The organism is Pseudoalteromonas sp. AWH4_217, from assembly GCF_056161105.1.
The window spans coordinates 230,179-286,393 of sequence record NZ_JBSWYM010000005.1 but is presented as its reverse complement, the minus strand read 5'-3'; the positions used below and the strand labels follow the sequence as shown (position 1 = coordinate 286,393).

Sequence of the window (56,215 nt, the reverse complement as noted above, 5' to 3'; positions counted from 1 at the left end):
CCGATGTCGATAAGCTCAGAATCGCTATGACAAAAGAGCAAGTTTTATATGTATTGGGCACTCCGGTGGCTAAAGACGCGTTTAACAGTGAAATCTGGCATTACTCTTATGTGTTCAACCTGGGTCGAGACTCAGAGCAACGCCGTGAGTTAATCGTTTATTTCAAAAATGATAACCTGAGCGATATCTCTGGAGACTTTGATAAACCTGCAGATTTCAGTACACCGCTCTCAGAGTGAGCGTAACTCTTAGCGTCACTCTCCTGAAAAAGCAGAGCCTTGGCTCTGCTTTTAACTTCCCATCACCGCAATTAATACCACGACACTAAACAATATCTGGAGCGACATGCTCAACCAGGCGAGTACGTTGACCCCGACTAAACTCCACGGGGAAGAGTCCTGAGGGTAGAGTGGACTGCGTTTTTGCCAGCGTGCCAATGCAAAAAACAATAAAGTCAGACTCGAGATCATAATCGTTGCGGACAGTTTGTTACTGTGCGTCTCATTAAAAAAGAAGTTTAACTGCACGGGCATCAGAATTGCGACCAGTGCATACAGGCTGTAAACACGTGCTACTTTTTCATATTTTGCTGCAAATGACAGCTCAATGATCCCGCGCTGTTCCAAAAACTTCTTTGCAGCGACTGCCTGTGCCTGATTAGCCAGGCGATATGGGGTCATGCCAGTCGCATCTGCCAGCCTGGGGTCCACATCCATAGACTCGACCAATTCAAGCATCGCCACAGAGTTTGACATGACCGCATAATGCATCAAATTCCGGCCTAAGTCGTCCAGAGACTGATGACAATGATAGTCAGTTAGTGCCTGAGCGGCACTGACAAACCCCTGCTCGACCAGCCACATCATGGCAGATTTCCCTGTTGGATCTTTGCTTTGACCTGTTGCGCCCTGCTCAATCAACTTTAAGGCGATAGATTGCTTGGCATTTTTAGACATTAGATGAGCCAGCAAAGCCTGGTCTAACAATCGCTCGACCTCTTCACCACTACACAAGTGCTTCAGCAGTCCCACATAGCTGTCATCCCCCTGCAACCGCTCAACCGCCAATTGTAAAGTTGCGACGGTATCCTGTAACACCTTTTCAAGCATGCGGCTCAGGTCTAACTGCATGTTTTCATCTGCAATTTTCCATAAGTCACACGCTTCCTCAGCCGTTAACTGTAAACCGTGCTGCAATAAGACACTCAGAGCACGGGTATAAGATTTGCCCAACAAAAGTGAGGCGGGTGAGATTTCCATTTGGTAGGTGAGCTGTGCCTTAATATCAGCGTACTGAGCGAAAACGCCCAGTAACTTGGCAATCAATTCATCCTGACTGACGCCGGCGCCTGCGATATGAAGTAATAACTCATCGCAGTATGTCTGATGCGCTTGATCATAATCATCAATATGCTGGTAGCGACAAGATTCAAACGGTTCCAGGGGTTTCAGCCAAAGAATATACATCAGCGGTGGTAAGACCGACGAACGTACGCCTTGCTGATCCGTCACGGTTGCACACTCTGGCCAGGCCTCAAGCGCATCCAGAATAAAAGCCCCATTATTTTCAACCAGCCCTTTGAGTAGCAGAGGATATTGAGCCGGCCAAATTAAAACATGCTCCATTAAAGAATTAACCACCTTATTTGTCATATCGCGCACTTAATGCCATTAATATTGTCGCAGTGCTGTTAGCGGAATGATACCAATTGCATCATGAAAAAGCTGCTGCTGATCTCAAGAATCACACCACTTTACCTAATATGAAAACAAAATCGCAATAAGACAAAGCCAATATGCTCACTGCGCACCAATCCGAATCACCATAGCCCCCCCTGATGTCCTCAATTCAAGCCTGTCGGCTACTTACGTTGATCTATCGTTATCGATTGAGTTACTCAGCTCTGGGCTTGAGGTCAGGAATGATTAAGATATACAATAGAAGTGAACGTCCAATGAAGGCCCTGTGATAGGGAGCAAGTCAAGATGGAAAACACCTTACCCACCTGGCACGTAATACTGATTATTGTGATGGTACTTGGGTTCATCATTAGCAATATTATGCTGCTAAAATATATGACCCGCTTTGATGTGAAAGGCAAACTCGATAAACAAACTAAGCCAGACTCAAAGACCGAGAGTGAAGAAGAGAAAGAAAAGTAGGGCCGGCACTTACCTGCCCTACCTCAGAGATTAGCCTACCAACCAATGCGCCATCAATGCAATCACAGGCAGTGTGACCAAAGTGCGCAAAATAAAGATACAGAATAGCTCAAACAGGTTGACCGGTATTTTACTGCCCAGCAACAGCGCGCCCACCTCAGACATATAAATCAATTGAGTCACACTCAATGCAGCCACGATAAAGCGTGTCACGTCACTTTCTATGTTTCCTGCAGCCAAAATTGAAGGAATAAACATATCCGCAAACCCAACCACTATCGTTTCAGCCGCTTTGGCCGCCTCAGGCACCTGAAGTAATTCGAGATAAGGCACAAATGGCTTACCCAAGATCTGGAATACTGGCGTATGCTCTGCAATGATGAGCGCGAACGTGCCGACGGCCATGACCACAGGTAACACTGCAAAGACCATGTCCAGCGCATTGTGCACGCCTTCTTTCAACGTGCCTTTTACTCCCGGCGCCTTTTCCGCTTTTGCCAGGGCAACATCCAACGCATGGCCAAATAACGTTTTACCTTCAGGCACCAGTTCGGCACCTGGGTTCGCATCACTGCCATCAACGTAACAGTCTTTTTTCCATCGCAGAGGTGGTAAACGCGGGACAATAATCGCAGCCGCAATCCCCGCGGCACACACGGTTAAGTAAAATGGTGCAAACAAGTGCTCTAATTTAACCTGACCAATCACGACCAGACAGAAGGTAATAGAGACCGCCGAGAAAGTCGTGCCTATAATAGCCGCTTCTCTTTGCGTATAATGCTTGTCTTCGTACTGACGAGAGGTCATCAAAATACCCACGCTACCATCCCCTAGCCAGGATGCCACGCAGTTTACGGCACTGCGTCCCGGTACCCCAAACAAAGGCCGCATCACTTTAGTCAGTAAAGTACCAACCAGTTCCAGCAAACCAAAGTTCAGTAGCAATGGTAGCAGCAGACCAGCTAAGACAAAAACGGAAAACAGCACAGGTAATAGGTCATTAAGCACCAATGATCCCGTATGTGAAGAGTGAATAGCTTCTGGTCCTACTTTAAAGTAGGTCATGAGAATAAACGCCATACCAGCAAGGCGGGTGACCAACCAGATTGGACTCACTGCAAACAAATGTCTGAATAAATGGTTTTTTAGCAGCTGTCTGGGCTTAACCAGCGCCACAAATGCACTCATCAGCCCGGTGATACACACTATGGCCACTATCATAGCCTGTGCAAAGGGTGCTATCCAGCCTTGCAGTGACTTTGCCATAACAGCGATCGGAATAGTCATTGCTTCCCCGATTGCAACAGGTGTCATAAATAAAAACACCCCAATCAGGGAAGGCACGATAAACGCAAATAGCGTGCGCCAGTTTGGCGACGCTGAGCCCGTAGATTCTGACATCATATGATTACCCACTAAAAAGAAAAAGAGCGTAAGGCTCTTTTTCATGTTACTTCAACTCATTGTTTTTATTTTAATATTTTGATTTATTTAAAATATTATATTTGCAGACCTCGACTGCGTAACACCTCTAACAGAGATTGCAACAACAGCTCCATAGTCTGTGCATCCAGCACTTGTTCCTCACCATCCAGCCAAGTTAGCGCCGTCTGACCATCATCGGTTGTCGACACTTTCACGACATAATCACCATCGGCAATCGGTAATATTGTTGCTTCTTCACCCCAAATAGAGTCCCAGACACTTTGTTCGGGCGCTTCATAGCGAATTTTCACCTGATCATTATCTCTGTCTAACCGAATCACCGTAAAGTTCACACGTTCAAGGAAATTAGACAAGCGATCCATTACGGCACTCTTTTCAACCAGTGTCAGCATTGCTGCGTTGCCGTCACTATCAAACCCGCTTTCCAGAGACAGCAGGCCCTGCTGTTTGCGCAATTCGACCGCCAATAATCTGTAGCGATAATCAAACTCCGCAATCACTTCGTTCAATGCACGCACTTCTAGCTGCTGCCTGAGCAAGTCATTTAGAGGCGTCTGATCACTTTGGTAATCAACTAATTTAGCGCTCAGAGAAGCCGTACGCTGGTGCTCTTTTTGTTCAACTTTAAATTCAAAGCGCTGACGCGATACTTCAACAATGTCTTCCCAAAACCAGCCTTCGTCCTTCTTGATCAACGAATACCAGCCAGTTTCCACTATGCCTTCCTGACGCGCATCCCTCGCAACCTGAGTATTGTGGTTTGCCATAACTCCATCGAGCGACTGCCAGATAAATGCTGACAAGTCTTCAATTCCGTCATTTTTATCAAAATAGACGCGAGCGACTTTATCTTTATTTTCGGCCCAACTGCCCTGAGCCAATGTCAGGACCTGCTGAGGTGGCCGATATAATTTATTTTTCCCATCCGGATCGTTGTCATAAACAGCAACCACCATCTTATATTCCGGATCCTGGTATGGCTGCTCAAGCCCAGAAGGCACGCTAATGGCCTCATTAACGCGGTAGTTTTTGCTGTGATGTGCATCATTTGGAAATACACTACATCCCGTTAAACCAAGTAAAACACCTAAAGTTAGTGCTTTTGGAACCCAATACTGCACGAATAAAACTCCTTAGCAAACCCTGTTATATTTATTTACGGTAAACGAATATCGTCTTTATATGAGTGAGGATTGCCGATTTGGTTCACTGCCGGAGCAACTTTTTATATTCACCCGGCGAGCCTAAACAACTTGCAAAATTTGCCCTATGTTACTTGCCTCGCCCAGTAAACACAAGCCGTGAGCCACCTGACTCCGATATCAGCTCACCACAAAGTAGCAAAGCGACCCTCTGCCAGTATCCCAACCAACTAACTTATGTTAGTATTTACGGCTATACATCCAAAACTTGCCGTCAGGCATTACCATTATTCTCAGCGTATAGGGTGCTCTTGAATGACCACATTTACCAACCAACAATTGGTTTTGACCGCAATCGGAGAAGATCGATCTGGGATCGTCAGCGAACTAACTAAGCTGGTCAGTGAGTGTAATTGCAACATTATTGATAGCCGCATTGCGATTCTGGGGAATGAATTTACCTTCATTATGTTACTATCCGGCGATATGGCAGCCATCAGCCGGGTTGAGCACACCCTCCCTACAAAAGGGATGGAATTGGGCTTGCTTACCATGATGAAACGTACAGCCAGCCATCAACAGAATGAATTCAGCGCCGGATATACCCTCGAATACAATGGCCTCGATGCGCCCGGTACACTGAGTAAAGTTACACGCTTTTTTGCAGACCAAAACATCAGCATTTGCTCATTGAAATCAGATACTTACGAAGAGAATGAAGCATTACATATGCGCTGTGAAATCGAAGTCAATATTCCCATTGAAGTAGATGCCGACGCGTTTAAAATACAATTTGAGCATCTCTCAAACTCACTAAATCTGGATTATATTTTTCGACGCATTCGTTAAGGAGCATCCTATGAATACGCTACAAGCAGGCGCTCAAGCCCCGCAATTTACCCTGGAAAACCAAAACGGTGAAAGCATTTCACTCAGTGCATTGCTGGAATCCAAGCAAGTGCTGGTCTATTTCTATCCAAAGGCACTGACACCAGGTTGCACGGTACAGGCAGAACAACTCAGAGATCACAAAGAGCAATTGGCACAGTACAATACTGTGGCTGTGGGTATCAGTCCTGATCCAGTCAAAAAGCTAAAAAACTTCGAAACCAAAAAAGAGCTGAACTTTGATCTGCTATCCGATGAAGACCACGCTATTGCTGACGCATTTGGTGTGTGGGGATTAAAAAAGTTCATGGGTAAAGAATATGACGGGATCCACCGTATCAGCTTCCTGATAGGTCAGGATGGCACCGTCAAACACGTTTTCAACAAGTTTAAAACCAAAGAACACCACCAGGTCGTGATTGACTATCTGGCTGCACAATAACAAGAAAAGGGGCTGTATTGAGCCCCTTTTTTACATTCTTCGCGCCTAAACGTTAGCTGCGCGCATCCAGCATTAAGCGTTTCATGTCTCTTACCGCTTTTTCCAGCCCGTCAATGGCTGCTCTGGCAATAATCGCATGGCCAATGTTGAGCTCATAAATTTCCGGGATTTCGGCAATGGGTTTTACGTTATGATAATGCAGACCATGGCCTGCGTTGACCACAATACCCAGACCATGCGCGTATTTAACACCAGTGCGGATCCGTTCAAGTTCAGCATGCATCTCAGCGTCTGACTCTGCATCAGCGTAGGCACCAGTGTGGATCTCGATATACGGTGCGCCAGTGTCTTTAGCAGCATCTATTTGCTGGGGATCTGCATCGATAAACAGAGATACTTTAATGCCTGCATTTGCCAGCCGAGTCACAGCTTGAGTGACCTTTTCTTTATTCGCAACGACGTCAAGGCCACCTTCTGTTGTCAGCTCTTCGCGTTTTTCAGGGACCAGGCAAACGTAGGCAGGCTTTACTTCACAGGCTATATCCAGCATCTCGTCTGTCACGGCAATTTCCAGGTTCATACGGGTCTGAATGGTTTTTGCCATCACATACACATCGCGGTCCTGAATATGACGACGATCCTCACGCAAGTGGATGGTAATACCATCTGCCCCGGCATGTTCAGCAACAGCCGCAGCATGTACAGGATCCGGATAACTGGTGCCTCTCGCTTGGCGCAATGTGGCAATATGATCGACGTTTACGCCCAATAATATCTCTTTCATTGTTATTACCTTGATTGAAATAGCTCTCTGCTTTTCAGCGGTTTATGGCCAAGTAATGGCCTGAATAAATATCTGCTAAGACCCTTCGCCTGACGCCGTACCTGATCGTCAGTAAAATCGCGCTGGGCAATGTGGTGAAGCACTCGGCCTGAAAAGCCAATATGCGGATCATCTGTTCTGACAAACCCCAATTCCCGGGTATATTGGTAGTAAGCCCCCTCGACAATCGCCTCACCATCGGCATCACAGTCAAACTCAACACCAAACCCCAACTGCTCCAGCAATTGGAATTCAAAGCTGCGTAACGTGAGCTCAAACGCGCTCCTGCGTGCATTTTCAGTCTGCTTGTGTAACTGCTGCAGATGGTGATGATACAGTGAAAATATCTCTTCAAGCGGCTCATTAACCGGGATTACCCGAGTACTGAGTTCGTTAAGGTAAAAACCACAATACAAGACTTGCCCTTTCATTGCTAATGGCTGAGTGTGCAGTTCAATATCGTTGAGGTACTTAAGATCATGGCGACCGCTATAACGGACTAAGAGCAGGCTGAAAGGTTGAAGATGTGCGTTGTGCCTAAGTGCCTGACGCCCTTTTATACGGGCCAGCATCATCAGCTGGCCCACTCCCTCGACAAGCATATTAAGCATCACCTGAGAATCACTGTGTGGTCGGCGATGCAACAAATAGGCTTGTCGAAAGTCGTTGTTCAATTAGTCTTCCCCGTAGCCAAGACTACGCAGCGCCCTCTCATCATCTGCCCAGCCAGACTTCACTTTTACCCAGCATTCCAGAAATACTTTGTTGTCCAGCATCTCTTCCAAATCACGACGTGCTTCGCGACCGATCACCTTAAGCTTCTCACCCTTATTACCGATCACCATACGCTTTTGCGATTCACGCTCAACCAGGATCAATGCATTGATCTGCCACACCCCGTTGTCGAGCCACTTAAATTGCTCAATTTCAACGGTCACGGAATATGGCAACTCGTCGCCCATAAAACGCATGAGTTTCTCGCGGACAATCTCAGCGGCCAAAAAGCGCATTGAGCGGTCTGTGACATAGTCATCAGGAAAGAAAAACTCGCATGCCGGCAGATGCTTATGTACTTCTGCTTTGACCATATCGACATTGCGGTTTTGCTTCGCCGAAATTGGAATGATCCCGACAAACTGGCCCTGCTCAGACAACCATTGAAGGTGTGGCATCAGCGCTTCACTTTTGTCTTTGACCTGATCACTTTTATTGATCACAACCAAAACCGGACGGCCACTGTCCTTAACCTTGTTCAGCACCATTTCATCGTCTTTGGTCCACAAAGTGCCCTCAACAACGAAAATCACCAATTCAACGTCACCAATGGAGCTGGATGCTGCACGGTTCATCAATCGGTTAATGGCACGCTTTTCCTCACTGTGGAGTCCTGGTGTATCGACGTAGACCGCCTGATAGTTATCCTCAGTGTGGATACCCATAATACGGTGCCGGGTAGTTTGTGGTTTACGTGAAGTGATGCTGACCTTTTGTTCAACCAGCTTATTCAGTAACGTGGATTTACCAACGTTGGGTCGCCCGACAATCGCGACCATGCCACAATGGGTATTAGGAGTCATTCTTTAATATCTTTAGTGCTTTTTCAGCGGCTTTTTGCTCAGCCTTACGACGAGAGCTGCCTACTGAGATAATACTTTCCATCCCTTCCACAATACACTCAACCGTAAAGGTCTGATTGTGTGCCTGTCCCTTGGTATCTATTACAGTATAACCGGGTAAGGGCAACTTGCGTGCCTGCAAGTACTCTTGCAATAGGGTTTTTGGGTCTTTTTGGTTATGACCAGGAGAAATCGCAGCCAAACGCGTGTCGTACCATTTTAATACCAGCGTCTTACAGGTCTCGATGTCTGAATCTAAAAACACCGCGCCAATAATCGCTTCGACCGCGTCTGCCAGAGTTGACTCACGACGATAACCGCCGCTTTTCAATTCACCCGGACCAAGTCTGAGATAATCACCTAAGCCAAACTCAACACCGAACTCTGCCAGAGTCTGTCCTCGTACCAGCGTAGAACGCATACGGCTAAGATCACCTTCACGCGCTTTAGGAAACTGCTTATACAAGGCATTGGCAATAACAAAGCTCAGGATTGAGTCGCCTAAAAACTCCAGACGTTCATTGTGCTGCCCTTTGTGGCTACGATGAGTCATTGCCTGCTCAAGCAGGCTTTGATCCGAAAACTCGTAACCAATCTTTTTATATAATTCTGTGACGTTTTTTTTCATGCTACTGAATATTACCTAGGCGTTCAAAACGAACTCCTGTTGGAACCCAACCAGGCAAAATGCTGTTTGGGCCATTTTCAAAATCGAAACTCATCCAAATAAATACGGCTTTACCAACCAGGTTTTCTTTTGGCACAAAGCCCCACATACGGCTGTCCTGACTGTTATTACGGTTGTCACCCATAGCAAAGTAACTGCCCTCTGGTACAACCCATTCATCACGTCGCGTGCCTGGCTGCTGATAATAGCGCTCCGTCAGTTCAGGTAATTGAGGCGTCACAAGTACATCATGCGTGACACCCGGCAGACTCTCTGTCAGACGTACCATTTGCATTGCGCCATGTTTGAACTCATCGCGATTAACAATATCAAGATTAATTTTGTTGAATTCGCCACATGCCAGACCATCGCGTTGCTGTTCGCCATCATTACAGTGAGGCTTGATATAAAGCTGACGGTCGCGATAAACGATGCGATCTCCAGGTAAGCCAACAATGCGCTTAATAAAGTCGATACGCTCATCCAGCGGAAACTTAAAGACCGCGATGTCACCACGCTGGGGATCATTCACTTCTACCAGCTGACTGCGCCAGACCGGGTCTTTAATACCGTACGCGTATTTCTGTACTAATATGAAGTCACCATCCAGCAGTGTCGGCATCATTGAACCGGACGGGATCTGGAAGGGTTCAAAAATAAATGAACGGAACACTGTGATCGCAGCAATCATCGGAAAGATAGATTTTGCGCTTTCAGTGATGGCAGGCACAGGTGCTATCTGCTCGATGACTTCCTGATCAAGCGGCTGCTCAGATGCGCCCTGTGCTAATGCGATACGCTCTTTACGCTTTGGTGCGTAAAGCAAATGATCGATTAACCATATGAGACCTGAGCCAAGCGTCAACAACACCAAAAATACTGAAAAATAACCTGCCATAATAATTCCTGTTACTTACCTACTTTAAGAATCGCAAGGAAAGCATCTTGTGGCACTTCAACGTTACCCAGCTGCTTCATACGTTTCTTACCTTCTTTTTGCTTTTGCAGTAGTTTCTTCTTACGACTGACATCACCACCATAACACTTCGCGATGACGTTTTTACGTAACTGTTTCACGGTTGTACGCGCGATCACGTGGTTACCAATCGCAGCCTGAATCGCAATATCAAACATTTGACGTGGGATAAGCTCGCGTAGTGCGTCGGCTAACTGACGTCCGCGACCTTGCGAGTTCTCACGGTGTGCAATAATTGCCAATGCGTCAACCCGGTCGCCATTGATCAGAATGTCTACACGGACCATGTCGGATGTCTGGAAGCGCTTAAAGTTGTAATCCAGAGAAGCAAATCCTCGGCTGGTCGACTTAAGCTTATCAAAGAAGTCCATTACCACTTCTGCCATTGGCAATTCATACGTCACCGCAACTTGCTTACCGTGGTAGCTCATCTTGGTCTGCACGCCGCGCTTTTCAACACACAGAGTAATGACATTGCCCAGATATTCTTGTGGCACAAGAATATTCGCTTCTACAATCGGCTCGCGGATCTCAATGATGTCGTTGACCGGTGGCAGATCTGACGGATTATCAATTTGGATCACGCCGTCCTTGGTTTCTACTTCGTAGACAACCGTCGGGGCCGTTGTGATCAGATCCATATCATATTCACGTTCCAGACGTTCCTGAATAATCTCCATGTGGAGCATGCCCAGGAAGCCACAACGGAAACCAAAGCCCAGTGCGGTTGAGTTCTCCGGCTCGAAGAACAAAGACGCATCATTGAGGCTCAGCTTGTTCAATGCATCACGGAAGTTCTCGTAATCATCTGACGAAATCGGGAACATACCTGCATAAACCTGAGGTTTAACACGCTTAAAGCCTGGCAGACGCTCTTTCGCAGGCTCTTTGGTCAGAGTGATCGTATCACCCACCGGCGCACCATGAATGTCTTTGATACCGGCAATGACGAAGCCTACTTCACCGGTTTTCAATACGCCGGTTTCGGTTTGTTTCGGGGTGAAAATACCGACTTTATCAGCGATGTGCGTCTGATCTGTCGACATAATCTTAATTTTGTCACCACGACGCAGCTCACCGTGCTTGATACGCACCAAAGAGACAACGCCCTGATAAGAATCAAACCAGGAGTCAATGATCAGTGCCTGCAGTGGTTGCTCCGGCTCACCCTCAGGTGGCGGCACGTCGCGCACGATCATTTCCAGTACCTCATCGATACCGATACCGGTTTTAGCACTACACTGCACCGCTTCAAGCGCTTCAATGCCGACGATTTCTTCAATCTCTTCTGCAACGCGCAAAGGATCGGCCTGCGGCAAGTCGATTTTGTTCAACACCGGCAGAACTTCAAGGTCCATTTCAATCGCGGTGTAGCAGTTTGCCAGGGTCTGAGCTTCTACGCCCTGACCGGCATCGACAACCAGCAAAGCGCCTTCACAGGCAGCCAGTGAACGTGATACTTCGTAGCTGAAGTCAACGTGTCCCGGTGTGTCGATAAAGTTAAGCTGATACGTTTCGCCATCATTGGCTTTGTAGTTCAGTGTCACGCTCTGCGCTTTGATGGTGATCCCACGCTCTCGCTCAAGGTCCATCGAATCCAGCACCTGCTGCTGCATCTCGCGATCTGTTAAGCCGCCGCATACCTGGATTAAGCGGTCCGAAAGGGTCGATTTCCCGTGGTCTATATGGGCAATAATTGAAAAGTTACGGATGTGCTTCATATACTGGATTCTAAACTTCTGTTTTTCACAAATAGAGATTAAACGCCGATTTTACAATTTATTTGGCGCAATCACCATCTATTTGCGTTAGGGGAAGGCTAATTGGATAAATTTTTATCACTTTGATGTCATGACGCAGTGCTTTCGTGCGTTGTTTGGCAAATTTAAAGCCAACCAAACCACCAATCACTGCGGACAGGATCTGCCAGGGCTCTGACGCGCCCAATATAAGGTGTGAGGTAAACGTGGCGACAAACGCCATTACCAGAGGTAACAGGTAAACCCAAAGTGCGTTCTCAACCACTTTGCTGTCATCCAGTGCCAGGATCATTTTTTGGCCTACCTGAACCGATTCTTTGCACTCTATCGGCAACGCCTTTTTGTTACTGCCAAATAGTTTACTAAAAATTTGCGAGCCGCATTTGCCATTGCAGCCAGCACAGGCCGGTTTTTCCTCAGCAACCAGCCAGACTGTGCCGTGTTCAACACGGGAAACGGTGAGTGTTTGTTCTATCATAACGGTCGGGTTACCGACTCTGCGATGGCCTTTGCTGTCATCGTTGGGATCTTGCCAACCACCGACACATCAAATGCACCTGAATTATGTACATACACTGTCGTAGCACCCGAACTTAGAGCACCGCTGGCTCTTTGACCAGACAGAGGCCTTTGGACAAATACCGAAAACTCTACCAAGCCATCAGAAAACAAAAAGTAGTCTGCCAGTTCATTATTCAAATCAAGCTTATGCCGGTCTGACTTCAGTAGCTTGAAGCCGTCAGGCAACCAGCCAATTCGCCAATTGTTTTGCAGTTTTTGTGCGGTGTCATTTTGAGCCAGAGAAGCCAGCGGCATCGGAAAATCTTTACTGCTAAGCTCGACAAGCGGCTGAGCAGGTTGCTCAGTAACGCTGATGTGTGTCAGCTGAAGCTGTTCAAGCACTTCGCCCTGTTGAGTTACGTAGGCAGCTTTTAACAGCAATGCAGATTGAATATCAATCCACAACCAATAGTTGTATTTGTGCTCATCCTTAGAGACCAGGCGCACCAACTGTGCCGCCCTGTCAGCAATACGCTCTTTGCCACCCAGGACAAAATCATAGCTACTGGCGAGCGTACCCACTTCGCCGAACAGAATTTCAGGAATCGGCCCAGCAATTGCATCTGTCTCGATAGAATAGGGTTGGGTTTGAGGCTCAAAGTAAGTGACCTTGTTGTCCACGCGCACCACTTCAAGGCCAGCGCCATTCTGACGGCTCAGTATTTCGAGTTCGCTGTTGTCGACTTTACCATGGAGCCAGCGGTAAGGTTCCATACCCTTGCCTTTCACTACCACAAATGATGCGTCAAAGTTACGCTCCTGTATGGCAGACGACATATCCGTTAGCAGCTGCTTTGCATTAATAATATCGCTGGCAACAACTTGGGCACTCAAGCCCACTCCAAGTAGTAACGCAAGCCACTTCATCTACTTCTTTTGTTCCTCTTTTTCTTCCTGTGCTTGTTGGGCCAGAGCATGCGCCATTCTGGACTGTCGCTGATGCTCAAGTACCAACGCACCAATACGTTGCTGTTGCAGTTCTCTCAGGCCTTTTTCTGCACTTTCCAAAGCTGGCTCTGATGACAAGCTAACTGGCGAAACTGAACCTGTTAATGGCGTTGATTGTAACACAGGAAAATCACTATTTGCTTGTTCCTGAGGGCTATAATTACTTACGCCCAGTACAGCAACCAAAGATACACTGGCGGCAATTGCCACCTGAGCCAGAGGTTTACGCCAACTGGACAGCGCAACTACCTTATTCTCAGCATTCTCCTGCTGGAATTCCTGTCCTGAGGTCTTTTCGCCATAGGTCGGCTCATCAGCAAGTGCATCAGCCAGGCTGGCAGTGATATCAATACAAGGCGCCTGATTTTGCTGGCTACGCATCGCGTCGCCAATCAGAGCATAACGGGCAAACTTTTCTGCATCGAACTGCGCCTGACTGGCATTATCCAGTGCCTGTTCGGCATCAAGTACACTGGATGTCACTTGCCCGTCTTTGACATTAAAGTTTGATTGCGTCATCTACTTATTACCTATGAGTGGGTTAATATTATTGTCAATGGCTTCTCGTGCCCTGAAAATCCGAGATCTGACTGTTCCTACCGGACAATCCATCACAACAGCAATTTCTTCATAGCTCATGCCCTCGATCTCTCGCAATGTAATCGCGGTTTTAAGATCATCGGGTAAAGACTCGATGGTTCTGAAAATCACCGCCTTAATCTCATCGCTAAGCAATAAGCTCTCCGGAGAAGCGTTGGACCTGAGCTGGTCAGCTCCGTCGTAAAATTCGGCCTCTTCAGCATCAACATCATTTGCCGGTGGCTTACGCCCCTGGGCTACTAAATAGTTCTTTGAGCAGTTAACCGCAATCCGATACAGCCAGGTATAAAATGCGCTGTCTCCCCGAAAATTGGGTAAAGCTCGATATGCCTTAATAAACGCTTCTTGCGCTACATCAGCTACATCACCTGAATTAGACACATATCGCGAGATTAATGCGGCTACTTTGTTCTGATATTTGGCAACCAACAAATTGAACGCATTTTTATCTCCTTGCTGAACACGCCGAACTATTTCTAAATCTAAATCCTGCTCGCTCATTCGAGCCGGTACTCCTCTTTGTTATTACTTGTTTTTCACACACATTGTCGCGCATTGTTGCCATCTTTTACAGCTACTCTGACTAAGTGCTGAATAAAAAGTTCTGTTTTTTTGATATTTTTTTTAAAATACCCCGTATTGACACGTCATAAACGTATTCAGTGTGGAATATTCCAAGTACCTGCGACCCTGCGCTAAGCATAGCAGACTTATCAGAACACGCAGAATAAAAGGTTTAATTAGCTAAGACCCACTAACATGAAAGAACAAGTTCAACATCAAACCGATGTCATTATTGTCGGTAGCGGCGCAGCCGGGCTGAGTCTGGCTCTGTCTTTGGCAAACACCTGCCGCGTCACAGTACTCAGTAAAGGCGACCTTCGTGAAGGTTCAACCTTGTATGCTCAGGGTGGCATTGCTGCGGTGTTTGATAAGAAAAACGACAGTATAGAGTCTCACGTTGAAGACACCCTGGCTGCTGGCGCGGGCCTGTGTGACAGAAAAGCCGTTCATTACACCGCCTCAAATGCGAAGCAATGCCTGAAGTGGTTGATTGAACAGGGCGTTCCGTTTGACATGGAGTTCGATAGTAAAGGGCGGGAACGTTTCCACCTGACACGCGAAGGGGGCCATAGCCATCGACGTATACTTCATGCAGCTGATGCAACGGGTAAAGCCGTGCAGTCGACACTGATAGAACGTGTTCAGGAGCACCCCAACATACTCCTGCTGGAGCAATACAATGCAATTGACCTGATCACGCATGGCGCACAAGAGCAAAAAGTCGCACATGGGCTTTATGTCTACAATCGCCGCGCTAACCAGGTCGAAACCGTCACCGCTAAGTTTGTCGCCCTTGCGACAGGCGGTGCCAGTAAAGTGTATCTTTATACCTCGAACCCGGACGTTTCCAGTGGCGATGGCATTGCGATGGCTTGGCGAGCGGGCTGCCGGGTTGCGAATATGGAATTTAATCAATTTCATCCAACCAGTCTTTATCACCCGGAATTACAGAACTTCCTTATCACCGAAGCTATGCGTGGCGAGGGAGCATTACTGAGGCGCCCGGATGGCACACGCTTTATGCCGGATTTCGATGACAGGGAAGAGCTGGCCCCTCGTGATGTTGTTGCCCGAGCGATCGACTATGAAATGAAGCGTCTGGGGGCCAACTGCGTCTATCTGGATATCTCCCATAAAGACAAAGACTTTATCATTGAACACTTTCCGACCATATACGCCAAGTGCCTTAGTGTAGGGCTGGATATCACCAAAGAGCCGATCCCAGTCGTTCCTGCCGCACATTACACCTGCGGTGGCGTCATGACCGACTTCAACGGTCTGACGGACATTAGCAACCTCTACGCTATCGGGGAAGTGGCCTACACTGGATTGCATGGTGCCAATCGAATGGCGAGTAATTCATTGCTGGAGTGCATTGTATTTGCCCATGCTGCAGCGAAAGACATCCTTGCAAAGCTGGATACACAACCGTTACCACCTGCACAGCCTGACTGGGATGAAAGTCAGGTCAGCGATTCAGACGAAGAAGTGGTGATCACCCATAACTGGCACGAACTTAGACTGTTTATGTGGGATTATGTCGGCATTGTACGCTCGACCAAGCGACTGGAACGTGCACTTCGCAGAGTTGAATTATTGCAACAGGAAATCCAGGAGTACTACTCCCACTTCAGAGTCAGTAATAACCTGCTAGAGCTTCGAAATCTGGTGCAGGTAGCAGAGTTAATTATTCGTAGTGCACTGGACAGAAAAGAAAGCCGGGGGCTGCATTACACACTGGATTTTCCGCAAAGCGCAGACACAACCAAACCAACGATATTGACTCCCAGTAAAATCAAACGTTGATATTGATGCCTGAGTATATCGCCTTGCGCCAATGACTCAGGCCATCTCAAATACATGGCGGCACAAGTGTCGCCAATGCTCTTCTTTCATTGCATGGCGCATAATACCAATATGCCGGGTTCGCTGATCCGTTTTAACGGTTAATAATAGCGCGCAATGAAAGTAGACCTGTGCAGCTTTTACCTGCCCCTGCCATTGCTGCCGGCCTCCGGACACTATCACTGTCATGTGCTCAGGCAACAGTCCCAGATGGCCTGTTGAAATGAAGAATTGATGTGCACGATACCTGGTAAAGGCATATCCAAATAAGCAAGTCCCGATATGCCACCACCACAGTGCTGGCGCGACCACACTCAAAACCAGCGCCAGACAGCAAAAAAAGACCACAAAGACTTTGTGGTCAGGTGTATTGTGTTCGAAATAAAAGCTAAGCGCGGACTCGGTCAAGAACGAATTTCACCATAGCATCCAGCTCGGGATACGGACACGCTTCATGACCCATAAACCAGGCAAACAAATCGGGATCTTCGACTTCCAATAATCGTTGAAACACCAGCTTATCCTGCTCGGATAGCTGATCATACGCCTCATCAACAAAAGGCTCCAGCAAAATATCCAGCTCCAGCATGCCACGGCGACATGCCCATTTTGTGCGGGCCTTTGAATACAACTCAGCCATAATTTCCACATACCCCTAAATTTTATTATGTCACAGCAATTATAACGTATCCTGAGGTGCCCGTTAACTGTTCGAATAAACAATAATCGTGTCTTTCTCGCCTATCTCGAATGCGATATTTACGGTAACATTAGGTAATTTCTTCAACAAGGATCAATAAGATGGCACAAGCAAATGCATATCCTCTTTCTTTACAATTGATCTCTGTGAGCGGCGCCGAAAAGTTGAGTTACCTGCACGGTCAGGTCACCCAGGATCTCAATCTGCTGACGGATGATAATTTCCTGTGGGCCGGACACTGCAGTCCTAAAGGCAAGTTGTGGGCGACACTCAGGCTAAGTAAGTTAGATGACCAATATCTGCTGCTCGGTTCAAAAGCGGAAACCGAAGCATCCTGCCGGGAGCTGAAAAAATACGGCGTATTCGCGAAGGTCGATATTGATATTACACACCACCAAGTCATTGGCGTGTTAACCGATGAGATGACAGAAACCTGTGAACTATTGGGGCTGACGTTTGCGCAGCAGGCTAATGCTTGTACGTTTGATGGCAAAAATAAGGCGCTAAAGCTAGACAATCAGCGTTTAATCCTGATTGTTGAGCGTGGCTATGCGTTGCCACAGGGTATTGCCCTGCACACAGACCCTACGCCATTTGAAGCCGCGTCAATTTTGGCCGGTGAGCCACAACTAAGCGAGAGCAGTATTGATGAATATGTGCCGCAAATGGTTAACCTTCAGGCACTGGGCGCAATCAGCTTCAAAAAAGGCTGCTATACTGGGCAGGAGACAGTAGCCCGGATGCGTTATTTGGGCAAAAACAAGCGAGCTTTGTATATTGTAAAAGGCCAGGCTGCAGCTCACCCACAAGAATCTGAGTTGGAAATACAATTAGATGGAGATAACTGGCGCCGTGCAGGCAAAGTGCTTCATCAGGCCTACGACAGTGCAAGCCAGGACTATTATGCGCTGGCAGTGATGGCCAATGATTTAACTGAATCATCAGTTTTGCGTGCTAAAACGCACCCGGAAGTCCAGCTGACATTGCAGCCACTTCCGTACTCTTTAGAAGACAATTAAGCGGATAGATTATGAAAATTGCCCCAAATACCGTTGTAAAAATGCATTATGCGGTGCTGGACAACGATGACAATAGCATAGACAACACCTTCGATGATGAACCACTCGAGTTTATCATCGGCACGGGTTACTTAATCTCGGGTCTGGAAGATGCCCTGATCAACAAACAAGCGGGTGACAAATTCAGCGTTACCGTTGAACCACAAAATGGCTACGGCGAACGCCACGATAACCTGATGCAGGCGGTACCAAAAAGCATGTTTGAGGATATGGAAGTTGAAGTAGGTATGCAATTTCGTGCTACCACAGACGAAGGCGAGCAAACTGTCATTGTAATTGGTGTTGAAGGTGAAGACGTCATCGTTGATGGTAACCATCCCCTTGCTGGTATTACACTGAACTTTGATGTCGAAATTCTGGAAGTGCGTGAGGCAACATCAGAAGAACTGGCCCATGGGCATGTTCACAGCGAGGGCGGCTGCGGCCACCAGCACTAATACCAATTTTACTTGTACCAATCGGCATTAATACCAGAATACTTGTTCAATTTGGACGATTGGAATTTGACTACAAAAAAGCGCCTATTCGGCGCTTTTCTCAACTTCCTCAAGGGCTGCAAGTATACCGCTCTGATCATTCGTACCAATGCGATATTTAGACCCATCGGCCAGTACAAACTCAATGGCTTTAAAACCATGTGCAGCGTACACCCAGCCATCATGAGTGATCTTTACGCCAATCCCATGGCGGAATGAATTTGTTACCGCGGAAAATGATTGCAGCTCATTCACTTTGACTGTCTTTTTCAGGATCCCCGGGCCAAACCACCAGCTGACCGTCCGCTGTTCTTTGTTGACTTCAAGCGTTAATCCATAAAATAAATAGCCGATCAGGGCGAGTATGCCGATGAAACCATACAGCAGTGTGTTATGGCCCAACAAAAATATCGCAAGTGCGACAAAAGTGGCAAACCACGTAAGAAACATCCAAATTATCCAGGACCATTGGGTCTTTTTGTACATCAGCTAAACCACCTTAATTAAAACTATAAACAAGTGTGACACCAACTTCGCTATCCACTTTCTCTTTGTCTTCTTCTGGCTGAGAGTGATATCGAAAGGTATAGGCCACCTTCATGGACACACCGCCCATTACCTGACTGATCAGTGCTGTTTCAGATAAAATACGCGCCCCGAGACCCGACAGTGATCTTTCATAGCTAACATCCTGATTAAAACGAGTGCGCTTAGATACAGTTCGCTCCCACTGCAATGCGGCGCGCAGCAAATGACCTCTTTCAACGCGTTCTTGATCAGGTTCTAGCTCCGTCTCATCTTCGCGTCGATACATAGACATACCCGGTCCGATGTCTAAGTCGACCGTATTCTTTCGTCCTTCAAAGATGCGATTGCCGTAACCAACTGCAAATGTTGTGGTATATTCTCGACCGTTAAACTTGTCGACCTCGTAATCCCCATAAACAAATAGCGAAGTATTCTTCTGGCCTATTTTGTAATTGCCCTGCGCTGACAGGAAGTAACGAGAAGCTGTTTCATCTTCAAGGTTGGTGTCCGGATCAACTTCACGGCGATACATGCCATCGACCTTGAACTGGTTGCGCCAGTACTTAAAATCCTGATACAGATTGCTCTTAAGTTTAAACGCGGTATTACTGGTATTACCGCGATTGAGCAACACACCAAACTCTACATCACCATATAAAAACTCACCTTCGTGCAGAGCGTGGATCTCTTCATCTGACAGCTCACCATACTTATGAAAATCTTCGAATGGATCGACAGCAAGTGCGTTCACGCTGAACAAGAATCCAGCGCAGTATAGGAAAAAAAGGGTGTACTTCACTGAGCTGGTTTCTCTTACTGCTTCCAAACTATGTGGCAAAACGGGGCATCTAAATCACGGCTGATCAGTATTTTGGCAAACATCACATCACCTTGCTCCGTTTCCAGACCTACGGCAACCTGAACAAAATGTTCGGCTTCCGTCTCCTGTTCATACGCCACCAGCGACGCCCAACTCTCATCAGGAACACTGTCTTCAATATATCCCAGCTCTTCACTGTGGGCATTGAATAGCTCAATGTCCTCGACTGTAAGATTATCAGGGGCAAGCTCTAAGAAAATATCATAGGCTTGCTGGCTCACTTCTTCGATGGAACTTAAACGTGCAGACATTACATCACCTCGCCTGTCAAAATTGAGGGGTATAGTAGCAAATTGCAAATTTGCAAAGCTACGGCTTTTAGTTAGTTTTAACAAAAATACCGCTCAGTTACATGAAAATAGCCAATTTGCTATCCAGTCTGCACACTAATTACCACTGGCACCGCTAAAGTAATTACTCTATGCTTGCCCTGCAAGCTGTCAGAATAATAATGATGTGCGAAAGAAGGAAAAACACATGGTCCAGTTAGAGACAATTGATGGTATCGCCTGGGTTACCCTCGACAGACCCGAAAAACAGAATGCTTTGTCTTATGACATGTTCAAACAGTTGAATAACATCATCCGCAAACTAAAACGCAATCGCCAATTGCGTGCTGTTGTACTCCAAGGTCAGGGGCAGCACTTTTGTTCTGGCCTGGATGTGGGCGCAGTCATGAACAAGCCAGCTAACATTTTATCGCTATTGTTTAAATGGTTACCGGGCAATGCCAATCTTGTACAACGGGTCGCACTGGGGTGGCGTGCACTGCCGGTGCCCGTGTTTGCTCTGGTGCGAGGAAATTGTCTGGGCGGCGGATTGCATATCGCACTCGGCGCCGATTACCGTATTGCAGCGCAAGACGCCCAGTTTGCCATTATGGAATCACGCTGGGGGCTGTGTCCGGATATGAGTACTAGCATACTGCTACCGGGTATATTAAATCATGATCAGGCGCTTTGGCTGGCTTCGAACCCACAACGCATTGATGCCGAACAGGCCCGCGAGTTGGGGTTAATCACACAAGTCAGCGACGACCCATTGCTCGCCATCCAACAACGTCTCACCCAGATAAGGGCTATTTCTCCGGACGCTCTGGCCGCCATCAAACACTTATATAACACCGCCTATCATCCCCGGCGCCGAAAACTACTGTGGCAGGAGACCTGGTTTCAGATTAAGTTGCTACTGTCAAAAAACACACGAATTGCCATGCACAACGGTCGCCATACAGAGCAGCCCAGACCGTTTGATCAGCGCAAAAAATGGTAAAAAAGTCGCATTGTGAACGATACAATTGCCACCGAGAATGACATTAGATTTAATCTCTTGAGTGTCCATTATGATGATTACTCTGCGATTTATCGCATCCCTTAGCATTCTTATCGGGTGCCTCTGGGCTGCCAGGCTGCTCACAGCTGCCCTGGCTTTGAGTTTACCTGCTCCTCTGTTGGGCATGTTGCTGTTATTTGGTTTATTGCAATCAGGCATACTTAAAAGTAAATACTTACTCCCATCCTGCGGCCCGATATTAAAATACATGGCACTATTTTTTATACCCGCAGGTGTCGGCCTTATCAGTTATCTGGAGGTGTTTAGCCAAAATGCCTGGCTGTTGGTGAGCGTCCTGATCCTGGTGCCCGTATTGGGCCTCTTACTGACAGGTAAACTGGCAAGTCTGGGCAGATACCATGATTAATCTACTTTTGGGTTGCACTTTTACTCTGGTGTTATTTGCCCTTATGCGACGGGTAAATCAAAGCTGGCACTCTCCCCTGTTTAATCCCGTGTTGTTATGCATTTTGATTATCAGCACTACGCTGCTATTTGGCGATATCGATTACATTGACTATCGTAATGCCACTAAGCCTGTCAGCTTCTTTCTTGAAGTCGCGGTGGTTGCACTTGCTCTGCCCCTTTACCAACAACTCCACACCATTCGTCCTTACCTATTGCTCATTAGTCTCAGTAGCTTTATCGGGATCACCTGTGCAACACTGATTGCCTTTTGCCTTTGTACATTGTTTAGCGCCCCCGGTACACTCACAGCGTCTTTAATGGCCCTGTCAGTCACCACACCTATCACGCTTATTGTGACTGATTCACTCAGTGGTTTTCCCGGGATAGCCGCCATCATGGTGATCCTGATTGGTGTGCTGGGGGGCGTTTTCGGCTTGTCGTTGCTCACCCTTGCAGGCGTAACCAAACCGCAGGCTAAAGGCATAGCTTTGGGCGTGGCTTGCCATGCAATTGGTACCGCCGCAGCCATGGAGCATCACCCGGCTGCAGGAGCCTTTGCTTCTGCCGCGATGATAATCAGTGCGGTCATCACAGCAAGCTGGGTGCCAGTGCTTTTTGCACTATTGCAAGGCATAATCAGCTAAACTGAGAAAAATGATAACAATCATCAACAAATAAGCTGAAATGCCCGCCTCGTTTCAGCAATGCAGGAGCACAGCATGATAGAACAAGAAATAGCACAAATCGAACACTACTACGTGCTGATCAGGGATTATCTGGTGACTTATAGTATGCAATTGTTTGGTGCATTAGTGATCCTGCTCCTTGGCTTATGGCTGGCGAAAAAGCTGGCGAAAGGCACAGAGAGCCTGATGCTCAGACACAATATCGACGTTACCCTGACAAATTTCGTCAGCAATGTAGTCAAGGTCCTGATTATTATAATGTTTACCATCATTGCGTTGGGTAAAATTGGCATCAGCGTTACCCCGTTTGTTGCCGCAATCGGTGCCGCCTCACTCGGTGCCGGCCTGGCTGTCCAGGGGATGTTATCTAATTATGGTTCTGGATTAGCGATTATTGCCACCCGTCCGTTTGTAGTCGGTGATACCATTGCCGTTAAAGGGGTTTGCGGTCAGGTAAAAAGTATCGAACTGGGTCACACAATCCTGGTCAATGAAGAAAAGGTCGAAATCACCATTCCCAACAAGCATATTATTGGCGAAATTATGCAAAATTCCTTTGCGCACTCACTGGTCAAAGGAGAAATTGGTATCGCTTACAGCGCCAGCGCAGACAGAGCCATCACCATCATCAATGAAATTTTATCGCATAACGACGCTGTGGCCGATACCCCGCAAGCTCAGGTTGGCATAGAAGCGTTTGGCGACAGTGCCGTTATCATTAGCTACCGCTACTGGGTGCCCACGACACAGATAATCGAACATAAATTGGCCATCAATGGCGCCATTTATGCCGAGATCCAGGCTGCTGACATAGAAATTCCGTTTCCACAGCGAGTTGTCACAATCAAAGAGAAGCATACGTCCGCAGATTGATCCTGGTTGTTTTTCACTCTATGCTGTCAATGTTTTGTTTACAAAACATACAACATGTAAAACGGAGTGATTTATGAACACAAAGAAATTAGTGACACTATGCTGTGCCGCTGGTCTGCAGCTCATCGCTGTGCACAGCTGGGCTCAGGCCGATACCGCCAACTATGACTGCAGCGCGCTCGCCGAATGGTCCAGTTCAACGGTGTACCGCAAAGGGGATCAGGTGCGTGCTCAGGCTCAAGCTTATGAGGCAAAATGGTTCAATCAAAATGAGCGACCCGCGAATAATTCCGATACCTTTGACGTATGGCGACAACTTGGCCAGTGCATCAGCGGCAACGCCCCGGTGGTTACCCTGGTAAGCCCCCAGGATGGTGCTGTGCTGAACAAAAATGACAGCGCTGTTTTTTCTGCAAATGCCAGTGATCAGGATGGCGATCTCGCCCAGGTTGAGTTTTTTGTCAACGACATCAGCGTCGGTATACTCAGCCAGCCTCCTTATCAGCTTACCTGGTCTGCACAGCTGGGCATGCACACAGTGAGCGCAGTGGCAGTAGACGCCAAAGGAAACCTCAGTACACCTGCAACAGCTGGCATTACGGTGCGAGATGACAACGGCAATGTACCACCCGCTCTCACCATTGATACACCGACAAACAACCAAGCATTTAAAGTTGGCGATACAGTTAGTCTTGCTGTGCAGGCCACTGACACCGATGGCCAGGTTGTGCAGCTCGAAATGTGGCGAGATGCTCAGCGTTTGACAACACTCAATACCCCACCTTTTCGCCATGATTTTGTGACCGTGAGTGCCGGCAACAAACAGCTCAGAGTCATTGCACAAGATGACAAAGGCGCAACCGCAGAAGCCAGTGTGACCATTGAGGTGAGCGCTGCAAGCTCAGGTGGCTGCGCAGGTCTGAGCACTTATCGAGCTGGTCAAAGCTATCAAAGTGGTGAGCAGGTAGCACACAATAATCGCAAATATCGCTGCGACATCGCTGGCTGGTGCAGCTCCAGTGCTGCCTGGGCCTACGAGCCCGGCACAGGTCAACACTGGCAGGACGCCTGGAGCGATTTGGGGATCTGTACGATCGCGCCCGAAATCAGCTTTACTCAGCCTAACGATAATGCCACTTTGCTGCGTAACCAGCCGACCCAGATAACCGTCGGTGCCACCGATGCAGACGGGACTATCTCGCAATTAGAGTTATTTGCTGATCAAGCTTTACTTGGCAGCACCGCACAAAATGCACTGACTGTTGAGTGGACCCCAGGCAACACCGGGCCCGTTACTCTCAGTGCCGTTGCAACCGATAACGAGAGCAATCAGAGCCAACAAACTATCCAGGTCACGGTCACAGATCAACCATTGGTCGTTGATTTAACCGCCCCGACTGCGGGAACTCAATATGTACTGGGTAATACAATCACTATCAAAGCCAATGCTCAGGCGCTCAGCGGTCAGATCTCGATAATCGATTTTTATGCCAACGGGGTAAAAGTTGGCAGTGATACCCAGGCACCTTATGAGTTTAACTACGCGCCAGCAACAGTTGGACAACACAGTATCTATGCAACCGCGACCAGCACATCGGGTGATACAGCAAGCAGCCCGGCCGCCACTGTCACTGTCATTACACCACCGGTTGGCAAAGCCCATAAACTCATAGGCTACTGGCACAACTTTGTTAATCCGGCTGGCTGCCCTATTCCATTGGATCAGATCTCCGACGCCTGGGACATCATTGACATTGCCTTTGCAGAAAACGACCGGTCTTCTAATGGTACGGTGCACTTCAAGCCCTTTGAAAAAGACATTCGCTCCAATTGCCCTCCCATTGAAGCGGTTAAATTTAAAACCGATATGCAAGCATTACAGGCACAGGGCAAAGTGTTTGTCCTTAGCCTGGGTGGTGCCGAAGGGACTATCACATTAAACACCGACGCCGATGAAGCCAACTTTGTCAGCAGTCTTACTGCAATCATTCAGGAGTGGGGGTTTGATGGCCTGGATATTGACCTGGAAAGTGGCTCTAATTTGTTGCATGGCTCACAAATACAAGCGCGCCTGCCCAGAGCAATTAAGCAGATAGAGCAAAATATCGGCGGTGATATGGTGCTCACCATGGCGCCGGAACATCCTTACGTTCATGGCGGTATGATAGCCTACTCCGGCATTTGGGGCGCATACATTCCATTGATCAACGAACTCAGAGACACGCTGGACTTACTGCATGTGCAGCTCTATAACAATGGTGGACTGCCCAACCCATACGAGCCAGGCAGCGCACCGGAAGGCTCAGTCAATATGATGGTCGCACACGCCAAAATGCTGATTGAAGGGTTCGACCTGGCCGATGGTAGCCGCTTTATGCCGCTTAGGGATGATCAGGTTGCCATTGGCCTGCCATCCGGCCCGCAATCCGCCAATTCTGGTCAGGCTCCCATTGCCAATATCATCGCGGCGCTGGATTGCCTCACCAAAGGCACCCAATGCGGTACCATAGTGCCCAGTCATAACTACCCTGCTTTTGGGGGCGTTATGACCTGGTCTATCAACTGGGATAAATTCGATGGCTACAACTTCTCAGTGCCTGTTGGTAACAAGCTCACTGAAATGAATCAGGGTCGATAAACACCTAACCACAGGGTAACGGCGACCTCCTGCCCGTTACCCTCCTTCCGTTATTTTTTCTTGGTCTTTTGCCGCTGGCAGAGTGGCAGAATTAGCGCTAAGGTGAGGGTTATCCGGTTAGCACCCATTTTAGTCAAGGAGATCACATGAGTAACAACACCTATACGCCTCCCAAGGTGTGGACACACCAGCCCAGTAGCGATAACAAATGGGCCAATATTAATAGCCCTGAATCAGGTGCCAGATATGAACAGGCACTGCCCGTCGGCACACACCCTTTGCAGCTTTACTCGCTTGGTACACCAAACGGCCAAAAGGTGACTATTTTGCTGGAAGAATTGCTGGCCCTTGGGGTAGCCGAAGCCGAATACGATGCACACCTGATCAATATTGGAGAAGCTGAACAATTCTCGTCTGGTTTTGTTGCCGTCAATCCAAACTCTAAAATTCCCGCTCTGGTCGATAAATCAGGTGAAACAGAGGTCAATGTCTTTGAATCTGCGTCTATTCTCGTTTATTTGGCCGAAAAGTTTGGTCAGTTTCTCCCGTCTTCTGGAGTACAAAGAACAGACACCCTGAACTGGTTATTCTGGGCACAAGGCTCAGCCCCATTTTTGGGAGGCGGGTTTGGCCACTTTTACGCCTATGCGGACGACAAACAAGAATACCCCATCAACCGCTTTGCTATGGAAGCCAAGCGCCAGCTGGATGTATTAGACAGACAGCTGGCACACCACCAATATGTTGCAGGCGATCACTACAGTATTGCCGATATGGCTATCTGGCCCTGGTATGGCAATCTTGCTCTGGGCAAACTCTATGATGCCGGCGAGTTTTTACAGGTTGAGCAGTATACGCATGTGGTACGCTGGGCTAAACAGATTGAATCTCGCCCGGCCGTACAACGTGGCAGAATAGTCAACCGGACCTTTGGCGAACCACAAGAGCAACTCCCCGAGCGCCACAGTGCAGCAGACATTGACGCTGTACTGAATCAGTAAACAGGTCCTTTCAGGGCAAGCGCGCGGCTCTCGCGCCCTTGCCTTTTTAATCCCTTGCCATCCCTTTTTCCGGATGTGCCGGCACCTCACGCTCAATGTGATAAGAGCAATCCCTCAGAGTACGTGACAAATCACACAAATACAAATGACAATCATTTTTATTTGTGTTTTCATATGTAAATTAGATACCGATGCCTGTGCCCGTACCCTATGTTACTGACGAGGAAACCTTTTTATGCTGCAATCTTATCCCGCATTGAATGACACCACCAGCTTGCTTGAAAATGCACTCGCCCCATGGCAAACAGCAATCACCCAAGGCAACCTGGCTTTTGAAAGCCAGTCATTTTATTTAGCAAGAGATCAGTATCACAGTGCCCTCTATCTGGTCAGCAATTTAATCGAGTATTTTACTCATCAATACGATAGCCAGCTTCAGGAAGAAGCATTAGCACATTGCTGTCCAGCTTTTGTTGTGGCTGCACATAATCTGGCCGACTGCTATCTCGCCCTCTCAGAACCACACAAAGCTTGTGAACAGCTTATCAATGTGCACCTCTGTCTCACCCAGCTTTGCGACCATGCCAATCCTCAGATAGCGATGACTGCGATGCGTCATAGTCTGAGAACACGCGCGGAGCTAATACGGTTTATTAATTCCCATGAAGCGCACACCACCTTGGTTAGCTGGGCTACTCAGGTACTGGATGCACCACATTCAACGACTCATTTTCATTAACCAAAAGGAGAGAAGTATGGCGTTTACTCTGCCTGCATTACCTTATGCCTATGAGGCACTCGAACCGCATATCGATAGTAAAACGATGGAAATTCATCATACCTTGCATCATCAGACGTATGTCAATAAAGCCAATGCTGCACTCGCAGGGAGCGAGTTTGAGGATCAAACAAGTATCGAATTGCTCACCCATATTCGCGATCTGCCTGAAGCGTTGCACGGCGCCGTGCGTGACCACGTTGGTGGCCACAATAACCACTCTTTATTCTGGGAGATCATGTCACCACAGGGCGGACACTTGCATCAGGGCACGCTATCCGATGCGATTAACCATGCATTTGGTGACTTTGAGGCCTTTAAAGCCCAGTTTACACAAGCCGCTGTAAGCCGCTTTGGCAGTGGCTGGGCCTGGCTGGTGGTAAACGAACAGAAGCGCCTGGAGGTAACCAGTTCACTGAATCAGGACAGTCCGTTCATGGACGGGCTGACGCCTATTTTAGGCTTGGATGTCTGGGAGCACGCTTATTATCTGAAATATCAAAACCGCAGACCTGAGTATATTGAAGCATTTTATAAGGTGATCTACTGGCAGGAAGTGGAACGCCGTTTTATCGCCGCCGTTGAATAAATCACACAGACAAAAAAGCCAACGTAAGAACGCTGGCTTTTTCACTGACGACGCAGTTAAGGTTTCTGTGCCGCAATTGGCCCGTGTGGCAAGTCAACATGCGGGTTTTGCCCGCGCTGCCTGAGCAGGTGATCCATCAAGGTGATTGCCATCATGGCTTCTGCAATAGGAATCGCGCGGATCCCAACACAAGGATCGTGACGGCCTTTAGTGATCATTTCGACCGACTCATTCTGGGTATTAATGCTCTGACCCGCAATAGTGATACTTGAGGTCGGCTTAAGTGCGATGGAGGCAATGATATCCTGCCCGGTTGATATACCCGCCAGCACCCCCCCAGCGTGATTACTGGTAAAGCCCTCGGGGGTTAGCTCATCACGGTGCTCAGAGCCCTTCTGCTCAACCACATCAAACCCGTCACCAATCTCCACGCCTTTTACGGCATTGATACTCATCAGTGAATGTGCAAGCTCCGCATCCAGCCTGTCGAAAACCGGTTCGCCCAGACCAACAGGGACGCCTTTTGCAACCACTTTCACTTTCGCACCCACAGAGTCCCCCTGTTTTTTAAGGTCACGCATATATTCATCCAGCGCATCCAGTTTAGAGACATCAGGGAAAAAGAACGGGTTTTGTTCAACTTGCAACCAGTCAAATTGCTCAGCTTTAATTGGCCCTAATTGAGAAAGACAGGCATGGATCTCAACACCATGCACTTGCTTCAGGTATTTTTTGGCAATCCCCCCTGCTGCAACGCGGATCGCCGTCTCTCTGGCAGAAGAACGTCCGCCACCGCGATAATCACGATGACCATATTTATGCCAGTAGCTATAGTCACCATGACCAGGGCGGAAAACATCTTTGATTTTACTGTAATCTTTAGAACGTTGATCGGTATTCTCAATCAACAAACCAATACTGGTTCCGGTTGTTTTCCCTTCAAACACCCCTGAGAGTATTTTGATTTCATCTCCCTCGCGGCGTTGAGTCGTATAACGGCTCTGCCCCGGTTTGCGCCTGTCCAGGTCAACCTGTAAATCCGCTTCGTCCAGCTCAAGCCCTGCCGGGACACCATCCACAACGCCGCCCAGTGCGACGCCGTGGCTTTCTCCAAAGGTCGTTACCCTGAATAGTTGGCCTATGCTATTGCCTGCCATTGATTTTCCTCATTCCAAAAAAACACCATTGCGCTTCCCTGCTCACAGGAAAACGCTTAGTCGTTGAAGTAATCCAGTAATTGTTTTTTACTGATCACAAACACGCCCAGTCCACCGCGTTCGAATTCCAGCCAGGTAAACGGCGCGCCGGGATAAAGCGCTTCCATATGTACCATAGAATTACCCACCTCGACAAATAACAGGCCTTCCTCGGTAAGGTGTGCAGCCGCCTCTTGCAACAAGGTACGTGTCACATCCAGACCATCTTCTCCAGATGCCAGACCCAACTCTGGTTCATGATGAAACTCTTCAGGCAGGTCGGCCATATCTTCGGCATCAACATAAGGCGGGTTTGCGACAATCAGGTCATACTGTTGACCAGGCACACCACTAAATACATCGGACTGAATGGCAAATACCTGATCCTGAACCTGATGATCATTGATGTTTATTTCAGCAACGGCCAAGGCATCAAAAGAAATGTCTACTGCGTCAACCTGAGCCTGTTCAAATGCTTTTGCAAGTGCAATTGCAATACACCCGGAGCCAGTACACATGTCCAGAATACGAGTGACTTTTTCCGGCGACGCGAGCCAGGGCCTGAACTGAGCTTCGATCAGTTCAGCAAAAGGCGAGCGAGGCACCAGTACGCGCTCATCGACATAGAAAGGCAGCCCAGAGAACCAGGCCTGGTTTGTCAGATAAGCAACGGGAATGCGCTCATCGATACGCAGTCGAAGGTATTCCACCAGCCTGACTTTTTCGCTGTGCGTGAGCCGTGCGCTGGTGAGCTCTTTAGGCGCGTCAACGGGCAAATTGAGCAAAGGTAATACCAAGCTCACTGCTTCATCCCACGGGTTGTCGGTACCATGGCCAAAAAACACACCATTGCCAGCAAACTGACTGGCCGTCCAGCGTAACCAATCCTGAATGGTCACTAAATCCTGATAGGCTTCTTCAGCCATCGCCTGAGAAATAACAGAGTCACTCATGAGTTGTTCTCACTACTAATTGCATGGCGGCATTGTAACGGTTTTTAAGCTAGGTTTTTACGCTTTTTTTCTTTAAAATGTCGCCATGAACACAGATAAACCAAACTCACAACTGCCAGACGACGATTTTGCTCTGTTTCGAGAAGCAATATCAGGCACCAGTCAGTTCAAACAAGATACAGTGCAGCAAGCAAGACGCCAGACACGCTTCAAAGGTGAAGTAATCGCCGAGCAGAAGAAGCAACATCAGGCCGAATTCTACTTTTCGGACGAATATGTCCCGGACATAGACACCCATGGCACGGTTAATTACGTACGCCCGGGCGCCGACAAGTACCTCGCCAAGCAACTGCGCCGCGGTGATTATGCACCAGAGCTTATTCTTGATATGCATGGCATGAACAAAGAAACGGCTAAAGACGAGCTGGCAGCCTTGATCCATGCCTGTAAAAAACAGCATGTTGCCTGCGCCTGCGTGGTACATGGTATCGGTGAGCGTGTGCTAAAACACAAAATACCTCAGTACCTGGTCCAGCATCCGGATATACTGGCTATGCATCAGGCCCCGCTTGAGTATGGCGGCAAAGGCGCTGTGCTGATACTGGTGGACCTGCCACAAAGTATGGAGTTTCGCCGCTAATCGCAATAAGGGCAGCAGGCCACAGACACGCAGCTGCCCATTATACCAAATCTATCGCTGATAGCGGTATTGGCATTCCCCTGCACCATCCGTGTTCTGAGCGCGCCCTTCCTCCAGCTGCATTACCCATTCGACAAAATGCACTACCGATAGTTTGTTTTAACACCCTGCTCACCAAGCTAGCGACACGGTAACAAATACGTTATATTGCCAGTTAATCTGACCATTTATATTGCAACATTTACTCTCATACCATGAATGAACTTTTAAGCTCAGATTTGAGCATCCTACTCCTGGAGCCGTCCCAGACACAAAGGCGGATCATCAGTAACGAACTTCAGGAAGAAGGGATCCAAAATATCGAGTGTGTAGATACACTTGCTGCTGCCATGGAAAGCCTGAATAACAGTAAACCTGATTTGGTGATCAGCGCTTTGTATCTGCCTGATGGCGAAGCACTGACGTTATTGCAGCATATCCAAACGACCCTGTCTGACCACCACTTGCCCTTTATGCTGGTATCCAGTGAAACCCGAAGACTGCAGCTGGAAGCATTCAAGCAGTCCGGGGTGGTTGCGATTCTGCCCAAGCCATTTAACAAAACCCACCTGGGTAAAGCGATCAATGCCACTTTGGATATTTTGTCTCCGGAAGAACTCGAGCTGGACTTGTATGACATTCAGGAGTTACGGATCCTGGTCGTAGATGATTCACGCCTGGCACGTAATCACATCCGTCGGGTACTCAACAACCTGGGCGCTACGCGGATCAGCGAGGCAGAACATGGTGCAGAAGCCCTGTCCATCCTTGAAGATACTATGTTTGACTTGATCATCACAGACTACAATATGCCAGAGGTCAATGGTCAGGAGCTTGCTGAAGCCATTCGTAACTCCAATGAGCATAATCATGTGCCCATCCTGATGGTATCTTCTGAAGCGAACGAAACCCACCTGGCGAATATTGCGCAGTCCGGAGTGAATGCATTATGTGACAAGCCGTTCGAACCCCAAGTCGTGAAACAATTGATCTATCAGTTGCTTGAACAAAATTAACCAAAAGTTAGTTAAGATAACCACTCCACTGGTCAAAATTGCAATTTACATTTTGACCAGTACACCACAGGAAAATAAAAACCCTTAACATTCAACACCATAAAATTATTTCCGAAGCTGGCACAACCTTTGTAACAGTTAGAACGACTAACTCATTAAAGTATCGTTACTAACCCAAAAGGAACCAGACCATGAAAACTGCCACCCAACTTAGCATCCTAGTTTTTACTCTTGGCATGAGCACCAGTTCATTTGCAGCGGGCAACACCAGCGTCACAGCAAGTGTCAACGCCAGTACTGCAGCCAGCCTTAGCTCTATGGCGACTGTAAGCACAGACAGTGGCTCAGTCACTCAGGAAGTACTCAGCGACATTAAATCTCATGTCAGCAAAGCGATTAAGGCAAACCTGATTGAGCTTAAAGAAAGCACCAAAGCCACACTGATAAAGTCTTTCACGCCAGAGCACAAAGAAACACGTCAAGAAAAAGATAAAGGACAATAAGATGCTGAATGAAATAACACTGTTGAGCTTGCTGGTTACACCCGTTATCAGTTTAGTACTGGCATATGGTTCGGTTGAATTGATTAGACTGATCAACCACAAGTGGTCGATAGGGCGTGCATCATGATTGAGCGAGACTGGGTATTGTATCAACCTACAGTAACTCATGACCTGGCTTGTGGATTGACACAACCACCAACGATTTTGAAGGTCACTCGCTCAGCACTGTGCAATAGCAAATACTATGCTTTTCTATCCACGACATTACCTTGCCTCTACAAGGGCGGCATGAATAAGCGGAGTGATATAAAAAAACCCGCACAAGGCGGGTTTCTTAACTAAACAACGCTGAACTTACAGGTCGCCTTCGTTTTCAGACAGGAACTTAGCAACACCTTCAGGGCTTGCGTCCATACCTTTTTTACCTTCAGTCCAACCAGCTGGACATACTTCACCGTGCTCTTCGTGGAACGCCAGCGCGTCAACCATGCGCAGCATTTCATCGATGTTACGGCCAAGAGGTAGATCGTTTACTACCTGGTGGCGTACGTTACCTTCAGAGTCAATCAGGAAAGAACCACGGAAAGCAACACCTGCTTCTGGGTGCTCAACGTCATATGCCTGACAGATTTCGTGCTTCACGTCAGCAACCAGGTCATATTTAACCGGACCGATACCACCTTCGTTTACTGGGGTGTTACGCCATGCGTTGTGAGAGAACTGAGAGTCGATAGATACACCGATCACTTCAACACCACGCTTTTGGAATTCTTCGTAACGCTTGTCAAATGCGATTAGCTCAGAAGGACAAACGAAAGTGAAGTCTAGTGGGTAGAAGAAAATAACCGCTTTCTTACCTTTGATACGCTCATGTAGATTGTAACCATCTACGATTTCACCGTTACCTAAAACTGCAGCTGCTGTAAAGTCAGGTGCCTTGCGGCCTACTAATACACCCATTGTTATCTCCAAATAGTTAGTTTGAGTTCCAAAGTCTCACAATCACACAAAGCTACGTCCCCTGTCAGGTTATGCATTTCTGTATCACTGCGAATTGTCACTTATTATTGAGGCGTTTTATAAAAAAACAACCCCTATACCAGATGGTATTATTTGGCGCTCAGTTTATGCTGTTCCTTCAAAAGGATACAATCGAATTATCCGATAGCAGCCATCTAATAAATTGATGGTGCAGTAAATAGCCGATATGCCGCCCTTGCAGACACAAAAAAAGCACCCTGAGGTGCTTTTTATCGTCGGACAATCAAACTTAGTCCATAATATCGTCAGGCATGTCGCCACGTAATTGCTGCCAGATTTCACCAGAACGGTGACCATAACGACGCATCAGCGTGATTGCTCCATCGTGTTCGCCTTTTTCAGCCAGCGCGGTGAGTTCAGCGTAGAATTCACGTGCCAGTTCACGGGTGCGCGGATCTGAGAAATAATGGCAACCAATCTTAGAGTACAATCCTTTAAACCCATTGAGGATCAGTACATAAATTTTGTTGTTGCCAGCGCTGGCAAGTTGATGATGAACCCGATAATCATATTCAGCAAAAGCTTCCGCCGTATCGGCCACTTCTGCGTGCTTAGACAGAATATCAATCACAGACTGCGGGTTAAACTTAATCGCGGCACGGGTATAAATTGCGCTGATGTTAGTGCGTGCAGACAGAAGTTGATCGGTTAACTCAGGCACTTTATCTTCATCCAGGCGTGCCAGAGTCTCTAGAATATTCAGACCAGACGTTTCCCAGAAGTTATTAACCCGTGTAGGTTTACCATGCTGGATGGTCAACCAACCATCACGCGCAAGGCGTTGTAAAACTTCTCGTAATGTGGTGCGAGTGACACCGATAAGCTCTGACAGCTCGCGTTCGGCTGGTAAAATGGAGCCCGGAGGAAATTCGCCATTCCAAATCGACTCTACAATGTACTCCTCAGCAAAACCTGCTGGGCTCTTGGCTTTAAAGATTCTCATTTAGCACCACTTTTGACAACATAAGGTACGTCGACAAGCCTGCGCTTATGTGCGTAGCACACCAACAGGCTTCTGCAACTCAATAATCCACTGATTGTACCAGATGATTTGCAACTAACAAGGCATATCTGAAAGCAAGCTAAGTGCTTCCCAATAATAGGCGCAACCCCGGTATTTTAGCCGTCGCAAACACTAAATTCTTCACGACTTTATTAATCCATTAATAATATTATGTAACATATTGACATAACAATCTGTATGGACCAATTATAAATACAAATAATAAAGCGCTAAGGAATAAGCATGACATACAACATCCAAGAGAAAATGTTGCCTGCGGCACTTCTACTCAGTGTACTTTCAGCCCCTCAGGCAAAAGCAAATGATGAAACAACTCTTCTCAAAGAACGCTATCAGCAAGCACTGCCAAATATACAAGAGTTTTCGGAGCTTGTGCATAGGGTACGCTACTTTTACCCAAATGCAGCAAATAGCGAAACACAATGGGACTATTTCTTACGACATAGTATCCGTGAGATGGTTAAACAGCCTGAGGCACTTCAACTCAGTTTTGCCCTGCAACAGCTAAAAACAGTAACACCGCTTTTAACCACCAACCAATCGAGCTTGCCAGTGCCGGGGGTAACGGACTCTGTGAACACCTGGTATAATTTCGGTGCCCGGGATTATCGCTTCTATACCCGTCGCCTGATAAGTGGCGACTATCAGACACTCAGTAATGAGGGCTTTTTTCCCCCTACACCTGTTTATACCGATCGCTATGACGGCACCCCCCTGTACTGGCCGCTATACCTCCCCCAGGAGCAGGCGAACTCTGGCAGTGCTTATACTCAGCAAGAAGAACAAGTATCGCTTGAAGACCCTGCAACATGTATGGCAGCACTCAGTTCAATTTGGGCCGAACTAACACACTTCTGGCCTTATTTCGAGCAAGTTGATGTTGACTGGGCCAACAGCCATCCACGCCTGCTCGGCGCTTGTCTCAAAGACAGCCAGCAAAGAACCCACATTATGAGACAAACATTCACCAAGCTACAGGACAATCACCTCTGGATTGGACAGCCAAAGCAATATCGCGATGTTCAGGGTTACAGCTTGCCAATTTCACTTGACTATATCGATGACAAAGTCATTGTAACCAACAGAATCCCTTACCTTACGCTGCAAGTCAATATCGGGGATGAGTTGCTTGCAATCGAAGGTACAGATGCGCGTCAATTGGTCAATAGCCTCAAGGATATAACATTCACCAGTGAGCACATCGCCAACAGTGCCGCTGCGCGCAGGTTGCCGTTTATGTACGGTGAACCTAAGTTAATCGATCTTACATTCAGAACGACACAAGGCCGGGTAATTAATACTACGACAGCGTCAATTCACAGAGACGTCATGGGCCCATACGATCGTGATGATACATATGGTCCACTATTGAGGCATTTGGACAATGGTGTCGTCGTTTTTCGAGCCGTGGATGTGACAACCCAGGAACAACTGCAACAAGCACGTGACGTTTTACAAAATGCGCAAGCCATCGTACTGGATATGCGCGGCTATCCGAGTAACCTGTGGTTTACGCGCAGTGCATTGTCTCTATTTACTGACCGTTATACACGTACAGGCCCGTTTGTGATCGAAACACAACGATTACCCAATCGGGCACTGCCTTATCAGGAAGATATTCCCCTAACACTTGAGGACACACCGAAACTAATTGACGCACCTGTCGTGGCACTTTCCGATAGAACCAACATCAGTGCCGGTGAGCATGTACTCCAGTGGATCCAGGCAATGAATATCCCTATTGTAGGGGAAGTTACCATGGGAATTAACGGAGATATCATGATGGGATCAGTTTTTGGTGGCTTTCAGAATGGCGGGATCTCATTTAAATACACAGGCCTTCGGGCGGATCAGCTGAATGGCGATAAGCTCATAGGCGTAGGGATCCAACCCGATGTCAAAGTCAGTCAAACACAGGCATCCATTGCGCAAAATGACGATATCATTCTTCGCAAGGCGCTTGAAGTACTCGAGCAACTGTAACAATGCTCTGTTTGCAGGGTCGTACTTGTATAGTATGCCCCTGCTTAAGCCATGTGGGATTTGTATCAGAAGTTCGGTTTAACTCCCACTCCCTGAACCACAGCGGCCATTCCCGTGTGGTAGCGACCTTCCACTACCGAACGTTCCAGTTGCTCAATGTGAGTCCACTTTACTCCCCTTAACTCTTGGGCCAACTGAGCCGCAGTGAGCATGGTATCAACATCCTTTCCACCACCCGTACCAAATTGAATTTGCTCTGGTGAGTAAGCTTCTGTCAAAAACACCCCACCCGGTACCAGAGCCTGTACTACTCGCTGGTGCAGCTTCGCACGCAATCCCTGACCAAGCGGCGCAAAAATAGCGATGATGTTGTCCCATTGTTCGCGACCGAGGTCAAAGCTTGCCAGATCTGCCTGAATAAACTTGATAGATACGCCGGATGCCTGAGCTAACTGTTGCGCTTTTTCTATGCCTTTAATCGAGGCATCCACTGCCGTTACGTTAAAACCCAGTTTTGCCAGATAAACCGCATTACGACCTTCTCCTTCGGCCAGGCTCAGCACTTGCTTGCCTTTCAGTTGTTTTACCTGTGCCTTTAGAAAGTCGTTTGGCTCTGTGCCGTAAGCGTAATCAGATTCAGCAAAACGCGTGTCCCACATCGGATCAAAATTCATCACAGTCTCCTCTCGTCAAGTGATACAAACCATGCTACAACTTAAAGTCGACTTTAGGTCAAGACCCTATAATCAAATGAGTTCACATAAAAGAGAAACACATGGATATCGCAGATGTTGCCAGGGCCTCCGGGCTCAAACCTTCCACCCTCAGATACTATGAACAAAAAGGATTGATCCGCAGTGCCGGGCGCCATGGACTGCGCCGTTACTACGACACCACAGTGCTGGAGAGATTAGCGCTGATCAACCTCGGGCGCTATGTTGGTCTTTCTCTGGAAGAAATTAGCCATATGTTGCTGCCAAACGGAGTGGACGTAGACCGAGCCCTGCTGCGCCAAAAAACCGCTGAAATGGATAAGCAAATAGCGACGATGCAAGCCATCAGAGAAGGCCTTCACCACGCAGCAAATTGCCCGGCCCCTAACCACCTTGCCTGCCCAACCTTTCAACGCCTGCTTAAGCTGGCAGGTAAACGCCTGAAACCGCAACAGAGTAAGCTTTAGCATCTTTACAAAGGAGTCTAAACGCAAAGAAAAAGATTTTCTTGCATTTATTATCAATGAGTTAGCCTAAAATCATGCAGCACGCTGGCATTAAAAACTGTCAATTCCGGCCAGATTAGGCGGCTGACAAAATAAACCATGATAGCGTTGTGACATCACTTGTTTATAAAAGATGTCATCATGACACAATCCAGACACACTTTGCTCGACGTTATCAGAGGTACCGCCCTGCTCGGCATTTTGCTGATGAATATTCGTCTTTTCTCCGAGCCTTACGCGGCTTATTTTTCACCGCTGGCATATACGGATCAGTCACCTTTGGGGTATATCTGGTGGTGCGCTCAATACTTGTTTGCTGATCAGAAGTTTATGGCTATTTTCTCTATGCTGTTTGGGGCCAGCACAGCCCTTATCTGCGATAAAATGATACAGGCAGGTTACTCTCCATATGGGTATTATCTCAGGCGACTATTAGTCTTACTGGCCATTGGCCTGGTACATGCCTATCTGATCTGGCATGGCGACATCCTGGTCTACTACGCACTGTGTGGAGTTTTTCCTCTACTGTTTATTCGGTTGCCAGCTAGTTTTACTTTGCTCTCGGGGCTGATATTGCTGACGATAGGGAGTGCCAAGAGCCTGGCAACGTATAACGTACTTCTGGCGTTGCCCGAGCCAATATTAACTCAGGTTATTACTGAGCATTTTGCCCATTCGGCGCTCGTCAGCAAGCCTGAGATCGACGCCTTTACCGGCAACTGGTATGCACAGTTGAACATGCGGATGGCGTTGGCCAGCGAGTTTCATCTTTCAACTTTTCCCAGCTGGGGAATTTTCAGGGTATCCGGCCTGATGCTCATTGGCCTTGCCCTGTATCGTTCTGGATTTCTCTGTGGCAAGCTGGGTGATCGCTTTTATGGCTGGTTTGCGCTGTGCACTATACCTGTTGGCACCACTTTGTCACTGATTGGTTTGTGGCTGAATCACCTGCAGCATTGGTCGTTTCCTCACTTCTTCTTTAAGCACGCTCTTTGGAATTACTGGGGTGCTATTGTGACAGGGTGTGGCTACATCGCTTTACTGACTTGGATCAGCCAAAGACAGTGGCTGAGGACATTACGTCATGCTTTGAGCCAGGTTGGACGCATGGCGTTAAGTAACTATTTGCTGCAAAGCCTGTTATGTACAGTGTGGTTTTATGGACTGGGAGGTTTTGCCGCAACGCGGGCCTGGGAAGCCATGAGTGTCATTGCAGTTGTTTGGATGATACAACTACAGGCCTCTCGCCTATGGTTAAAACATCATTCATCCGGGCCCATAGAGCGATTGTGGCGTTGGCTGTCTAAGTGCTGATTGACGCCCATTCTCCATTTCGCCGGAGTGATCTGGCGAAACTTTTTAAATGCCGCATAAAACGCGGCTCGAGTGCCAAACCCCGATTGGTAAGCAATTTCCTCTACTGACTGAGTCGTCTCTTCCAGCAATTGTGTGGCATGGGTGACCCGAAAGCGATTGATATAATCATGATAACTGGTGCCTAAATGCTCATTAAGCAATTGTGATAAATTATGGGTATTGAGGCCTACTTGCCGTGCTAGCGCAGACAGCGTCAGTTCATTGCTTAAATAGGGTTGCTCATCACGGATCAGCTTATCAAGCTTGCGCGCATAGTAGTTCGCCAGCTCTGGCGTCAAACCAGACTTTTGATACTTGTCAGCGACCGCCTGCTTTTGCCGCTCAGTATAGAATACCCTGGGTGAGCGGATCACACACCTGGCTACCAAAAGTAAAAATAACTGCAGAGCCCCATTGAGAAAAGCTCGGTGATGTGTCACCTGCAGGTGTGTTGTTGCCAGAGCAATATAATAAGTCACTTCCACCAGCAAAATGGTCATGTTAAGCCAACACAAACGATGCAACCAGACAAGTAACGCGGGTTGTGGCTCATTACTAACCCGACTAAGCTTAACTGTCGCCCGCCGTAACTGCACACTGGCCACAATGACAAACCCCAGCTCAACTGGCGCAATCAACCTGTAAGCATCTGTTCTGCTTATTAGCGGTGCCATAATTAATTCACCTTCCACCAGCAACACATGCAGCAATAGCAGCCCGGCTGGCATGAACATCAAGGCGAGCTGGATTGGGCGTGCCTGCCGGTGGGGTATCTGAGCCGTCACATAAAGGTAGAAGAGCGGACCAAGCATCAGCGCCAGTGGCACAATAAACTGATGCAAAGTGTCACCGGGACCCGTGGCCATATCCAACAGTTGCACCACCCCAATTAACGCAAAATAGCCAAGCAGGTAATGAGTGCTGTTGCGCTGCTTAAATGGTAACGACAAAGAGATAAAGACGAATAACAAACTGGTTGTCGCACTACTCACCAGCACTAACTCATGCAGAAGCACCTTCCCCTCCCCGACTGGTAGTAGCGAATGACATAAATAACATACTTGCAGATGACTCTGGTGCCGCTTTCAGCGGGCTAACACTCTGCGCAACGTTTCTCAGACTAAGGAGTTTAGACAAAGTAACCACAGTCTGGAAATAGAGAACAACAATAACCAGGCTAGTGATATTTACCATGAATACAGACATCAACCTTTGCGCTTTTGTTCTGCCTTCTTAAATACTCTGTGCCCGTTCTAAGCTGTGTGGATTATCACGTAACAGATTCTGCAATGACAAAAACAGCGGCTCAGGCAGTGAATCCGGAGAAAACCAGCGCCACTGCAGGCATTTCCCCGGCTCCAGCAATTGCGGCTCTCCATTCACGCACTCGCCCGTCACAAACAAGGTGATGTAATGCTTGCCGTCAGATTCAAATACATCATTGGTGTAATCAAGCTTGGTCACCTGAGCCAGCGTCAGGCCGGTTTCTTCTAATACTTCGCGGCGCGCACACTGCTCTACGCTTTCTCCCATTTCAAGATGACCTCCTGGTGTTGCCCAGGTGTGTGCCCCGTGCGACCCAATACGCTCACCCAGTAAAATTTTCCCCTGACGCTTAATCACCACGGCGACACCTACACGCACAACTGACTGCATTACTTTCTCCCTCACTTATCGGTTGGCGTGAAGATACCATACTTTGTGCCCAAAACGCGTCTGTTCCGGAAACTTATATTCTGTTCAGCAGTCAAACCGCACGACTAATCTGAAACCAGTTGCCCGGATGCATCGACACAGCCATAATAGTGGGCAAAAAAAGGAACACCTATGTTAAATAAACTTGCTGAATTTTCTCGCACCCGCCTTGCCTGGGGTGCACTGTTTTTCTCGGCTTTCGTGCTTGAAGTGATCGCCTTGTATTTCCAATATGCGATGGGGCTGGAGCCTTGCATCATGTGTATTTACCAGCGCACTGCGGTACTGGGCATTGTTGCAGCTGGCCTGATCGGTCTGACATCACCGACTAGCCTGCCTGTGAGACTTCTGGCCATGAGCTGTTGGGGCGTTTCAGCCATTTGGGGCTGGCTGTTAGCGAAAGAACATATCGCTATGCAGACCACCACAGATCCGTTTGCGTTTACCTGTGACTTTGTACCTAACTTCCCAAGCTTTATGCCCTTACATGAGTGGCTGCCAGCCTTCTTCGCGGCGACCGGAGATTGTGGTAATATTGACTGGTTTTTTGCGGGACTTTCGATGCCGGGCTGGATGGAAGTGATTTTTGCACTTTACAGCATCAGCTTTATCGCGTTTGCCGCCGTATTTGTTGTTAGAAGATGAGAGATAAATGGTTTTCAGACTGAGTAAACTGGCCGAATTAGATGGCTTTGCACTGCGCGATAAGCAACGTATTAAAGCGTTGGCACTGGCGCAGTTACCCTCTTCGCAAAAGGTCCTGCTCAACATTGCCAAGCTGATGTTGCTCACTCCGCTGTTTATGGCGCTCGCGTTTATACACGGCTGGTTATTGTTACCCGTCTTACTCCTGTGTGGGCTGGCTTATCCACTACTGACCGTGCCGCTGGAGATCCAGTTTGCCAAGCCCTATCTGCGTCAGGCAATTACAGAGTTTAACAAAGGTCAGGCATAAAAAAGTGGTGCACAGCACCACTTCTCTACTCGTCAGTCATACAGATTAAGCGCGGCAATCCGGCCCTTTGCTTAACTCTTCACACCAAACCGTCCAGGGTTTTGTTGTATAGCCGCCGCCCACCTGCGGGGTGTTAGCCATCGCCAACTGTTGGTGTTGTTCATTAAGGCGTTTTAGTTTGCTGGTTTTTAATTGTAGTTTCATTATTTCGCTTCCTTTTTTGGTTATTGTTTCAACACCATAAAATCACAAAGCTTTCGTTAGCCGCAAGTTCAAAAAACAGACAAATGTTACAAGGTGATGCTACTGACATATTCCTTTCACATTATTGCGATTTACTATCCCCCTTGGACCTTGAATTTAGCAAACAGTCCAACGAGCTGGTTTATTGCTGCTATAATCAAGTGCAATGACCCACCCGTTTGGGTCACCAGAGCTGCTTGTTCCTCCAGGGAGTTGGAATAAACGCCATCATTTGGGTACTCAATGAAAAACAGACTCCCTTATATCGCAAGCTTCTGTGCACTGATTAGCGCCGCCCCGAGTGCTCACACGGCACCAGACAGTGACAATGATGTATTCGCGCTGTCTATTGACGAGCTAATGGAAGTGACCGTTGAGGCACGTAAAGTTAAAGAAAATGCACTGACCATACCGGTTTCGATTTCTGTGATGTCGGAGCAATTTTTGCGTGAGCGCAATCTTAATACCCTGCTTGAGGCCGCTTACTTTATCCCTAATATTGATGTCACCACCGTAGGCGAAAACTCCGGCTGCACACACTGCGCGAACATTACAATCCGGGGGATCGGCCAGGTGGACCCTTTACCCACGGTCGACCCCAGTGTGGGCCTCTATCTTGATGGTGTCTATTACGCTCGCTCAGCTGGCGGGATCTTTGACCTGTATGATGTCCGGCAGATAGAAGTATTAAGAGGACCACAGGGCGCAATTTTCGGCAAAAACACCATAGGTGGTGCCGTCACAATTTACACCCACGACCCCGCTCCTGACACATTTGCTGATGGAGAGGTCACTTTGGGCGCGTTTCAGCGCCGGGATGCGCGTTTGCGTGCCAACGTCGCATTGAACGAGTCGCTGACCAGTCGCTTCACCTTTACCCACCTCAACCGGGATGGTTTTGTCAAACGTGCCAATGGTGAATTTGAAGGAGGGCAAGACGAGTGGGCAGCTACCGCCAAGTTTCGCTACCAAATCAGCCCTAAGTTAACCGCCCAGCTGTCTTTGGATCAACGTCGGATCAAATCAGGGTCAGCGCCTTCGATACTCGCTGCCAAAAACGATCAGGCCGACTTGCTTGTGCTATACAATGATTTGGTTACCCAAAGTAGTATCTCTGAGCCCTACCCTGCATTGCAGATATTTGACGGTGCACACCAAAGCGCTTCTTTGGGCACAAACTTTAATTCCCTGGATCAATCAGGCGCACAGCTTTCTGTCGAATGGCAAACACCGCAACACTGGCAGCTTAAATCTCTGACAGCCTATCGAGAGTTCTATGCGACATATGGTCGAGACTTTGATAACAACCCCGCAGTCATAGGCGATACTCAGGATTTTCAGCGTCAGTTTCAATTTAGTCAGGAGCTGCATATCAGCGGCAGTACCTTAAACGACCGGATGCAATGGTTAGTGGGCTTATTCCATTTTGATGAATCCATTAAACACTTAACTGATCTGGTATTCATCGGGGGCCTTTATCAGGCGCTGGAAAGTGTACCGGGCCCGCTGGATGGCTCACCGCTCAGTAACCCCACCAGCATAGGTGGTCCGGGCAACCCGCTCAACATCGGGCTGGATATAGACAGTGGCTTTGATAACCAGGTCGAGATCCAAAGCACAGCGATTTTTACTCATGCCAAATACGCCTTAACACAACACTGGGCCTTCCACCTCGGAGGCAGATTGACATTTGAGGACAAGATGCAACAGGTCCAAAGTGACGCCGATAATGCCGGTGTTATCTTAATCGACAGAACATACCAAACCCTGGGTCAAAAACATGGCGGCCCCATTACTCGCAGCTGGCGGGTATTTTCTCCACAAGGCGGAGTAGAATATCATTTCGATGACAGACAATTCGTTTATCTGAGCGCCTCCCGGGGATTTAAATCTGGTGGCTTTAACGGCATTCCGAACTCGCCGACTTCAGCTCAACCCTTTGACCCTGAATACCTTACAGCGTATGAACTGGGATATAAAACCACTCTGTTTGATGACACTTTACAGCTCAGTCTGGCAGCGTTTGATATGCAACACAAAGCCATGCAGCTGCGAGGTGGTCAGTCTACCGACGCGGGGCTTGAGATCTTCATCGACAACGTGGGCGAAACCAGTATTCAGGGCATTGAAGTCAGTTTCGAGGCGCTTCCCGCACACGACTGGCGTTTTTCAGGTAATCTGTCTTACACCGATGCACAATTTGACTCTGTAGGCACGGCCACACAAGTTACAACAGACAGTAAACTCATGCGCTCACCTCGCTGGACAGCAGCATTGGGGGTGCGTTATCACTGGTCGAATGCCAGTCTTAGTGCTCCGATTAAATTTGGTCTGGACTGGGCATTTCGCAGTAAAACCTATAACGATGTCTTTAATACAGAGCTTGGTGCACAGGGTAGCTTTGCTTTAGTTAATGCACGTGTCAGCCATGCAGTCACTGAGCAGATGGAGGTTGCCCTGTTTGTTCGCAACCTTATGGATAAGCGCATACTCATTGGCGGGAATGACTTCACTGAAGTATTTGGTGTCGCAGAGCATTACCTGGCCCCGCCCAGAGAGTGGGGTCTGTCCCTGAGATACCAGTTTTAAAGACCGAATATGATGACAAATACTAACCCCCTTCTGTTTATCACTGTGATGTTCCTGAGCATCAGCCTGTGCTCTGCAGCAGCGGCTCAGCTTCAGTTGCTCAGTGATGATCCGTTAGATATCAAGATGGTGTTTTCAGATCAGGCGCTGGATATATCAACTGACTCCAATAACCTAGTTTTTGACTACATTGCGCAAAAAACACCGGGGTTTATCCGTCCACCTCTGTTGCTGGCACCGGGCACCCGTATTGATCAGTTACTGCAAAGTACCTTGCCTTTTTGTGCACTAAACCGGATCAAAACGCAACGCAGAGCAAAACAATATCTGTTCAGCTTACCGGTACACCTATATCCCAGTCATCGGCTATATTTTTTGCCATTAAACATTGAATTATCCCCTTTTCTCAATGCTCAAGGGCAGCTGACCGAGCTCAATGCGTTATTAAAAGCTCACCCGAGAACCACTTTACTGACGGAAGCTCAACGCTCTTATGGAGATTATCTTGATGTGCAACTAGGCCAAATAGACAAAGCACAATTGATCCGACGCCCGGGCGGAGACAGTTACAAAGCCACTGTCACTATGTTCGAAAGAGGCAGAGCCAGTTTTATTCTTACCTATCCAACCACGATGCAACGCTATGCCAGCCAGTTGACACTCAATCAGGTGCATAGCCTGGAAATCGCCAACAACCCGCCGTTTGTACTCGGCCACATTGCATGTTCAGACACCCCAGAGTCCAGGCAGTTCCTTAAAACCGTCAATGAAGCACTGAGTCATTTGTACCAACAAGAGGACTTTTTAGCGCTGCACCTGCGTTACTTACCAAACGCAGAAAGAGCTTATTTCAGGAAGCAAATCGAACAGCAGATAGCCAAAGCGCTGGGTTATTATCAGATGACACAAAATAATATCGACATTAAAAAAGAGCAGCCTGAGCCGCTCCTGGAGATGAACAAACAACACTGAGTCTATGCTAAAATGCGACCTTTCCTTTTAGCTTGGCAAGCATGTTGACACCTATCCCGTTAACCCGCAAAAGCGCGTCCATATCCTGAAAATCACCCGCTTCCTCTCGTGAGCGAATAATGGCTTCGGCTTTTTTCTGGCCAATACCAGGTAAGCGTATCAACTCCTCAACGGTGGCACGGTTTACATTTACCACAGCATCAGCAACTTGCTGTGTCTGTGCAGGCGCTTGCTCTGGTTGAGCCATAACCGGAAGTGCGGCGGACAATGCCAATGTAGCTAAAAGTGTTTTGATATTCATAATCAGATCCCTCAAGTTTAGATTCCATTTCTTTGTGCGTTCACATCAATGTATATGCACAGTTAAAATAAAGTAAACATCATCAATTATGTCAAAATTATGTCTGCGTTTTTCAGTTGCTTTTTTTTCATACAGAACTAAAAATAGCAACTCAACCTCTGAACGAACACGAACTTTTTGCTGGCGGCCTAGTCGTAATATGGCTGTACAAGTTGAGCAGCCCACATTCTCAGAGTTCAGGTATTTATGCCAGCAACTAAAGAATGTAAATGAAGGATGCCTAGGTACAGATGGGCCATACTAATGCATAATAGTGCTTTATCAGTTGTAATTATTAACGAGACAAGTTACTGTATATAAAAACAGTGTTCGTGGAGAGTGATCATGGCGGTTATCGTAAAGTATGTGGTAGAAAGAAATGGAGTAGAGCGTATGACATTTACCAGCAAAAAAGAGGCTGATGCTTATGATAAAATGCTGGATGTTGCAGAAGCGCTTGAAGGCATGTTAGAGAAAGTGGACGTTCCGCTTAGTGAGCAGCAAGTTGAATCGCTGGCACTTGAAATTGCCAAACAAAAAGACGACTTTATGGCTATTCTAAAAGGCACTAAAGTGCCGTCAAAGAAAGACAACGAAGAAAAGCCAGCCGGTAAAAAAGGTGACGATGATAAGGTCACGGCAATCAAACAAGCCTGATACCAAATGACTTAATTAGGTCACAAAAAAAGCCAGTTTTCTCACAGAATACTGGCTTTTTAAATTCAGTTGAATTTATTTAAGCACGGTCGCAACGGCATCTGCAAAGTAATCGATGTTATCTTTGCTTACACCTGCAACGTTTACGCGGCTCGAGCCGACAATGTAAATTGAATACTCTTCGCGTAGTCTGTCAATTTGTGCTTTATCTATACCAAGGAATGAGAACATACCATTTTGGCACTCAATGAAAGAGAAGTCCTGCGCTGTGCCTTTTGCATTCAGGTTGTCTTTGATCAAGCTGCGTAGACCGTTAATTCGATCACGCATTTCAGCCAGTTCCTGGTGCCATTCCTGAGTCAATTCCTCACTGCCCAGGATGGTATTCACAATGTCTGCACCATGTGCCGGCGGCATAGAGTAAATACTACGCACAACACTCAGTAACACTGAGTTAGACACATCCGCAACCGCAGCATCTTTAGCGATAAATGAACAAGCCCCAATACGCTCACGGTATAAACCAAAATTCTTAGAACATGAAGAGCAGATTAACAGCTCGTCAACGGTTGCAGCCAACAGGCGTAGTCCCTGCGCATCTTCTTCCAGACCACTGCCAAAGCCTTGGTAGGCGATATCAATCAGTGGTGTAAAGCCCACGTCTTTGGCCAGCTCTGCAACTGTCTTCCATTGTTCTGCGTTTAAATCCATCCCACTTGGGTTATGACAACACGCATGAAGCAGTACTACATCACCTTTCGGTACTTGCTTCAGTGCATCTATCATTTCATCGAACAATAACCCTTTGTTCTCATAATCATAATATGGATACTCTTTAACCTGTAAGCCGGCTGCCTCAAACAAGCTAATATGGTTTGCCCAGGTAGGAGTTGTCACCCATACCGTGGCATTGGTATTACAACGCTTGATAAATTCAGCCGCAACGCGCAAAGCACCTGTGCCGCCCGGCGCCTGCGCTGTTCTGACACGATTAGCCAGCAATGCAGGGTGATCATTACCCAGTAGCAACTTTTCCATTTTATCGCAGTAATCCAGGTTACCCGCTAAACCAATGTAAGATTTAGTTGTTTCATTCTCCAGACGAAACGCTTCAGCCTTTTTTACCGCCTTCAGAACCGGGGTATGACCCTGCTCGTCTTTGTACACCCCAACCCCTAGGTCAATCTTATTCGGGTTAGTATCTTTTTTATAGGCGGCCATCAGGCCCAGGATTGGATCCGTCGGAAGTGGTTTTAGTTCTGAAAACATGGTTCTCTCTTTTCCTAATTAACGTAAACGAGGTTTTCTGGCTCGTTTGTCACGGGGTTAACTCTGGGCTCATATTAACATAAGTTGTAATGAAGACGAGCCTGCTTAGCGTGGAAGATACTCAATCGCACGAAGACAAGCGGCAACTAAAACTGCCAGTTTGTATTCATCAAAGCACTCTTGCTCAAAAGCTTCTGCATCAATGATCCCAAGGCACCGGCCTTGCGTGTCTAATAATGGCAAACACACCTCAGCCTGCACTTTTGGATCGCAGGTGTAATACTCACCGCCATTGGCGACATAATCTGGAATGTTATTGATCACTCGAGCTTTTTCAGACAAAAAGGTTTGAATATTATTTGACGTTGCTGCAAAAGCGTCTGTAATCGGGAACAGAGGTCGACTTGGTGCACCATAGTAAGCCAGCTTCAGTAGCTGCTGTAAACCATCGGCCTCCCTGGCTTGATAAATACCGAACCAGTCGACTCCTGTGGCCGTTTTAACGTATTCAGCTATTGCCTGTAATCGGGATAAATTGTGCTCACTTTCGCGATTTTGGCTGACATATTGCGCAAGTAGAAAAGGCGCTTCCTGCAAATGGCCAAACAGGCTGCAACTACCTCCCTCGCCCAGTTCAGGGATTTGATACGACCATATTGCATCAAAGGTATGGGTTTCAATATACGCATCCAGCTCCGCAAGCTGACCCGCTACGGCGCTTTCACTAATGGATAAATTACTATGAGATAGATAAGCAGAAATCATTTGGCCATCCAAACATCTAAATATCCATTGAATTTAACACGGAAGGCTGTGCTATGCCAGCGTGTTGTCAGAATATTTTATTTTAAGATAGGCAGGTTGCACAGGAGCATGCAGTTAGCGAAGCGAGTAAACCAGCTCAACCTCGTTACCGACCTGATTATACGTCACACTTTGCGCTATTTCAGAGAGCAGTTCGACGCCCCTGCCATGTTCCTGCTGAGATTGATGCTGTGCAGTCGTATTTTGATCGAACCCGTTACCGGAATCGCAAATATTAAAAATAATACGGTACTCTTCCGGACTAAAACGCACGTTAATAATGATCAGGGCATCTTTAAGGTTTTCCAATGCACGCGCCCTCTGGTGATAATATTCTATGAAGCCGTCGTCCTGGTTTTTTAAATCAGATTTTAATCCCAAAACACCATGGTCAAGCGAATTATTATAGGCTTCCGACAACAGTAAAAAGACATTCGATCTGTGAGCATGAAGCCCTTCCACTTTCGATAAAATATCAACCAACTCCAATACCGGATCTGTATATCGCATTTGCTCAGCATTGAGTGAAATGCTGATATTGAAAGGCAAAGTGGAGTATTCTGGTGGTAATGCTTCCGTTGAGCGGTCAGGCAGACAGTTTATGATAGCGATGCTTAAGTCATCTTGTTGCTCTTTATGACCACTGTACTCCCTGACTTGCTGGATAATATCCTTGGTTGAAATATCCACCTTGCAGCTCAATACATCGATCAGCCGTTGCTCACCAAATAACGTCCCATCAGGCGCCTCGCTTTCAATGATGCCATCCGTTGCCATGACAATGCGAGTACCCACCTCGACTTCAAAGTGCAAGGTGTTACGCTCAAACTCGTCCTCGTCCAGGATCCCCAGTGACATGTGCTGAGATTCTATGGTCTTGAGCATCTGCCCGTCGCTGTCTATCAGATAAATATCCGGAAACCCGCCAAGCCAGGCTGACACGTTTCTGCCTGAACTGCTAATTTCAACAATGGCTGCTGCGCAGAACATATGTCCGGGCAACAAGGTGTTCAGTGAGCTGTTAAGTTCGGCTGCAATGTCATTCACCGCCATGCCTTTTTGCACCATAGTATAAAAGATCTTTGATGCGGGTAATGCGCCCACCGCAGCTGCCAAACCGTGCCCTGTAAAGTCCCCAAGCAGGCAATAAAAGCCACCGATGGGGCTCTTGGCCATTAAGAACATGTCGCCGTTGAACATGGATGCGGGGGACAAATGATAATCACACAGGTCGGCAAAATCCTCCTGACCCGACAACGCATTGCGAAATATATGTTCTACAATCTCGTGCTCACGTTCAATCTGGTTGTAATGATACTCAAGCTGTTTTTTTTGTTCATAAGCCTCTTTACTCAACTTTCTTGTTCGAGCGTGCGCTCGGATCTTGGCAGACAATATGATCCGGTCAAAGGGTTTATGAATGAAGTCGTCGCCCCCTACATGGAGGCACTTTTCAAAGCTGGCATGGTCTTCTAAAGCGGTAATAAAGATAACAGGTAAGTAGACATCGCCTGCATGCTCTTTGATTTTGGGTGCAGTTTCGAAACCATCCATCACGGGCATCATCACGTCCAACAGAACGATATCTACATCATGGTCTTGGAGCAAGTCCAACGCTTCCTGCCCATTATTAGCTACTAACACCTCGTAGTGCTGGTGTTCGAGCATAGTTTGCAGTAATCGACAGTTGAGAGGCTGATCGTCTACAACCAAAATTAGCATGCACTAATCCCTAGTGGTTCAATCAATATCGAACTTTTTATCGAACCGTGAAATTTGCAAAATCTTTTTCAGCTGAGGCCGGCAATTACTGATCTGTATGCTCGACACCGAATCACCCAAGGTTTTCTTCATATTGAGCAACATACCTAACGCTGAACTATCCATATAGTCTGTGTCACGCAAATCAACGACGACTTTCTCAGTTTGATTGCCTACTTCGGCATAGGCCTGACGAAAGGATTGGACCAAGTTAAAGTCAAACTTTCCTTTGATTTGTATCGTTAAAGTTTTTCCGTCCGCTGAAGCATTTTTGCTCAGGCTCATCGCAAGCTCCTACTTTGGTTGAATTTTGGTATCCATGATGTTGTTTTAAATATAAACCGATAAGTGAAATTAGCCAAAAAATTATCTCGCTTCAAAACGCTTTTTGTTACCATGGCGGCATTCAGCCTCAAACAGGAGAGTCAAAATGTCAGAGAGTCGTTTAGTGTACTCAACCGAGTCTGGCCGCATAAAGCACACAGAATCTAAGCCAGAGCCACAAGCAAAGTTGTTTAAAGATGGCGCGGTACGAATCGAACGCCAAACCAAAGGCCGCAAGGGCAAGGGCGTCATGTTGGTTGTTGGCATTGACCCGGCACAACACGATATGAAAAAGCTGGCGAAAACCTTAAAAAGTAAAATGGGCCAGGGCGGCGCGCTCAAAGATAATGTGATAGAAATTCAGGGAGATGACAGAAATAAGCTCAAAACTCTGCTCGAAGCACAAGGTTTCAAAGTTAAAATCGCTGGAGGCTGATCTCAGCATAGAGGCGAGCCTGACATCGTCAAGCTCGTCAAACAGGCTTAATGTGCCTGATTGCCCTGCCCTATATCTGGGTGTTGGCTTTGCATCAGAATTTCGTGTTCAGTTAAAGGCGCACTGTAATAGTATCCTTGTACGATAAAGCAGTTATTTCTTTGTAAAAACGCCACCTGCTCCTGAGTCTCCACGCCTTCAGCAATCACTTTCATGCTCAACTTCTGTGCCATCGCTATGATGGCCGCCGTGATCTCCATGTCATTCGAGTCTTGCGGAATATCCTTGACGAATGAGCGATCCACTTTTAGCACATCGACCGGAAAGCGCTTCAGATAACTGAGCGAAGAGTAACCCGTACCAAAATCATCAATCGACAAAGACACACCTAACTTTTTCATTTCCAGCAGCTGCTCTATCGCCGCCTCAACATCCCCCATTAACATACTTTCTGTTAGCTCAAGATGCAGCATATCGGGAGACAGGCCAGTTTCTTTCAATGTGGTTGAGATGTACTCTATCAGTTCTGCATCTTTGAATTGCCGTGCAGACAGGTTGATAGAAATATCCGCGGTACGGCCACTACGGCGCAATCTTGCAGAGAACTGACAGGCTTCTCGTAATACCCAGGCACCTAGTTCAACGATCATGCCGGTCGCTTCTGCGATAGGAATAAATTTGGTTGGCGCAATAAACCCTTTTTCTGGGTGATACCAGCGGACCAATGCCTCATACCCCACCACTTGCTCCGTAATGCTGTCAATCTGAGGTTGGTAGCGCAAACTGAACTGACCCTCTTTGATAGCCTGACGGAGCTCGTTTTCAATATACAAGCGTTCATTAGCCGCAGCGTCCAGTTCCTGAGAATAAAAGTGAAAGGTATTTCTTCCCTTCGCTTTGGCTTCATACATTGCAAGATCAGCATGTTTTAGTAGCTGCTCTTCTTCTTTGCTGTCAAAAGGCGCCAGCGTGATGCCAATGCTGGCACTGACAATCACTTCATTATTGCCAAGCCGGATTGGCTTAGCCAATGTTCGTTGAATGGTGTGGGCCACGTCCATGGCATTTTCCCGGCTCTCTATGCCACTAAGAAGTACAGCAAACTCATCACCGCCAAGACGTGCTATCGTATCTTCAGCTCGAAGCCGCTGTTTCAAGCGATCGGCCACTTCAACTAACAATCGGTCCCCGGCATCGTGACCCAAGGTATCATTGATACGCTTGAACTCATCGAGGTCGAAATAAAATAACGCAAAAGCATAATGCCCACGCTCGGCCAGTGCCATCGACTTGCGTAGCTGCATTCGGAAAAAAGTTCTATTTGCCAACCCGGTCAGCGTGTCAAAATAAGCCAGCTCTTCCATTTTACGCTGGCTTTCTTTAACAAATGAGATATCCTGCGCCGATGCAACATAGCTGGATATTCTGCCACTTTCTTCGCGAATCGGAGAAATGCTCAGGCTCACCCAGATCTGCTCATCAGAGACGCCTTGCAGCAACGTGTCTCCACGCCAATAATTGCGGCTGCGCAGGTCAAAATCGATGTCGTCAACGATAATCGCCATTTCTTTAGAGACAATTCCTAACAAAGGTGCACCAATAAAATGCGCTTCATCAAAGCCGGTCATCTCCAGCATTTTGGGATTGACATATTCTACTTTAAACCTGTCATTGGTGATCAGCACGCCAGTACCAGAAAACTCCACGGCTTTACCAAGACGATTTGCTTGTTTCTGGGCGGATTCTCGTTCGGATACCCGAGTATTGAGGCCATGGATAAGCTTGCGAGTTTCGCCGCTCATATCATTAATTGATGCGTTCAGCACACCTAGCTCATCATTGGCATCAGGCAGCTCGGGATGATCAAGCTGACCTTTACCGAACGAAACCAGCGCATTCACCGACTGATTGATACGCTTTAAAATCAGGTGATAGATAACCTGATGCAGCAGTAAGGAAACAAAGAGCCCGTACAGAATAAATAGACCAGAGAACTTCCATTTAAGATCATTGAGTGCAAACAGCGCAGCATCACGCTTCTTGTAATAGCCGATGTACCAGTCCAACTCTGTCAAATGAACCACATTAGCGAGATAAGATTCCTGTTTAAACCCAAACTCACTTTGCAAGCTGGGTAAATTGACCCGTAACGTGCTCTCGATCATCTCCTGAAACGCCCCCGGCAAAGACGATTTATCTGCCAGTTCATTATTATGCGCAACAATACCCAGATTAGGTGCAGACAAAACTCTGCCCTGCTTATCAAATACAAGATAACTGAGGGTATCGGAAGCTTCAGGAAGGCGCCTCAACAGCACATCTAACTCCAAGTCACTGCCTGTAAAGCCTTGATACGTATCATCCACATACAGAGGGACAAGCACACTGACCACCCACTTACTCCAGACTTCGTCGAAGTGGATCCCCGACCAGAGTGCCTGACGGGTCGGGTTCAGCTCTTCCCTCAATAGCGGTAAAGCATGAATGCTGAAATGATTACCTCCTTTACCGTCAATCAACAGGGAGTTTGGCGGAGATATCCGTACAAAATCGTCAGTGGTATAGAGGTAAAAGTTAAAAAAGTCCTGAAGGAGCAGCGGAGATAATGAATTCCAGACATACTCAGATTCGCTAAGCAGGGCCTGACTTTGTGGGTTTAAATTTTTTGCAGGCAGATAGGCTGCGGAAATACCATTGGCTGCGATGCTGTTAATTCGTTCATCCGTTCGATTAATTTGTACCTGTGACTCTGATGCATTCCGTTCAACCTGGCCAGAAAACAGTGTTCTGCCAACAACCATATTGGCTTGCTGAGCCAATTTTTTCTTCAGTGTTAAGAATTCGGAGAAATGTGTGAGCGTTTGCTCGCTTTTTTGCTGTAACTCATGAAATTCTTCATACACCAGTTGCGTTTCTTTAGTTTTCAACATCAGCGCGGCGGCAATGACGCCGGCAATCAAACAAACGGCTGCCGTTAACACCGGGAGTTTGACACTGAGTGAATTAAAACCAAAGCGAGACACAGGTCGTCGATAGCCCACGATAAACCTTTTAGCTAGTTGTCGTTTTTCAACAGTATATGGGCAGAATATACCAGATCACGGAGAACCTCGCCAAACACTTTGCCAGATATGTCTCAATTCGGGCTTGTATAGTTAAAATGATCTGTGCTAATAATAGGGTTAATTAGACTAAGAACCACATTTTAGACAGATTTATGACTTTAACGACACGCAACTACTTTTTCTTTTTTAGCTTCTTTAGGTGAAGAGGCTTAACTGTTTGCGTGTAAAAATCAGATAGCTAAGCCTCCCACACTGGGAGGCTTTTTTTTGGCAAAATGGGAGTGAGGACCTATGACACAAGATACTTTGGATGCGCTGCGTAAAGACATCAATGAAATTGATTCTGAGCTGTTGATCCTGCTGGCAAAACGCCGCAGATTGAGCCACAGCGTGCTGGAATACAAGATCACTAATAACAAACCTATCAGGGATGAAGCCCGCGAGCTGGCACTGCTGGAAAAGCTCATCAGCTACGGCAAATCACTGGGGCTGGACCCTTTCTATATTAACAACGTTTTCCAGGTGATCCTGGAAGACTCAGTATTGAACCAGCAAGCACTCCTTCAGAAGAGCCTGAATCCCGAGTCCCTGAGTGATACTCATAAAGTCGCCTACCTGGGTGGGCAGGGGTCCTACAGCCAGCTTGCCTGTCACAAATATTTCAGCCGTCGCCCCGGTACGCTGGTTGAGCTGGGATGTCAGACGTTTTCAGACATAACCCAGTCTGTTGAAAAAGGCCAGGCCGACTACGGTATACTGCCAATTGAAAATACCAGCTCAGGGAGTATCAATGAAGTCTTTGATTTACTTCAGCATGCTCAGGTTTCTATTATTGGTGAGGTGACACACAGTGTTGAACACTGTTTGCTGGCAAAAGAAGGTACAACCCTCAAAGACATCAATAAAATCTTCGCCCATCATCAACCCTTCGCTCAGTGCAGCCGCTTCCTGGAAGGGCTGGGTGACCTGACACAAGAAACCTGCGACTCCACGTCCAGCGCTCTGAAACTGGCCGCAGACACCCCAAACAGTGCCGCGATAGGCTCTGCACAAGCCGGTAAAGGGTTTGGCCTAGAAGTGCTGAAAAGTGGTCTGGCTAATCAAGCGGAAAATCACAGTCGCTTTATTGTCGTTGCGCGCCAGCCACTGCAAGTGTCGACTCAGATCCCAACCAAAACCAGCCTGATCATGGCCACCAAACAAAAAGTCGGCTCTCTGGCCGACGCGCTGATGGTGTTCAAAGAACACAATATCAATATGACCAAACTAGAGTCACGCCCGGTGCCGGGTAATCCATGGGAAGAAGTGTTTTATGTTGACCTACAAGCGAATGTCGCGGATAAACAAGTGCAAAGCGCCCTGGAATCCCTGAAAGAACATACCCAGTATGTACGTATTCTGGGTTGTTACCAAAGCGAATCTCTGCAGGCAGTAGAAGTGGTATAAAAGAATGAGAGCGAGGCTTGCCTCGCTCTACTATCAAAATACTAAGAAATAACCTTAGCGTCGTTGGCCTTATTGAGCAAACCCCGGCTTTGACGTAAAAAGGTTTGTGCACTGTCCGAAAAGTAATTTTTTGCCTCGTCAAAGGCGCTTATCAGAGCCGCTTTGTCACCCGACTGCAAACGATTCAGCGTCTGTTCAAAGGTATCCTGGTAGCTTGCAAGCAGTCCTTCCACTTCATCAAACTGCGCCAGCATAATATCGGTATAAAGCTCACCCGACTG

The 56,215-nt window shown here is 47.4% G+C and carries 62 protein-coding genes (2 of these 62 running past the window's edge); 29 read left to right on the top strand and 33 right to left on the bottom strand.

The genetic code is table 11. The annotated features are described in order from the left end of the window. Positions 1-239 carry the 3' portion of an outer membrane protein assembly factor BamE gene (locus ACXAH1_RS08160; protein ID WP_475195670.1) on the top strand. 121 nt of this gene lie to the left of the window's left edge, so 239 of the gene's 360 nt are visible here — the last part of the coding sequence; its start codon lies off the left edge, out of view; the stop codon is at positions 237-239. A gap of 51 nt (positions 240-290) precedes the next feature. Here the strand turns inward: ACXAH1_RS08160 and ACXAH1_RS08155 are convergent, their stop codons facing one another. Beyond that, positions 291-1,652: an ankyrin repeat domain-containing protein gene (locus ACXAH1_RS08155; protein ID WP_475195669.1), complete on the bottom strand. Its 1,362-nt coding sequence runs from the start codon at positions 1,650-1,652 to the stop codon at positions 291-293. A gap of 333 nt (positions 1,653-1,985) precedes the next feature. On the opposite strand from ACXAH1_RS08155, the gene ACXAH1_RS08150 reads away from it, so the two are divergent. Continuing rightward, positions 1,986-2,162, top strand: a complete 177-nt coding sequence (locus ACXAH1_RS08150; protein WP_253044100.1) for a DUF2897 family protein — start codon at positions 1,986-1,988, stop codon at positions 2,160-2,162. A gap of 30 nt (positions 2,163-2,192) precedes the next feature. Here the strand turns inward: ACXAH1_RS08150 and ACXAH1_RS08145 are convergent, their stop codons facing one another. Then, positions 2,193-3,563: a YjiH family protein gene (locus tag ACXAH1_RS08145; RefSeq protein WP_475195825.1), complete on the bottom strand. Its 1,371-nt coding sequence runs from the start codon at positions 3,561-3,563 to the stop codon at positions 2,193-2,195. 98 nt (positions 3,564-3,661) lie between these two features. Beyond that, positions 3,662-4,729, bottom strand: a complete 1,068-nt coding sequence (gene bamC, locus ACXAH1_RS08140) for an outer membrane protein assembly factor BamC (protein ID WP_475195666.1) — start codon at positions 4,727-4,729, stop codon at positions 3,662-3,664. Between the two features lie 336 nt (positions 4,730-5,065). On the opposite strand from bamC, the gene ACXAH1_RS08135 reads away from it, so the two are divergent. Continuing rightward, positions 5,066-5,599 carry a glycine cleavage system transcriptional repressor gene (locus ACXAH1_RS08135; RefSeq protein WP_253044098.1) on the top strand — a complete coding sequence of 178 codons (534 nt, stop codon included), beginning with the start codon at positions 5,066-5,068 and terminating at the stop codon, positions 5,597-5,599. 10 nt (positions 5,600-5,609) lie between these two features. Beyond that, positions 5,610-6,080: a thioredoxin-dependent thiol peroxidase gene (gene bcp, locus ACXAH1_RS08130; protein WP_475195664.1), complete on the top strand. Its 471-nt coding sequence runs from the start codon at positions 5,610-5,612 to the stop codon at positions 6,078-6,080. 52 nt (positions 6,081-6,132) lie between these two features. Here bcp and pdxJ read toward each other — a convergent pair whose 3' ends face one another. From pdxJ to rpoE, 10 genes are read right to left on the bottom strand one after another with little or no spacing between them, the layout of a single operon-like run. Next, positions 6,133-6,864, bottom strand: coding sequence for a pyridoxine 5'-phosphate synthase (gene pdxJ / locus ACXAH1_RS08125; RefSeq protein WP_475195662.1), 732 nt, complete (start codon positions 6,862-6,864; stop codon positions 6,133-6,135). 5 nt (positions 6,865-6,869) lie between these two features. After that, the gene (gene recO, locus ACXAH1_RS08120) at positions 6,870-7,577 is read right to left on the bottom strand and encodes a DNA repair protein RecO (RefSeq protein WP_475195661.1); all 708 of its coding nucleotides are present in this window, start codon (positions 7,575-7,577) and stop codon (positions 6,870-6,872) included. Next, positions 7,578-8,480: a GTPase Era gene (gene era / locus ACXAH1_RS08115; RefSeq protein ID WP_054014049.1), complete on the bottom strand. Its 903-nt coding sequence runs from the start codon at positions 8,478-8,480 to the stop codon at positions 7,578-7,580. After that, positions 8,470-9,147, bottom strand: coding sequence for a ribonuclease III (rnc, locus tag ACXAH1_RS08110; protein WP_046006769.1), 678 nt, complete (start codon positions 9,145-9,147; stop codon positions 8,470-8,472). Before rnc ends, era begins: the two co-directional genes overlap by 11 nt. 1 nt (position 9,148) lies before the next feature. Then, positions 9,149-10,084, bottom strand: coding sequence for a signal peptidase I (gene lepB / locus ACXAH1_RS08105; RefSeq protein WP_054014050.1), 936 nt, complete (start codon positions 10,082-10,084; stop codon positions 9,149-9,151). Between the two features lie 11 nt (positions 10,085-10,095). Continuing rightward, complete coding sequence (lepA, locus tag ACXAH1_RS08100) at positions 10,096-11,883, bottom strand: translation elongation factor 4 (RefSeq protein WP_138544393.1); 1,788 nt, start codon at positions 11,881-11,883, stop codon at positions 10,096-10,098. Between the two features lie 58 nt (positions 11,884-11,941). After that, positions 11,942-12,400, bottom strand: a complete 459-nt coding sequence (locus tag ACXAH1_RS08095; protein WP_475195658.1) for a SoxR reducing system RseC family protein — start codon at positions 12,398-12,400, stop codon at positions 11,942-11,944. After that, a complete protein-coding gene (locus ACXAH1_RS08090; RefSeq protein ID WP_253044081.1) occupies positions 12,397-13,350 on the bottom strand; it encodes a MucB/RseB C-terminal domain-containing protein in 954 nt (317 codons plus the stop codon). Before ACXAH1_RS08090 ends, ACXAH1_RS08095 begins: the two co-directional genes overlap by 4 nt. Continuing rightward, the gene (locus tag ACXAH1_RS08085) at positions 13,351-13,950 is read right to left on the bottom strand and encodes a sigma-E factor negative regulatory protein (RefSeq protein WP_475195655.1); all 600 of its coding nucleotides are present in this window, start codon (positions 13,948-13,950) and stop codon (positions 13,351-13,353) included. Then, entirely contained in the window at positions 13,951-14,532 is a 582-nt protein-coding gene (rpoE, locus tag ACXAH1_RS08080) for an RNA polymerase sigma factor RpoE (protein ID WP_054014054.1), read from the bottom strand. It abuts the gene before it with no gap. Between the two features lie 258 nt (positions 14,533-14,790). Here rpoE and nadB point away from each other — a divergent pair, with 258 nt between their 5' ends. Next, on the top strand, positions 14,791-16,401 hold the full coding sequence (gene nadB / locus ACXAH1_RS08075; protein WP_475195654.1) for an L-aspartate oxidase: 1,611 nt from the start codon (positions 14,791-14,793) through the stop codon (positions 16,399-16,401). Between the two features lie 36 nt (positions 16,402-16,437). Here the strand turns inward: nadB and ACXAH1_RS08070 are convergent, their stop codons facing one another. Both ACXAH1_RS08070 and ACXAH1_RS08065 read right to left on the bottom strand, forming a co-directional pair. Continuing rightward, on the bottom strand, positions 16,438-16,848 hold the full coding sequence (locus tag ACXAH1_RS08070; protein ID WP_475195652.1) for a protein YgfX: 411 nt from the start codon (positions 16,846-16,848) through the stop codon (positions 16,438-16,440). Further along, positions 16,829-17,080, bottom strand: a complete 252-nt coding sequence (locus ACXAH1_RS08065; RefSeq protein WP_046006778.1) for an FAD assembly factor SdhE — start codon at positions 17,078-17,080, stop codon at positions 16,829-16,831. Before ACXAH1_RS08065 ends, ACXAH1_RS08070 begins: the two co-directional genes overlap by 20 nt. 161 nt (positions 17,081-17,241) lie before the next feature. Between ACXAH1_RS08065 and ygfZ the strand changes: the two genes are divergently transcribed. Together ygfZ and ACXAH1_RS08055 are read left to right on the top strand one after the other, a co-directional pair. Beyond that, complete coding sequence (gene ygfZ, locus ACXAH1_RS08060; protein WP_475195650.1) at positions 17,242-18,159, top strand: CAF17-like 4Fe-4S cluster assembly/insertion protein YgfZ; 918 nt, start codon at positions 17,242-17,244, stop codon at positions 18,157-18,159. Positions 18,160-18,170: 11 nt separating this feature from the next. After that, positions 18,171-18,656, top strand: a complete 486-nt coding sequence (locus ACXAH1_RS08055; RefSeq protein WP_475195649.1) for an FKBP-type peptidyl-prolyl cis-trans isomerase — start codon at positions 18,171-18,173, stop codon at positions 18,654-18,656. Between the two features lie 84 nt (positions 18,657-18,740). Here the strand turns inward: ACXAH1_RS08055 and ACXAH1_RS08050 are convergent, their stop codons facing one another. From ACXAH1_RS08050 to ACXAH1_RS08040, 3 genes are read right to left on the bottom strand one after another with little or no spacing between them, the layout of a single operon-like run. Next, the gene (locus tag ACXAH1_RS08050) at positions 18,741-19,145 is read right to left on the bottom strand and encodes a hypothetical protein (RefSeq protein WP_475195647.1); all 405 of its coding nucleotides are present in this window, start codon (positions 19,143-19,145) and stop codon (positions 18,741-18,743) included. A gap of 49 nt (positions 19,146-19,194) precedes the next feature. Then, positions 19,195-20,022 carry a DUF481 domain-containing protein gene (locus ACXAH1_RS08045; protein ID WP_475195645.1) on the bottom strand — a complete coding sequence of 276 codons (828 nt, stop codon included), beginning with the start codon at positions 20,020-20,022 and terminating at the stop codon, positions 19,195-19,197. A gap of 14 nt (positions 20,023-20,036) precedes the next feature. Beyond that, a complete protein-coding gene (locus tag ACXAH1_RS08040) occupies positions 20,037-20,354 on the bottom strand; it encodes a DUF440 family protein (RefSeq protein WP_253044066.1) in 318 nt (105 codons plus the stop codon). A 226-nt stretch (positions 20,355-20,580) separates the two neighbouring features. On the opposite strand from ACXAH1_RS08040, the gene ACXAH1_RS08035 reads away from it, so the two are divergent. The 8 genes from ACXAH1_RS08035 (at position 20,581) to ACXAH1_RS08000 (ending at position 28,408) form a co-directional block, all read left to right on the top strand. Then, positions 20,581-21,375 carry a crotonase/enoyl-CoA hydratase family protein gene (locus tag ACXAH1_RS08035; protein ID WP_475195643.1) on the top strand — a complete coding sequence of 265 codons (795 nt, stop codon included), beginning with the start codon at positions 20,581-20,583 and terminating at the stop codon, positions 21,373-21,375. 70 nt (positions 21,376-21,445) lie between these two features. Continuing rightward, on the top strand, positions 21,446-21,802 hold the full coding sequence (locus tag ACXAH1_RS08030) for a CidA/LrgA family protein (RefSeq protein WP_366040545.1): 357 nt from the start codon (positions 21,446-21,448) through the stop codon (positions 21,800-21,802). Then, the gene (locus ACXAH1_RS08025) at positions 21,795-22,487 is read left to right on the top strand and encodes an LrgB family protein (RefSeq protein WP_475195639.1); all 693 of its coding nucleotides are present in this window, start codon (positions 21,795-21,797) and stop codon (positions 22,485-22,487) included. Before ACXAH1_RS08030 ends, ACXAH1_RS08025 begins: the two co-directional genes overlap by 8 nt. Positions 22,488-22,562: 75 nt before the next feature. Further along, complete coding sequence (locus ACXAH1_RS08020; RefSeq protein WP_475195636.1) at positions 22,563-23,402, top strand: mechanosensitive ion channel family protein; 840 nt, start codon at positions 22,563-22,565, stop codon at positions 23,400-23,402. A gap of 73 nt (positions 23,403-23,475) precedes the next feature. Continuing rightward, entirely contained in the window at positions 23,476-26,040 is a 2,565-nt protein-coding gene (locus tag ACXAH1_RS08015; protein ID WP_475195634.1) for an Ig-like domain-containing protein, read from the top strand. A 146-nt stretch (positions 26,041-26,186) separates the two neighbouring features. After that, positions 26,187-27,041 (top strand): glutathione-dependent disulfide-bond oxidoreductase, encoded by an 855-nt coding sequence (yghU, locus tag ACXAH1_RS08010; RefSeq protein WP_475195632.1) that lies wholly within the window; start codon positions 26,187-26,189, stop codon positions 27,039-27,041. A gap of 235 nt (positions 27,042-27,276) precedes the next feature. Next, the gene (locus ACXAH1_RS08005) at positions 27,277-27,780 is read left to right on the top strand and encodes a hypothetical protein (protein WP_475195629.1); all 504 of its coding nucleotides are present in this window, start codon (positions 27,277-27,279) and stop codon (positions 27,778-27,780) included. 16 nt (positions 27,781-27,796) lie between these two features. After that, complete coding sequence (locus ACXAH1_RS08000) at positions 27,797-28,408, top strand: superoxide dismutase (RefSeq protein WP_475195627.1); 612 nt, start codon at positions 27,797-27,799, stop codon at positions 28,406-28,408. Positions 28,409-28,464: 56 nt separating this feature from the next. Here ACXAH1_RS08000 and aroC read toward each other — a convergent pair whose 3' ends face one another. Both aroC and prmB read right to left on the bottom strand, forming a co-directional pair. Next, positions 28,465-29,565 (bottom strand): chorismate synthase, encoded by a 1,101-nt coding sequence (aroC, locus tag ACXAH1_RS07995; protein WP_475195624.1) that lies wholly within the window; start codon positions 29,563-29,565, stop codon positions 28,465-28,467. A gap of 56 nt (positions 29,566-29,621) precedes the next feature. Beyond that, the gene (gene prmB / locus ACXAH1_RS07990) at positions 29,622-30,557 is read right to left on the bottom strand and encodes a 50S ribosomal protein L3 N(5)-glutamine methyltransferase (protein WP_054014070.1); all 936 of its coding nucleotides are present in this window, start codon (positions 30,555-30,557) and stop codon (positions 29,622-29,624) included. Positions 30,558-30,642: 85 nt separating this feature from the next. Between prmB and smrB the strand changes: the two genes are divergently transcribed. The 4 genes from smrB to ACXAH1_RS07970 all read left to right on the top strand — a co-directional run bounded on the left by smrB (position 30,643) and on the right by ACXAH1_RS07970 (position 32,882). Beyond that, positions 30,643-31,197 (top strand): endonuclease SmrB, encoded by a 555-nt coding sequence (smrB, locus tag ACXAH1_RS07985; protein WP_475195617.1) that lies wholly within the window; start codon positions 30,643-30,645, stop codon positions 31,195-31,197. Positions 31,198-31,451: 254 nt separating this feature from the next. Further along, positions 31,452-32,252: a response regulator gene (locus tag ACXAH1_RS07980; RefSeq protein WP_054014072.1), complete on the top strand. Its 801-nt coding sequence runs from the start codon at positions 31,452-31,454 to the stop codon at positions 32,250-32,252. 191 nt (positions 32,253-32,443) lie between these two features. After that, positions 32,444-32,755 carry a hypothetical protein gene (locus tag ACXAH1_RS07975; protein ID WP_475195610.1) on the top strand — a complete coding sequence of 104 codons (312 nt, stop codon included), beginning with the start codon at positions 32,444-32,446 and terminating at the stop codon, positions 32,753-32,755. 1 nt (position 32,756) lies between these two features. Next, a complete protein-coding gene (locus ACXAH1_RS07970) occupies positions 32,757-32,882 on the top strand; it encodes a hypothetical protein (RefSeq protein ID WP_475195605.1) in 126 nt (41 codons plus the stop codon). A gap of 227 nt (positions 32,883-33,109) precedes the next feature. Here the strand turns inward: ACXAH1_RS07970 and ACXAH1_RS07965 are convergent, their stop codons facing one another. Both ACXAH1_RS07965 and fadR read right to left on the bottom strand, forming a co-directional pair. Next, positions 33,110-33,715, bottom strand: coding sequence for a peroxiredoxin C (locus tag ACXAH1_RS07965; RefSeq protein WP_010382361.1), 606 nt, complete (start codon positions 33,713-33,715; stop codon positions 33,110-33,112). 310 nt (positions 33,716-34,025) lie between these two features. Next, a complete protein-coding gene (gene fadR, locus ACXAH1_RS07960) occupies positions 34,026-34,739 on the bottom strand; it encodes a fatty acid metabolism transcriptional regulator FadR (RefSeq protein WP_253044034.1) in 714 nt (237 codons plus the stop codon). A 303-nt stretch (positions 34,740-35,042) separates the two neighbouring features. On the opposite strand from fadR, the gene ACXAH1_RS07955 reads away from it, so the two are divergent. After that, positions 35,043-36,803: a S41 family peptidase gene (locus tag ACXAH1_RS07955; protein ID WP_475195592.1), complete on the top strand. Its 1,761-nt coding sequence runs from the start codon at positions 35,043-35,045 to the stop codon at positions 36,801-36,803. Between the two features lie 65 nt (positions 36,804-36,868). Here ACXAH1_RS07955 and ACXAH1_RS07950 read toward each other — a convergent pair whose 3' ends face one another. Continuing rightward, positions 36,869-37,477 (bottom strand): class I SAM-dependent methyltransferase, encoded by a 609-nt coding sequence (locus ACXAH1_RS07950; RefSeq protein WP_475195587.1) that lies wholly within the window; start codon positions 37,475-37,477, stop codon positions 36,869-36,871. 101 nt (positions 37,478-37,578) lie between these two features. On the opposite strand from ACXAH1_RS07950, the gene ACXAH1_RS07945 reads away from it, so the two are divergent. Together ACXAH1_RS07945 and ACXAH1_RS07940 are read left to right on the top strand one after the other, a co-directional pair. After that, complete coding sequence (locus ACXAH1_RS07945; RefSeq protein ID WP_475195581.1) at positions 37,579-37,983, top strand: helix-turn-helix domain-containing protein; 405 nt, start codon at positions 37,579-37,581, stop codon at positions 37,981-37,983. Between the two features lie 180 nt (positions 37,984-38,163). Next, positions 38,164-39,336: a DUF418 domain-containing protein gene (locus tag ACXAH1_RS07940; protein ID WP_475195576.1), complete on the top strand. Its 1,173-nt coding sequence runs from the start codon at positions 38,164-38,166 to the stop codon at positions 39,334-39,336. Here ACXAH1_RS07940 and ACXAH1_RS07935 read toward each other — a convergent pair. Together ACXAH1_RS07935 and ACXAH1_RS07930 are read right to left on the bottom strand one after the other, a co-directional pair. Beyond that, positions 39,285-40,394, bottom strand: a complete 1,110-nt coding sequence (locus ACXAH1_RS07935) for a helix-turn-helix domain-containing protein (RefSeq protein ID WP_475195571.1) — start codon at positions 40,392-40,394, stop codon at positions 39,285-39,287. The genes ACXAH1_RS07940 and ACXAH1_RS07935 overlap by 52 nt on opposite strands. A gap of 217 nt (positions 40,395-40,611) precedes the next feature. Next, positions 40,612-41,034, bottom strand: a complete 423-nt coding sequence (locus tag ACXAH1_RS07930) for a nucleotide triphosphate diphosphatase NUDT15 (protein WP_253044025.1) — start codon at positions 41,032-41,034, stop codon at positions 40,612-40,614. Positions 41,035-41,205: 171 nt separating this feature from the next. On the opposite strand from ACXAH1_RS07930, the gene dsbB reads away from it, so the two are divergent. Both dsbB and ACXAH1_RS07920 read left to right on the top strand, forming a co-directional pair. Next, entirely contained in the window at positions 41,206-41,718 is a 513-nt protein-coding gene (gene dsbB / locus ACXAH1_RS07925; protein ID WP_475195567.1) for a disulfide bond formation protein DsbB, read from the top strand. 7 nt (positions 41,719-41,725) lie between these two features. Further along, the gene (locus ACXAH1_RS07920; RefSeq protein ID WP_475195565.1) at positions 41,726-42,028 is read left to right on the top strand and encodes a hypothetical protein; all 303 of its coding nucleotides are present in this window, start codon (positions 41,726-41,728) and stop codon (positions 42,026-42,028) included. A gap of 45 nt (positions 42,029-42,073) precedes the next feature. On the opposite strand, the gene ACXAH1_RS07915 is transcribed toward ACXAH1_RS07920, so the two are convergent. Then, positions 42,074-42,232, bottom strand: coding sequence for a hypothetical protein (locus tag ACXAH1_RS07915; RefSeq protein WP_253044019.1), 159 nt, complete (start codon positions 42,230-42,232; stop codon positions 42,074-42,076). A 282-nt stretch (positions 42,233-42,514) separates the two neighbouring features. Here ACXAH1_RS07915 and ACXAH1_RS07910 point away from each other — a divergent pair, with 282 nt between their 5' ends. Next, positions 42,515-44,860 (top strand): TonB-dependent receptor, encoded by a 2,346-nt coding sequence (locus tag ACXAH1_RS07910; RefSeq protein ID WP_475195562.1) that lies wholly within the window; start codon positions 42,515-42,517, stop codon positions 44,858-44,860. A gap of 9 nt (positions 44,861-44,869) precedes the next feature. Then, a complete protein-coding gene (locus ACXAH1_RS07905; protein WP_475195560.1) occupies positions 44,870-45,832 on the top strand; it encodes a hypothetical protein in 963 nt (320 codons plus the stop codon). Between the two features lie 7 nt (positions 45,833-45,839). Here the strand turns inward: ACXAH1_RS07905 and ACXAH1_RS07900 are convergent, their stop codons facing one another. Then, positions 45,840-46,133 (bottom strand): ComEA family DNA-binding protein, encoded by a 294-nt coding sequence (locus tag ACXAH1_RS07900; protein ID WP_475195558.1) that lies wholly within the window; start codon positions 46,131-46,133, stop codon positions 45,840-45,842. A gap of 384 nt (positions 46,134-46,517) precedes the next feature. Between ACXAH1_RS07900 and ACXAH1_RS07895 the strand changes: the two genes are divergently transcribed. Beyond that, entirely contained in the window at positions 46,518-46,829 is a 312-nt protein-coding gene (locus ACXAH1_RS07895; protein WP_253044004.1) for a YebG family protein, read from the top strand. 75 nt (positions 46,830-46,904) lie between these two features. Here the strand turns inward: ACXAH1_RS07895 and ACXAH1_RS07890 are convergent, their stop codons facing one another. The 4 genes from ACXAH1_RS07890 to ACXAH1_RS07875 all read right to left on the bottom strand — a co-directional run bounded on the left by ACXAH1_RS07890 (position 46,905) and on the right by ACXAH1_RS07875 (position 50,948). Further along, positions 46,905-48,098 carry an amino acid aminotransferase gene (locus tag ACXAH1_RS07890; RefSeq protein ID WP_475195555.1) on the bottom strand — a complete coding sequence of 398 codons (1,194 nt, stop codon included), beginning with the start codon at positions 48,096-48,098 and terminating at the stop codon, positions 46,905-46,907. A gap of 105 nt (positions 48,099-48,203) precedes the next feature. Next, positions 48,204-48,863, bottom strand: a complete 660-nt coding sequence (locus ACXAH1_RS07885; RefSeq protein WP_475195552.1) for a GAF domain-containing protein — start codon at positions 48,861-48,863, stop codon at positions 48,204-48,206. Positions 48,864-48,977: 114 nt separating this feature from the next. Beyond that, positions 48,978-50,624 (bottom strand): fused response regulator/phosphatase, encoded by a 1,647-nt coding sequence (locus ACXAH1_RS07880; protein WP_475195549.1) that lies wholly within the window; start codon positions 50,622-50,624, stop codon positions 48,978-48,980. A gap of 18 nt (positions 50,625-50,642) precedes the next feature. Then, on the bottom strand, positions 50,643-50,948 hold the full coding sequence (locus tag ACXAH1_RS07875; protein WP_054014087.1) for an STAS domain-containing protein: 306 nt from the start codon (positions 50,946-50,948) through the stop codon (positions 50,643-50,645). Positions 50,949-51,093: 145 nt separating this feature from the next. Here ACXAH1_RS07875 and ACXAH1_RS07870 point away from each other — a divergent pair, with 145 nt between their 5' ends. Continuing rightward, positions 51,094-51,423, top strand: a complete 330-nt coding sequence (locus ACXAH1_RS07870) for an SUI1 family translation initiation factor (RefSeq protein ID WP_475195548.1) — start codon at positions 51,094-51,096, stop codon at positions 51,421-51,423. Between the two features lie 47 nt (positions 51,424-51,470). Here the strand turns inward: ACXAH1_RS07870 and ACXAH1_RS07865 are convergent, their stop codons facing one another. Continuing rightward, complete coding sequence (locus ACXAH1_RS07865; protein ID WP_475195542.1) at positions 51,471-54,464, bottom strand: bifunctional diguanylate cyclase/phosphodiesterase; 2,994 nt, start codon at positions 54,462-54,464, stop codon at positions 51,471-51,473. Positions 54,465-54,779: 315 nt separating this feature from the next. Between ACXAH1_RS07865 and ACXAH1_RS07860 the strand changes: the two genes are divergently transcribed. After that, on the top strand, positions 54,780-55,934 hold the full coding sequence (locus ACXAH1_RS07860; RefSeq protein WP_475195540.1) for a chorismate mutase: 1,155 nt from the start codon (positions 54,780-54,782) through the stop codon (positions 55,932-55,934). Between the two features lie 41 nt (positions 55,935-55,975). On the opposite strand, the gene tyrA is transcribed toward ACXAH1_RS07860, so the two are convergent. Next, positions 55,976-56,215: the 3' portion of a bifunctional chorismate mutase/prephenate dehydrogenase gene (tyrA, locus tag ACXAH1_RS07855; protein WP_475195537.1), read on the bottom strand. Its footprint extends 894 nt past the window's final position; the window shows 240 of its 1,134 coding nt (coding positions 895-1,134); its start codon lies beyond the right edge, outside the window; its stop codon occupies positions 55,976-55,978.

Coding starts and splice junctions, on each gene's coding strand:
- ACXAH1_RS08155 (WP_475195669.1), bottom strand. CDS start 1,652: ATGACAAATAAGGTGGTTAATTCTTTAATGGAGCATGTTTTAATTTGG.
- ACXAH1_RS08150 (WP_253044100.1), top strand. CDS start 1,986: ATGGAAAACACCTTACCCACCTGGCACGTAATACTGATTATTGTGATG.
- ACXAH1_RS08145 (WP_475195825.1), bottom strand. CDS start 3,563: ATGTCAGAATCTACGGGCTCAGCGTCGCCAAACTGGCGCACGCTATTT.
- ACXAH1_RS08135 (WP_253044098.1), top strand. CDS start 5,066: ATGACCACATTTACCAACCAACAATTGGTTTTGACCGCAATCGGAGAA.
- bcp (WP_475195664.1), top strand. CDS start 5,610: ATGAATACGCTACAAGCAGGCGCTCAAGCCCCGCAATTTACCCTGGAA.
- pdxJ (WP_475195662.1), bottom strand. CDS start 6,864: ATGAAAGAGATATTATTGGGCGTAAACGTCGATCATATTGCCACATTG.
- era (WP_054014049.1), bottom strand. CDS start 8,480: ATGACTCCTAATACCCATTGTGGCATGGTCGCGATTGTCGGGCGACCC.
- rnc (WP_046006769.1), bottom strand. CDS start 9,147: ATGAAAAAAAACGTCACAGAATTATATAAAAAGATTGGTTACGAGTTT.
- lepB (WP_054014050.1), bottom strand. CDS start 10,084: ATGGCAGGTTATTTTTCAGTATTTTTGGTGTTGTTGACGCTTGGCTCA.
- lepA (WP_138544393.1), bottom strand. CDS start 11,883: ATGAAGCACATCCGTAACTTTTCAATTATTGCCCATATAGACCACGGG.
- ACXAH1_RS08095 (WP_475195658.1), bottom strand. CDS start 12,400: ATGATAGAACAAACACTCACCGTTTCCCGTGTTGAACACGGCACAGTC.
- ACXAH1_RS08090 (WP_253044081.1), bottom strand. CDS start 13,350: ATGAAGTGGCTTGCGTTACTACTTGGAGTGGGCTTGAGTGCCCAAGTT.
- ACXAH1_RS08085 (WP_475195655.1), bottom strand. CDS start 13,950: ATGACGCAATCAAACTTTAATGTCAAAGACGGGCAAGTGACATCCAGT.
- rpoE (WP_054014054.1), bottom strand. CDS start 14,532: ATGAGCGAGCAGGATTTAGATTTAGAAATAGTTCGGCGTGTTCAGCAA.
- nadB (WP_475195654.1), top strand. CDS start 14,791: ATGAAAGAACAAGTTCAACATCAAACCGATGTCATTATTGTCGGTAGC.
- ACXAH1_RS08065 (WP_046006778.1), bottom strand. CDS start 17,080: ATGGCTGAGTTGTATTCAAAGGCCCGCACAAAATGGGCATGTCGCCGT.
- ygfZ (WP_475195650.1), top strand. CDS start 17,242: ATGGCACAAGCAAATGCATATCCTCTTTCTTTACAATTGATCTCTGTG.
- ACXAH1_RS08055 (WP_475195649.1), top strand. CDS start 18,171: ATGAAAATTGCCCCAAATACCGTTGTAAAAATGCATTATGCGGTGCTG.
- ACXAH1_RS08050 (WP_475195647.1), bottom strand. CDS start 19,145: ATGTTTCTTACGTGGTTTGCCACTTTTGTCGCACTTGCGATATTTTTG.
- ACXAH1_RS08040 (WP_253044066.1), bottom strand. CDS start 20,354: ATGTCTGCACGTTTAAGTTCCATCGAAGAAGTGAGCCAGCAAGCCTAT.
- ACXAH1_RS08035 (WP_475195643.1), top strand. CDS start 20,581: ATGGTCCAGTTAGAGACAATTGATGGTATCGCCTGGGTTACCCTCGAC.
- ACXAH1_RS08030 (WP_366040545.1), top strand. CDS start 21,446: ATGATGATTACTCTGCGATTTATCGCATCCCTTAGCATTCTTATCGGG.
- ACXAH1_RS08025 (WP_475195639.1), top strand. CDS start 21,795: ATGATTAATCTACTTTTGGGTTGCACTTTTACTCTGGTGTTATTTGCC.
- ACXAH1_RS08020 (WP_475195636.1), top strand. CDS start 22,563: ATGATAGAACAAGAAATAGCACAAATCGAACACTACTACGTGCTGATC.
- ACXAH1_RS08015 (WP_475195634.1), top strand. CDS start 23,476: ATGAACACAAAGAAATTAGTGACACTATGCTGTGCCGCTGGTCTGCAG.
- yghU (WP_475195632.1), top strand. CDS start 26,187: ATGAGTAACAACACCTATACGCCTCCCAAGGTGTGGACACACCAGCCC.
- ACXAH1_RS08005 (WP_475195629.1), top strand. CDS start 27,277: ATGCTGCAATCTTATCCCGCATTGAATGACACCACCAGCTTGCTTGAA.
- ACXAH1_RS08000 (WP_475195627.1), top strand. CDS start 27,797: ATGGCGTTTACTCTGCCTGCATTACCTTATGCCTATGAGGCACTCGAA.
- aroC (WP_475195624.1), bottom strand. CDS start 29,565: ATGGCAGGCAATAGCATAGGCCAACTATTCAGGGTAACGACCTTTGGA.
- prmB (WP_054014070.1), bottom strand. CDS start 30,557: ATGAGTGACTCTGTTATTTCTCAGGCGATGGCTGAAGAAGCCTATCAG.
- smrB (WP_475195617.1), top strand. CDS start 30,643: ATGAACACAGATAAACCAAACTCACAACTGCCAGACGACGATTTTGCT.
- ACXAH1_RS07980 (WP_054014072.1), top strand. CDS start 31,452: ATGAATGAACTTTTAAGCTCAGATTTGAGCATCCTACTCCTGGAGCCG.
- ACXAH1_RS07975 (WP_475195610.1), top strand. CDS start 32,444: ATGAAAACTGCCACCCAACTTAGCATCCTAGTTTTTACTCTTGGCATG.
- ACXAH1_RS07970 (WP_475195605.1), top strand. CDS start 32,757: ATGCTGAATGAAATAACACTGTTGAGCTTGCTGGTTACACCCGTTATC.
- ACXAH1_RS07965 (WP_010382361.1), bottom strand. CDS start 33,715: ATGGGTGTATTAGTAGGCCGCAAGGCACCTGACTTTACAGCAGCTGCA.
- fadR (WP_253044034.1), bottom strand. CDS start 34,739: ATGAGAATCTTTAAAGCCAAGAGCCCAGCAGGTTTTGCTGAGGAGTAC.
- ACXAH1_RS07955 (WP_475195592.1), top strand. CDS start 35,043: ATGACATACAACATCCAAGAGAAAATGTTGCCTGCGGCACTTCTACTC.
- ACXAH1_RS07950 (WP_475195587.1), bottom strand. CDS start 37,477: ATGAATTTTGATCCGATGTGGGACACGCGTTTTGCTGAATCTGATTAC.
- ACXAH1_RS07945 (WP_475195581.1), top strand. CDS start 37,579: ATGGATATCGCAGATGTTGCCAGGGCCTCCGGGCTCAAACCTTCCACC.
- ACXAH1_RS07940 (WP_475195576.1), top strand. CDS start 38,164: ATGACACAATCCAGACACACTTTGCTCGACGTTATCAGAGGTACCGCC.
- ACXAH1_RS07930 (WP_253044025.1), bottom strand. CDS start 41,034: ATGCAGTCAGTTGTGCGTGTAGGTGTCGCCGTGGTGATTAAGCGTCAG.
- dsbB (WP_475195567.1), top strand. CDS start 41,206: ATGTTAAATAAACTTGCTGAATTTTCTCGCACCCGCCTTGCCTGGGGT.
- ACXAH1_RS07920 (WP_475195565.1), top strand. CDS start 41,726: ATGGTTTTCAGACTGAGTAAACTGGCCGAATTAGATGGCTTTGCACTG.
- ACXAH1_RS07915 (WP_253044019.1), bottom strand. CDS start 42,232: ATGAAACTACAATTAAAAACCAGCAAACTAAAACGCCTTAATGAACAA.
- ACXAH1_RS07910 (WP_475195562.1), top strand. CDS start 42,515: ATGAAAAACAGACTCCCTTATATCGCAAGCTTCTGTGCACTGATTAGC.
- ACXAH1_RS07905 (WP_475195560.1), top strand. CDS start 44,870: ATGATGACAAATACTAACCCCCTTCTGTTTATCACTGTGATGTTCCTG.
- ACXAH1_RS07900 (WP_475195558.1), bottom strand. CDS start 46,133: ATGAATATCAAAACACTTTTAGCTACATTGGCATTGTCCGCCGCACTT.
- ACXAH1_RS07895 (WP_253044004.1), top strand. CDS start 46,518: ATGGCGGTTATCGTAAAGTATGTGGTAGAAAGAAATGGAGTAGAGCGT.
- ACXAH1_RS07890 (WP_475195555.1), bottom strand. CDS start 48,098: ATGTTTTCAGAACTAAAACCACTTCCGACGGATCCAATCCTGGGCCTG.
- ACXAH1_RS07885 (WP_475195552.1), bottom strand. CDS start 48,863: ATGATTTCTGCTTATCTATCTCATAGTAATTTATCCATTAGTGAAAGC.
- ACXAH1_RS07880 (WP_475195549.1), bottom strand. CDS start 50,624: ATGCTAATTTTGGTTGTAGACGATCAGCCTCTCAACTGTCGATTACTG.
- ACXAH1_RS07875 (WP_054014087.1), bottom strand. CDS start 50,948: ATGAGCCTGAGCAAAAATGCTTCAGCGGACGGAAAAACTTTAACGATA.
- ACXAH1_RS07870 (WP_475195548.1), top strand. CDS start 51,094: ATGTCAGAGAGTCGTTTAGTGTACTCAACCGAGTCTGGCCGCATAAAG.
- ACXAH1_RS07860 (WP_475195540.1), top strand. CDS start 54,780: ATGACACAAGATACTTTGGATGCGCTGCGTAAAGACATCAATGAAATT.